This window comes from Breznakibacter xylanolyticus (genome assembly GCF_003254275.1).
Taxonomy (GTDB): domain Bacteria; phylum Bacteroidota; class Bacteroidia; order Bacteroidales; family Marinilabiliaceae; genus Breznakibacter; species Breznakibacter xylanolyticus.
In genome coordinates, this window is record NZ_QKZK01000014.1 from 57,672 (window position 1) to 112,567 (window position 54,896).

The following is a 54,896-nucleotide window of genomic DNA, read 5'->3' on the forward strand; positions in this document are numbered from 1 at the left end:
GTAACCAGGGTCGTCCTCAGGTGAACTACAAAGAAGCGATCACTTCTATGGTTGAGCACCGCGAAGTGTTCAAAAAACAGTCGGGTGGTCGTGGTAAGTTTGCCGACATCTATGTTAAAATTGGCCCTATCGATGCCGAAAAAGCCGGTCTTCAGTTTGTGGACGAAATCAAAGGTGGTAACATTCCCCGTGAATTTATTCCTTCGGTAGAGAAAGGTTTCAAAGAAGCTATGAAAAACGGTGTATTGGCCGGTTTTGAAGTAGAGAACATGAAAGTGACTCTGTTTGATGGTTCTTTCCACGCGGTCGATTCAGATTCATTGTCATTTGAAATTTGTGCCCGCCAGGCATTCCGCGAAGCGTGTAAAAAAGCCAAGCCGGTATTGCTCGAGCCTATCATGCGTGTTGAGGTGGTGACGCCCGAAGATTATATGGGTGATATCATCGGTGACCTCAACAAGCGTCGCGGTCAGGTTGAAGGTATGGAAGAAAAAATGGGTGCTCGTGTGATCAAAGCGAAAGTGCCCCTGGCTGAAATGTTTGGTTATGTGACAGCGTTGCGTACCATGTCATCAGGTCGTGCCACTTCTTCTATGGACTTCTTAATGTATCAGGAAGTCCCCAAGGCCATCGCCATGGAAGTGTTGAAAGAAGCAAAAGGAAAAACAGAATTATTATAAGTATCAGTTCTCAATTATGAGCCAAAAAATCCGTATTAAACTGAAAAGTTACGATCATAACCTGGTTGACAAGTCAGCCGAAAAGATCGTGAAAACAGTTAAAACAACCGGTGCAGTGGTGAGCGGTCCTATTCCGCTCCCCACCCACAAGCGTGTTTTCACTGTGCTCCGCTCAACCTTCGTGAACAAGAAGTCGCGTGAGCAGTTCCAACTTTCATCTTACAAGCGTTTGATTGACATTTACAGCTCAACAGCTAAAACAATCGATGCCCTGATGAAATTAGAGTTGCCCAGCGGTGTAGAGGTTGAAATTAAAGTGTGACCTATTTTTTATTAAATTTTTAAACAATGCCAGGAATTATTGGAAAAAAAATCGGAATGACTTCCGTTTTCGGTGCCGATGGAAAAAGCTATCCATGCACCGTTATCGAAGCTGGTCCTTGCATCGTTACCCAGGTGAAAACCCTGGATAACGACGGTTATGAGGCTGTACAGCTGGCGTTTGACGACAAAAAAGAGAAGAACACTACTAAACCTATGGTAGGCCACTTCCAAAAGGCGGGAACAGAACCCAAAGCCAAACTGGTTGAATTCAAAGGATTCGAGCAGGCTTTGAACCTGGGTGATGTCATCTCGGTTGACCTTTTTGAAGAAAATTCTTTTGTAGACATCACCGGTGTTTCAAAAGGAAAAGGTTTCCAAGGTGTAGTAACCCGTCACGGGTTCGGTGGTGTCGGTGGTCAAACCCACGGTCAGCACAACCGAGGAAGAGCTCCTGGATCTGTTGGTGCATCATCATTCCCCTCACGAGTATTCCCGGGGATGCGCATGGCAGGCCGTACAGGTGGCGATAATGTAAAGGTGGAAAACCTGAGAGTGTTAAAAGTGATCCCTGAAAACAACCTGATCGTCGTGAAAGGATCTGTTCCGGGAGCTAAGGGTTCATATCTAATTATCGAGAAGTAATGGAACTGAACGTAGTCAATATTAACGGAAAAGAGACCGGAAGAAAAGTTGAATTACCTGATTCAATTTTTGGCGTAGAGCCCAATGATCATGCGATCTACCTGGATGTGAAACAATTTTTGGCTCACAAGCGTCAGGGAACTAGCAAGTCGAAACAGCGTAACGAAGTTTCCGGCAGTACGCGCAAACTGAAAAAGCAAAAGGGCACCGGCGGTGCACGTGCAGGTAGCATTAAGTCGCCCGTGTTTCGTGGTGGAGGCCGTATTTTTGGTCCCGAACCCCGCGATTACAGTTTCAAGCTGAACCGCAAACTCAAGCAATTGGCACGTAAGTCAGCATTGACTTACAAAGCAAAAAACAATGCCATTGTTGTTGTTGAAGATTTCACATTTGAAGCTCCCAAGACAAAAGAATTTGTGGCCATCCACAAAAACTTGAACCTCAGCGGTGCCAAGTCAACTTTTGTATTGAAAGAACAAAATGAGAACATCTATCTCTCATCGCGCAACGTAGAGAAATCGAAAGTTGTGACCATTAATGATCTGAATACTTACGACATCATGAACGGCGGTAAGCTGGTATTCGTGGAGAGTTCAGTAGCTGAGTTGGGTAATTTGTTAAACGCATAAGGAGACCATCAGGATGAAAGTGATAATTAAACCCATCGTGACTGAGAAACAAAACCTTCAGTCTGAGAAGTACAACCGTTATGGTTTCCTCGTTGCCAAAGACGCCAACAAGCTTCAGATTAAAAAAGCGGTTGAGGAGCTTTACAATGTGACCGTTGAATCGGTAAATACGGTGTTAACACCCGGAAAAAACAAGTCTCGCTTCACCAAAGCAGGCGTGGTATCTGGACGTATTTACTCTGCAAAAAAAGCATTGGTTACCCTCAAGCAAGGCGATACAATTGATTTTTATAGCAATATTTAAATAAAATGGCAGTACGTAAACTAAAGCCCACATCACCGGGGCAGAGACACAAAATTATTGGTGCATTTGACACGATTACCTCAAGTGTACCAGAAAAGTCTTTGTTGGAGCCTCTAAAAAAGACCGGCGGTCGTAACAACACCGGTAAAATGACCATGCGTTATATTGGAGGTGGCCATAAAAGAAAGTATCGCGTAATCGATTTTAAGCGTACCAAAGATGGCGTTGCAGCTACTGTGGAGTCGATTCAGTATGACCCTAACCGTAGTGCCCGTATCGCTTTGTTGGTATACGCCGACGGTGAAAAAAGGTATATTCTTGCTCCCAATGGGCTGCAGGTAGGCCGTGAGGTATTATCCGGTTCAGGTATTGCACCTGAGATTGGGAATGCCCTTCCGTTAAGTGATATTCCACTGGGTACCATTATTCACAACATAGAGTTGCGACCCGGTCAAGGTGGAATCATGGCTCGCAGTGCCGGTTCTTTTGCCCAGTTGGCTGCTCGTGAAGGCAATTATGCCGTTATTAAATTACCTTCAGGTGAAACCCGCATGATTTTGACCACTTGTCGTGCCACTGTTGGTGCGGTGGGTAACTCCGATCACAGTTTGGAACGTTCCGGTAAAGCCGGTCGCAGCCGCTGGATGGGACGTCGTCCACGCGTACGAGGAGTGGTAATGAACCCAGTGGATCACCCCATGGGTGGTGGTGAAGGCCGTTCTTCAGGTGGTCACCCCAGATCACGCAAAGGTCTGTTGGCTAAAGGTTATAAGACCCGCGCTCCCAAGAAGGGTTCCAGCAAATACATTCTGGAAAGAAGGAAAAAGTAACGTGTTAAATTGATTCAATTATGAGCAGATCGTTAAAAAAAGGCCCATATATTAATTTCAAGCTCGAGAAAAAGGTGTTGACCCAAAACGAGTCTGGAAAAAAATCGGTGATTAAAACATGGGCGAGGGCTTCAATGATTTCGCCCGAATTCGTGGGACACACGATTGCCGTACACAACGGTAATAAGTTTATTCCTGTGTATGTCACCGAAAATATGGTAGGTCATAAGCTGGGCGAGTTTGCACTGACCCGTACATTCCGCGGTCATGGTGGAAACAAAAAGAAATAAACGCCCGCAGTTTTAAATTATTAAAGAACAAAAAATGGGTGCAAGAAAAAGAATAGCTGCCGAAAAAGCCAAAGAAGCCCGCAAGAGCGTTGCTTTTGCCAAGCTTCAGGATGTGCCGACTTCGCCCCGAAAAATGCGCCTGGTGGCCGACATGATTCGAGGTAAAGAAGTGAACCTGGCTCTTGATATGTTGAAGTTTTCGACCAAAGAAGCTTCACGTCGTGTTGAAAAATTATTGTTGTCTGCAATCGCTAACTGGAAGGAAAAAAACCAAGGGGTTCGCATGGAAGATGCTAACCTGGTGGTGAAAACCATTCATGTAGATTCAGGTCGGATGCTGAAACGACTGAGACCCGCCCCACAAGGCCGTGCTCACCGGATTCGCAAGCGGTCCAACCATGTGACAATTCATGTTGATAGCAAAGTTTCTAACGAAAATTAATTACGAGCTAAATGGGACAAAAAATTAATCCTATCAGTAACAGATTGGGTATCATCCGCGGATGGGACTCCAATTGGTATGGCGGAAAAAACTATGGTGACAAGATTTTAGAAGATGTCAACATCCGCAAATACCTGAACGCTCGTTTGGCAAAAGCCAGCTTATCAAAGATTGTCATTGAGCGGACCCTTAAATTAGTAACCATTACCGTTTACACGGCTCGTCCCGGTATCATTATCGGAAAAGGCGGACAAGAGGTGGACAAACTGAAAGAAGAGTTGAAGAAACTTACCGACAAGGAAGTTCAAATCAATATCTTCGAAGTGAAGCGTCCCGAGTTAGATGCGATTATTGTAGCCAATAACATCGCTCGTCAGCTCGAAGGTCGTATTGCTTACCGTCGTGCCGTTAAAATGGCCATTGCCTCTACCATGCGGATGGGAGCAGAAGGAATCAAGATTATGATTTCCGGTCGTTTGAACGGAGCCGAAATGGCTCGTAGCGAGATGTACAAAGAGGGACGTACTCCTTTGCATACATTCCGTGCCGATATCGATTATGCAAAAGCAGAAGCCTTGACCAAAATGGGTCTGCTCGGTATCAAAGTATGGATTTGCAAAGGTGAAATTTACGGCAAGCCTGATTTGTCACCAAATGTGAATGCCGCTGCAAAAGAGCCCCGCAAAACCGGAGGTGGTGCTAAAAAAAGAAGAAAGTAATCATCCGTTAACCGTTAACAGATTCAGTAGCGATGTTACAACCGAAAAAAGTAAAGTTTAGAAGAGTGCAAAAAGGAAAAATGAAGGGGATTGCCCACCGCGGGCATGAACTTGCATTCGGTTCCTTTGGCATCAAAGCCTTGCAAAGCAAGTGGATCACCGGCCGACAAATTGAAGCTGCGCGTATTGCCGTTACGCGTTACATGCAGCGTCAGGGTCAAATCTGGATCCGAATATTTCCTGATAAACCCATTACCAAAAAACCAGCCGAGGTTCGGATGGGTAAAGGTAAAGGTTCTCCCGAAGGGTTTGTGGCACCTGTAACGCCTGGTCGCATTATTATTGAGTGCGACGGAGTATCTTACGATGTGGCAAAAGAAGCCTTGCGCTTGGCTGCTCAAAAGTTGTCAGTTACCACTAAGTTCATTGTGAGAAGGGATTTTGTTGAATCTACAAATGTTTAAGGATGAAAGCCTCAGAGATTAAAGAAATGACTGTGAAAGAAATTGAGGAGAAAATTGAAGTTGAGCGTGCTCAAATGGTTCAATTGGAACTCAATCATGTCGTATCTCCGTTGGAAAATCCAATGAAGATTCGCAAAGCCCGTCGCAACATTGCACGATTAATGACGATTTTGAGTCAAAAACAGGTAAACGCATAAAACAATCAAGATGGAAACCAGAAACCTCAGAAAAGAGCGGATTGGTGTTGTGGTTAGCAACAAAATGGACAAGTCTTTGGTCGTTGCCGTTGAAACTCGCGAAAAACACCCCATTTATGGTAAATTCGTAAAAAAGACTAAGAAGTTTCACGTACACGACGAAGCCAACACTTGTCAGGTAGGAGATACCATTTCAATAATGGAGACCCGCCCCCTGAGTAAAACCAAGCGTTGGAGATTAGTTGAAATCATTGAAAGAGCTAAGTAATCATGATACAGCAAGAATCCAGATTAATCGTTGCCGACAATAGTGGTGCCAAAGAAGTATTGTGTATTCGCGTCCTGGGTGGAACCGGGAAGCGTTATGCACGCGTAGGCGACCGTATTGTGGTAACCGTAAAGAGTGCCCTGCCGGCCAGTGATATGAAAAAAGGTACCGTAACCAAGGCAGTGGTTGTACGGACCAAAAAAGAGACCAGACGCGCGGATGGTTCTTATATTCGCTTCGACGACAATGCCTGTGTGTTGATCAACAACACCGGTGATATGCGCGGAACCCGTATTTTCGGGCCCGTTGCTCGTGAGTTGCGTGACGGGTATATGAAAATTGTATCTTTGGCGCCTGAAGTACTTTAATCATTCAAAGATTTAAGAAATGGGAAAATTACATATTAAAAAAGGCGACATTGTAATTGTGAATGCCGGCGAATCCAAAGGCCTTGAAGGCAAGGTATTGGAAGTATTTCCCGATAAGCAGCGTGCAGTGGTAGAAGGTGTGAACATGATTAAAAAACACACTAAACCCAACGCCGCCCACCCACAAGGTGGGATTATCGAGAAAGAAGCACCTGTTCACATTTCAAACCTCAATTTGAAAGACCCGAAAACCGGAAAAGCAACCCGCATCGGTCGTAAATTGAATAGTGACAATAATTTGGTTCGTTTTTCAAAAAAATCAGGGGAGGAGATTAAGTAATGAGCTACACACCAGCATTGAAAAATCAGTATAAGGAGCAAATTATTCCTGCCCTGATGAAAGAGTTTGGCTATAGCACTGTGATGCAAGCTCCTAAACTCGAGAAGATTGTGATCAACCAAGGTATTGGAGCTGCAGTGGCCGACAAGAAGTTGATAGAAATTGCTTCTAACGAATTATCAGCCATCACCGGTCAAAAACCGGTGGCTTGTATGTCGAAGAAGGATATTTCAAACTTCAAGTTGCGTCGTAAAATGCCTATCGGAGTGCGCGTGACCTTGCGTCACGACCGCATGTACGAATTTCTGGAGCGCTTGGTGCGTGTGGCTTTGCCCCGTATTCGTGACTTCAAAGGGATCAACAGCAAGTTGGATGGCCGTGGTAATTATACTTTAGGAATTGAAGAGCAAATTATTTTTCCGGAAATTAATATCGATGGTATTAATAAAATAATGGGTATGAATATTACCTTTGTGACCTCTGGAAAAACAGATGAGGAAGCTTATGCGTTGTTGCGTGAGTTTGGTTTGCCTTTTAAAAACTTAAAAAAGAACTGATTATATGGCTAAAGAATCAATGAAAGCCCGTGAAGTAAAAAGGGCTAAGCTGGTTGCCAAGTATGCTGAGAAACGCGCGAAGTTAATAGCCGAAGGCGATTACATCGGTTTGCAGAAGCTTCCTAAGAATGCATCACCTGTGCGTATGCACAATCGTTGCAAACTCACCGGACGTCCAAAAGGTTATATGCGCCAGTTTGGGCTCAGCCGTATCACATTCCGCGAAATGGCTTCGGCCGGCTTGATTCCCGGAGTGAGAAAAGCAAGTTGGTAATTTATTTTTTTTATTAATTATAAGTGTTAAATATTGTCCCGACCAGTCGGGATCAATTTAATCTTACTGAAATGACAGATCCAATAGCAGATTTTCTGACCCGAGTCAGAAATGCCATCATGGCCCGACACAAAGTTGTCGAGATTCCCGCTTCCAATCTGAAAAAGGAGATCACCAAGATCCTCTTTGACAAAGGTTACATCCTGAACTACAAGTTCATTGATGATAACAAGCAGGGAGTTATTAAAATTGCTTTGAAATATGATGCAGCGTCGAAAGCACCTGCCATCAAAGCATTAAAACGAATCAGTACCCCCGGTTTGCGAAAATACACCGGCTACCGTACCCTACCCCGTGTTTTGAACGGGTTGGGTGTGGCCATCTTGTCAACCTCAAAAGGATTGATGACCGACAAGGAAGCTCGTGTACAGCAAGTAGGTGGTGAAGTATTGTGTTACGTATATTAATCAAAGGAGGATAAAACTATGTCAAGGATTGGAAAATTACCTATCTCAGTACCCTCCGGCGTCAACGTAACCATCAAAGAGAACGTGGTAACCGTAAAGGGTCCCAAAGGCGAATTGTCACAAAACATTCATCCAGATATCAATGTTTCGGTTGAAGGAAATGTGCTGACAGTAACCCGTCCGAGTGACGAAAAAGATCACCGTTCCATGCACGGTCTTTACCGCGCATTGTTGAGCAATATGGTGATTGGTGTTTCACAAGGATTTACACAAAAGATGGAGCTGGTGGGTGTAGGTTATCGTGCCGCCTCAGCAGGCCAGATTTTGGAATTGTCTTTGGGCTATTCACACCCCATTCACATACAATTACCTACCGAAGTAAAGGTAGAGGCTGTGACTGACAAAAAGAGTAACCCGATTATTACATTGGAAAGTGCCGATAAACAGCTGTTGGGACAGGTTTGCGCTAAGATTCGTTCATTGCGTAAGCCCGAGCCATACAAAGGAAAAGGTATTCGCTTTGTGGGTGAGGTTGTTCGCAGAAAAGCTGGTAAATCTGCAAAAGTTTAATGTTTAAAATTTGAGTTATGTCTTTTTCTAAAATAGAACGCAGATTAAAAATCAAGCTTCGTATCCGCAAGAATCTTGCGGGTACGACCGAAAAACCCCGTTTGTCGGTCTATCGAAGCAACAAACAAATTTCTGTTCAGGTGATTGATGATGCTACCGGTCGTACGTTGGTGTCTGCATCTTCATTATGTAAATCAATTGCTGGTCAGCAAGGAAATAAAACCGAGAAAGCAGGCATGGTAGGCAAGTTGATTGCCGAAAAAGCTATGAGTGCCGGCATTACTACGGTGGTTTTCGATCGTAACGGATATTTGTATCACGGGAGAGTTAAACAATTAGCAGAGTCAGCTCGCGAGGCCGGGCTTAAATTCTAACGACTATGGCAGGAGATATTAAACGTGTAAAAACCAATAACGACCTGGAATTGAAAGACAGGTTGGTGGCCATTAACCGTGTTACCAAGGTAACAAAAGGGGGTAGGACTTTTACCTTCTCTGCCATTGTGGTAGTTGGTAATGAAAATGGCGTTGTGGGCTGGGGTCTTGGTAAAGCAGGCGAAGTAACGGCTGCGATTGCTAAAGGCGTAGAGGCTGCAAAGAAGAACTTGATTAACGTACCCATTCACAAAGGGACAATTCCTCATGATCAGGAAGCTCGATTTGGTGGATCATTTGTATTTATGAAGCCGGCCGCTCACGGTACCGGACTGACAGCAGGGGGTGCGATGCGTGCCGTGTTGGAAAGTGCCGGTGTTACAGACGTGTTGGCTAAATCAAAAGGATCATCAAACCCACACAACTTGGTGAAAGCGACCATCAATGCTTTGGCCGAATTGCGTGATCCGCTTCAGGTTGCGATTCACCGAGGTGTATCAGTGGATAAAGTGTTTAACGGTTAAAACAATCATCATGGCAACAATTAAAGTTACACAGATTAAGAGTAAAATCGGTGCTACCAAACGTCAGAAAGCGACGTTAGAGGCATTGGGCCTGAAGAAAGTGAATGCAACTGTTGAGCACGAAGCTACTGCCTGTATTATGGGTATGGTAGATAAAGTGAACCACCTGGTTGCTGTAGTAAAGTAATTTGGGATAAACCAATTAGCGAATAGAAACAATGGAATTAAATAAATTAAAACCAGCATGCGGTTCTGTTCATTCAGAAAAACGCATCGGCCGCGGACAGGGGTCGGGTCACGGTGGCACGTCAACGCGTGGTCACAAAGGGGCTAAATCACGTTCAGGCTATTCAAAAAAGATTGGTTTCGAAGGAGGTCAAATGCCTTTGCAACGTCGTCTTCCCAAGTTCGGTTTTAACAACATTAACCGCAAAGAGTACAAAGCCATTAATATTGATGTTCTTCAGACATTGGCCGAAAGCAAAGGTGTTTCGGTGATTGACCCTGAAGTGTTGTATCAATCAGGTTTGGTAAGCCGTAACGACAAGGTGAAAATCTTGGGCGATGGCGCTTTGTCAGCTAAGTTAGAAGTAAAAGCACATGCTTTCTCTAAATCGGCTCAAACTGCAATTGAAGCAGTGAGTGGAACCGTTGTAAAACTGTAATGGAATGAGGAAACTTGTTGAAACCATTCGGAATATATGGAAAATTGAGGATCTGAAAGCCCGGATCCTCACCACTTTAGGTTTGTTGCTTGTATACAGGCTCGGATCTTTTGTGGTTCTACCAGGTATTATCCCATCAGCATTGATAGATTCAAATCTTCAATCGCAAACCAATGATGGGGTAATGGGGCTATTGGACATGTTTTCAGGGGGTGCGTTTTCTAACGCATCCATTTTTGCATTGGGAATCATGCCCTATATCTCCGCATCGATTGTGGTGCAGTTGATGGGGATTGCTGTTCCTTACTTTCAGCGTTTGCAACGCGAGGGGGAGAGTGGCCATCGTAAAATCAACCAAATCACACGTTATTTGACCGTTGTCATTTTAATTCTTCAAGGCTTTGCGTATTTAGCTAACCTGAAAGCACAGGTGCCAGCTGCTGCATTTGCTGTTGACCCGAGCAGTTTCATGTTCAAGTTGACATCGATTGTGTTAATGGCAGCAGGGACCATGTTTGTGATGTGGGTTGGTGAACGCATCACCGATCGAGGTATTGGAAATGGCATTTCATTGATCATCATGGTGGGTATTATTGCACGTTTGCCGCATTCCGCTGTCGCTGAGTTTGCTTCGCGTACAGGTTTAGGTGCCTCAAACGGTGGCCCAGTGATGTTATTGATTGAATTGGTTATTTTATTCTTCGTTTTTGCAGGTACCATTTTGCTGGTACAGGGAACGCGTCGCATTCCGGTTCAGTATGCCAAGCGCATTGTAGGAAATAAACAGTATGGAGGTGTTCGTCAGTACATTCCTTTAAAAGTGAATGCTGCAGGTGTAATGCCAATCATTTTTGCACAGGCAATCATGTTTATTCCTATTACTGTGGCAGGTTTTGTTGACAGTGAAAGTGCAACCGGTTTTGCTGCCGTATTCGGCAATTTCGAAGGCTTTTGGTATAACTTTACGTTTGCAGTATTGATTATTGTCTTTACCTATTTTTATACTGCTATTACCATTAATCCTACACAAATGGCTGAAGATATGAAACGTAACGGAGGCTTTATTCCCGGCATTAAACCAGGACGTAAGACCGTTGAGTTTATTGATTCAGTGATGTCGAAGATTACTTTACCGGGATCAGTTTTCCTGGCTATTGTAGCTATTCTTCCGGCATTTGCGATGATGGCTGGTGTGGAGAGTTCATTTGCACAGTTCTATGGGGGTACTTCATTGTTGATCCTTGTGGGTGTTGTATTGGATACTTTGCAACAGGTTGAGAGTCATTTGTTGATGAGACATTATGACGGATTAATGAAATCGGGACGTATTAAAGGACGTACCGGTGGTGGTGCAGCTGTATATTAAAAGAGGGGTAGGAACGATATGATTTATCTGAAGACTGACGAAGAAATAGCATTTTTACGGGAGAGTAATCTTTTAGTTGGCAAGACCTTAGGGGAGTTAGCTAAGATGATAAAGCCCGGAGTTTCGACGTTAGAACTTGATAGAATAGCAGAAGCATTTATCAGAGATCATGGGGCAATCCCTGGTTTTTTACATTATCAGGGATTCCCCAATACTTTGTGTACATCGGTCAATGACCAGGTCGTTCATGGAATTCCCAACAAACAGCCATTGAAAGAGGGCGATGTAGTGTCGATAGATTGTGGCGTTTTGTTGAACGGATTTTATGGTGATTCAGCGTATACTTTTGAAGTTGGTGAAGTGTCTGAAGATATCAAACAATTGCTGCGAGTAACACGAGAGTCTCTATATCAGGGGATTTCGAAAGCAGTTGCAGGGAGTCGTTTGGGTGATTTAGGACATGCGATTCAAAGTTATACCGAGTCATATGGTTATTCGGTCGTTCGAGAAATGGTTGGTCATGGTGTTGGAAGGCACTTACACGAAGCGCCAGAAGTACCCAATTATGGTCGACCCGGAAATGGTGTTAAGTTGGCAGAAGGAATGGTCATCGCTATTGAGCCCATGATTAATATGGGAAAGCGAAACATCGTGCAGGAAAAAGATGGATGGACTATTCGAACTGTTGACCGAAAACCATCGGCTCATTTCGAACATACCGTGGCAATCCGAAAGGGGGATGCTGAAATTTTGTCGAGTTTTGAATTTATTGAAGAAGTGTTATCTTTGCAGTCTCAAAAATAAAAGGTTAACCATTATATGGCTAAGCAATCCTCTATAGAACAAGATGGTACCATCGTGGAAGCGTTATCTAATGCGATGTTTCGCGTAGAATTGGAGAACGGACACGTGATTACGGCTCACATTTCCGGGAAAATGCGAATGCATTACATCAAGATTTTGCCCGGTGATAGGGTGAAAGTGGAAATGTCACCTTATGATTTAACAAAAGGTAGAATTAGTTACAGGTATAAATAAAAAACCTCATAACGATGAAAGTTAGAGCATCAATTAAGAAACGCAGTGCCGACTGTAAAATTGTACGCAGAAAAGGGCGCTTGTATGTGATTAACAAGAAAAATCCCAAGTATAAACAACGTCAAGGATAAATTTTAACAAATTATGGCACGAATTGTCGGAGTTGATTTACCCGTCAACAAAAGAGGCGAAATTGCATTGACCTATATCTATGGTATTGGAAGAAGCAGAGCCAATAAAATATTAGAACAGGCAGGTGTTGACCGAAATGTTAAGGTGAAAGAGTGGAACGATACCCAACTGGGAGCGATCCGTGAGATCATTGGTACTATTAGAGTTGAAGGCGAATTGCGTTCAGAAGTACAGCTTAACATCAAACGGTTGATGGACATCGGTTGTTACCGTGGGATCCGTCACCGCCTAGGATTACCTCTCCGTGGTCAGTCGACCAAAAATAATGCTCGTACCCGAAAAGGTAAGAAGAAAACTGTTGCAAACAAGAAAAAGGCTACTAAATAATAATTGAAATGGCAAAGAAACCAGTAACTCAAAAGAAAAAAGTAGTAAAAGTTGAAGCGTTGGGTCAAGCACACATTCACTCATCGTTCAATAACATTATTATTTCCTTGTGCAACGGGAATGGTCAGGTTATCAGCTGGTCAAGTGCCGGTAAAATGGGATTTAAAGGTTCAAAAAAGAACACTCCATATGCCGCACAAACAGCAGCAGCCGACTGCGCAAAAGTAGCATTTGATCTTGGCTTGCGTAAGGTTAAGGTATATGTGAAAGGGCCGGGCAATGGTCGTGAATCAGCGATTCGTTCTATTCACGGGGCAGGTATTGAAGTAACCGAGATTGTAGATGTTACTCCACTTCCGCACAACGGATGTCGTCCTCCCAAAAGAAGAAGAGTTTAATTTTTCACTAGTTATTAACCATAAATTTTTAGGTTTTGAGTTTTGGATTATGAAATGATTATAATTAACCACCTCTCTATAATCACGCGGCCTTCATATTCATAATTGAGAATCAAAAATTAGGAAAGCAAAAATTTAGAAGAATGGCTAGATACATAGGCCCAAAAACTAAGATTGCCCGTAAATTCGGCGAAGCGATTTACGGATCAGATCGTTATTTTGAAAAAAAGAATTACCCTCCGGGACAACATGGATTGAACCGTCGCAAGAAAACCAGCGAATACGGTTTACAGTTGAAGGAGAAGCAAAAAGCCAAATATACTTACGGTGTGCTTGAGCGTCAATTTGCGAATTTGTTCGTAAAAGCTCGTCGCCTTCAAGGTGTAACCGGTGAATTGTTGTTGATTTTGTTGGAATCACGTTTGGATAACGTGGTATTCCGCTTGGGGATTGCTCCCACACGTGCAGCTGCTCGTCAGTTGGTGTCGCACCGTCACATTGTTGTAGACGGCGAAGTGGTGAACATTCCTTCATATTCAGTGAAACCAGGTCAGGTGATTGGCGTTCGTGAGAAGTCAAAATCACTGGAGGTGATCACTGCTGCCACCAGCAATTCATCAGCACACAAATATTCTTGGTTAGAGTGGGATAACCACAGCAAAACCGGAAAATTCCTGAACGCTCCTGAAAGATCAGAAATTCCTGAAAATATCAAAGAACAGTTGATCGTTGAATTGTACTCTAAATAATTGATTCTTATGGCAATATTAGCATTCCAAAAACCCGACAAAGTAATTTTGCTGGAGTCTGATGACAAATTCGGCAAGTTCGAATTCCGTCCATTGGAGCCAGGATATGGTATCACCGTTGGAAATGCCTTAAGAAGAATATTGTTATCTTCACTCGAGGGGTACGCGATTACGACCATGAAAATTGAGGGTGTTGATCATGAATTCAGCAGCATCCCCGGTGTGATTGATGATGTCACCGAAATTATTTTGAATCTGAAACAAACGCGATTTAAGCGTGTCAGTGAAGAGATGGATTCGGAGAAGATTACCATCAGTGTTTCCGGACAAGAGGCTTTGAAGGCGGGTGATTTGAATCAGTATTTAACCGGGTTTAAAGTATTGAATCCTGAGCTGATTATCGCTCGTATGAATCCTGAGGCACATCTGAATATGACAATCACCATCAATAAAGGTCGAGGTTATGTTCCAGCCGACGAAAATCGTTCGGTGGATAGTGAACTAGGAGTGATTGCCATTGACTCAATTTTCACACCCATCCGTAATGTGAAATTTGCGATTGAGAACTATCGTGTAGAGCAAAAGACTGACTATGAAAAGTTGGTTCTTGAAATCAATACCGATGGGTCTATCAATCCTAAGGACGCATTGAAGGAAGCAGCAAAGATTTTAATTTATCACTTCATGTTGTTCTCTGACGAAAAGATTACACTCGATTCGGACGAGAAATTCGGAAATGAGGAATTTGACGAGGAAGTACTGCATATGCGTCAGATGTTGAAAACCAAATTGGTTGACATGGACTTGTCGGTACGCGCCTTGAACTGCCTCAAAGCAGCGGATGTAGAAACATTGGGTGATTTGGTATCCTTTAATCGTAACGATTTATTAAAGTTCAGAAACTTTGGTAAGAAATCGCTGACCGAGTTGGAAGACTTGTTGGTGAACCTGAACCTGAGTTTTGGAATGGATATCAGTAAGTATAAATTAGATAAGGAATAATTGCAATGAGACATAGAAAGAAAATAAACCATTTGGGCCGTACATGTACTCACCGCAAAGCTTTGATGTCGAACATGGCCGCCTCGTTGATTTTGCACAAGCGAATCACGACGACCGTAGCCAAGGCAAAAGCGCTTCGGAAGTATGTTGAGCCTTTGATTACAAAGACCAAGAACCTCTCGACCGTAGAGGAAAAAACCAACGCACAGCGTGTTGTGTTTAGCTATCTTCAAAACAAATTTGCCGTGAAGGAATTGTTTACAGAAGTAGCAGAGAAAGTTGCTGATCGTCCCGGCGGTTACACACGTATTTTGAAAACAGGAGCCCGTCAGGGTGACGCTGCTGAAATGTGTTTGATCGAATTGGTTGATTACAACGAGAACATGTTGGGTGGTGCAAAGGCCAGCGAAGAGAAAAAGAAAACTCGTCGTAGCCGCACTGCAAAAAAAGCAGAGAGTGCTGCCTCTGACAATTCAGCATCAGCTGAAGCGTAATGACACCTAAAAATGCGATGTCCATCGTATTTTAGATAACTGTAAGCATCGAAGGGGGATAAAGATTCAATACTTTATCCCTTTTTTTTGAAATAGGATATTCCATCATAACATAAACAATTCAATATTATGGGACAAATTGTAAATGTACATGCTCGCGAGATTTTGGATTCTCGTGGTAACCCCACTATCGAAGTGGAAGTAACCCTGGAAAGTGGTTTTGTTGGACGTGCTGCTGTACCTAGCGGTGCATCAACCGGTGAAAACGAAGCGCTTGAGTTGCGCGATGGTGACAAAGGTCGCTATTTGGGTAAAGGCGTTTTGAAAGCCGTTGAAAACGTGAACAAAGTGATTGCTCCTGCTATCATTGGCATGAGCTGTCTCGACCAGGTGGGCGTGGACAAGAAAATGTTGGCAATGGATGGTACCAAAACTAAAAGCAAGTTGGGTGCTAACGCCATTTTGGGTGTTTCATTGGCAACAGCTCGTGCTGCTGCCGAGTATTTGCAAATTCCTTTGTATCGTTACATCGGAGGTACCAATGCTAAAACATTGCCCGTACCTATGATGAACATCATCAACGGAGGTTCACACTCAGATGCGCCTATCGCATTCCAAGAGTTCATGATCCGTCCTGTAGGTGCCAAGAGTTTCCGTGAAGGTTTGCGTATGGGTGCTGAAGTATTCCACAGCCTTAAGAAAGTATTGCACGATCGTAACCTGAGCACTGCAGTTGGTGACGAAGGTGGTTTTGCACCTGCGTTGGATGGTACCGAGGATGCATTGAACAGCATTATTGAAGCGATTAAAAAAGCCGGTTACAAACCCGGACGTGCTTCAGAAGGTGGTGATGTATCTATCGCTTTGGACTGTGCTGCTTCTGAATTCTTCAAGGATGGTATTTATGACTATTCTAAATTTGAAGGTCCTAACGGCAAAAAATTGACCATCGATCAGCAAGTTGATTTCATGGCTGAGTTGGTTGCCAAATATCCTATCGATTCAATCGAAGACGGTTTCTCTGAAAACGATTGGGATGGTTGGGTGAAAGTAACTCAGCGTTTGGGTGACAAAGTTCAGTTGGTAGGTGACGATTTGTTCGTAACCAACGTTGATTACCTGAAAAAAGGTATCGAACTGGGAGCCGGTAACTCAATTTTGATTAAAGTAAACCAAATTGGTACTTTGACCGAAACATTGGATGCCATTGAAATGGCTCACCGCGCAGGTTACACTTCAGTGACTTCTCACCGTTCGGGTGAAACTGAAGATTCAACCATTGCCGACATTGCCGTTGCCACCAACAGTGGTCAAATCAAAACCGGTTCATTGAGCCGTTCTGACAGGATGGCTAAATACAACCAATTGCTCCGCATTGAAGAGCAACTGGGTGACCAAGCCATTTATGGTTACAAAAAAGTGTTGAAGAAGTAATTCTCCATCCAGATAACAAAAAGGCTGTTCTCATTGAGAATGGCCTTTTTTTATTTGCAGATAAACAATCTTCCTTTGCAGGTGTTGTAGTACATTACCAATGGCATCATGCCACGAGTTAAACCCCGCAAAAAGAAGTATTATGAACGATATCAAAGAGCGGCTCATTCAGATAGGACGCCCCAAAGCCAATGAACTCAAGCAACTGATAAAGGAGCACGGCGATCATGTGATACAGCAAGTCACGCTGGGACAAGTGTTGATGGGCATGAAGGGGGTGGTGTCGTTGATGACCTGTACGTCGAAACTCGATCCGGAGGAAGGAATCCGTTTCAGAGGGTTTTCCATTCCTGAATTACGCGATAAGCTGCCAAAATTGAACGATGATGGTGAGCCCTTGCCCGAGGGGTTGTTTTACCTGATGTTGCTGGGTGAATTGCCCGGGAAGGATGATGTGATGCACCTTCGCAAGGAGTGGGCTGATCGATCGCAGGGCATTCCGGGGCATGTGTTTGATGTGATCAATGCGTTGCCCAAAAGTGCCCATCCGATGATTCAGTTCAATACCGCCATCCTGGCCATGTCCACCCAGTCGCATTTTCGCAAGGCCTATATGGCAGGGATGGACAAACAGGATTATTGGGATCCGATGTACGAGGGGGTGATGGATCTGATTAGCCGATTGCCGGTGATTGCCGCATACATCTATCGCCGGGTGTTTCACAATGAGAAGTACATCGACATTGACCCGTCGCTCGACTGGGCCGGCAATTTGGCGCACATGATGGGCTTTGATAGTGAAGAGGTAAAGCGTTTGATGCGTTTATATATGGTCATTCATGCCGATCATGAGGGGGGCAACGTATCGGCACATGCCACGCATTTGGTGGGTTCGGCATTGTCGAATCCCTATTACAGTTTTTCGGCCGGGATGAATGGTTTGGCAGGGCCGTTGCACGGAATGGCCAATCAGGAAGTGATGGTGTGGATTCAGGGGATGTTGAAGACGTTGGGCAGTGAAGCGCCATCGGCAGCACAAGTAGAAGCCTATGCGCGTGAAACGCTTTCGTCAGGGCGGGTGATTCCGGGATATGGCCATGCTGTGTTACGAAAGACCGATCCCCGTTTCACGGTTCAGCTCGATTTTGCCAACAAATACATCCCTGATGCGCCATTGATACAAGTGGTCAAAACCATATACGATGTGGTGCCAAAGGTGCTGGGCGAAACCGGCAAGGTGAAAAACCCCTGGCCTAATGTCGATGCCATTTCGGGGGCATTGCTCGAGAGTTACGGCATTAAAGAATATCCCGTTTATACCATGTTGTTTGGCGTGTCGCGTGCCTTGGGCGTGTTGTCGCAACTGGTGTGGGATCGCATTTACGGGTTGCCCATTGAGCGACCATCGTCGCAAAATTTTGAATGGTTCAAGAATCAGGTGCGATGATGGGGAGTGGTATGTTATTTTGTATTATTTCACAGAGTCGGATTAAACGCTGAGGCGCGAAGGCGCTGAGTTGGTTTGATGAATAGATTGCGTTTAAATATGAAAGCAGATAACTCAGCATTTAATCATCGTCCTCTACTTAACGAACTAAGAACTGACGCTGAGCTGCAGTGAGATAAGATGAGAACCAGTGAGGAGAAGAAGCCTCAGTGTCACTCGGTAAAAGAGTTATATCGTAGTTTTCAATGAACACGGAGGCACAGGGACACAGAGTTTTATTTTTGATGTATTAAATCATCTTGATGAAGCTTTACTCCCCCTTGTTCAAATAAAAAATCAGATAACTCAAAAGAGTTATATAGTAGGCACCGAGGCACCGAGTTTTTCGACACGTGGAAATAAAAATATCACGTGTGAAGTTTGGGCAAACCACGTGTGTAGTTTGGCAAAACCACGCGTGTAGTTGGACAAAACCACACGTGAAGTTTGGAAAGAACACGCGTGTTTTTTATCAGGATGCTACCAGGGGGTGAATGATGGCCTGTTGAATGGTCATTTGAATAAAAAAGCTGATTTTTGCGCTCATCAAACCGGATAAGGACGTTCTGGACATACAATGAGGATGGCATGCGTGAATTTTTGGATATAAAGGTCGATGACCCGGCACTGGTCAGGGTGTTGTTGGTCAATGAAACGGAGCGGCATGCGTGGGCGATGCTGTTGGAGACGTTGCCCGGCAATGGGTTGGAGTATCCGGGTGGAGCATCGTTGCACTGTTTGGCGGCTTTCGGGTGCATTGGTCGGGTGGGGGGCGATTTGCATGCGGTGCAACAGTTTCGTCAACAGCATCGCGACTGGCTCACCGGTTACATTGGTTACGATTATAAAAACAAGTTGGAGGCGCTTTCGTCAACCGGCCACGATGGGGTGGACTTTGACGATTTGTGCTGGGTGCAGCCCCGTTATTTGATTTTGCAACACGATCGGGGTTGGCAATTGGGATACCACACGGCACACGATGACGAGGCGTCGGCCCGGCTCTGGTGGCAGGGGGTGATGGCGCAGCAGCCTGTGACGTCTGTCGTATCTGCGCCGGTGGCGCTCGTTGGTCGCATCGATCGGCAGGCTTATTTGGATGCGGTGGCGGCCATCAAAGCGCACATTGCCCGCGGCGATATTTACGAAATGAATTATTGTACCGAGTTTTCGACCCAGGGGGTGAGCCTGAATGTGGCCGATGTGTATTTGCGGCTCACCGAGGCATCGCCCATGCCTTTTTCGGCGTTGCTGAAGGATGGGGAGCGGGTGCTCGTGTGCGCCTCGCCCGAGCGATTCCTGCAGGTGCGCGCCGGCAAGGTCATCAGTCAGCCCATTAAAGGAACCGTGCGTCGCGGCGTGGATGCGGGCGAAGATGCGTTGTTGTCGCAGGCCTTGAAGGCCGATTCCAAGGAGCGGGCCGAAAACGTGATGATTGCCGACCTGGTGCGCAACGACTTGTCGCGCGTGGCCCGGCGGGGAAGCGTGCAGGTGGAGGAGTTATGCGGGGTGTATGCCTTTCGTCAGTTGCACCAGATGATTACCACCGTCACGGCCACCCTGACGCCTGGAAAAACGTGGGCTGATGCCGTGGCAGCATCCTTTCCACCCGGGTCGATGACGGGTGCGCCCAAGGTGCGAGCCATGCAGCTTATCGACCGGTACGAGCCTTTCAGACGTGGACTTTATTCGGGGGCTGTGGGGTATGTGACCCCTGAAGGCGATTGCGACCTGAACGTGGTGATTCGATCCATTCAATACAACGCTGCCACCGGTTACGCGTCGTACATCACCGGGAGCGCCATCACGCATCTTTGCGACCCGGCCCGGGAGTACGACGAGTGTCTGCTCAAGGGGCGAGCCATGCGCGAGGTGCTGGCCGGAAAATGAAAAAGGGTGTCTGGAAAAGAAAAATTAAACGCAAAGACACCGAGACGCAAAGTAATCATTGTTGTTTTTGACTTTGCAACTCTGCATCTCTGCGTTTTGATTTGACTTTGGAGACACCCTCCTTTTGTTGATGGGAGTAATCAGGGTCAGATGATCATGCCGGCGGCCACCGTTTCGTTGGTGCCTTCATCGACCAAAATGATGCTGCCGGTTTCGCGATTCATTTGGTACGAATCAAAAAAGAGCGGCTTGGTGGTGCGGATGGCGATGCGGGCAATGTCGTTCATGCCCACTTCTTTGTCGTCGCTGTTTTCTTTCATGGTGTTGATGTTCACCTTAAATACCACCTCTTTAATCATGCATTTGGCTTCGGCCGATGTGTGTCGGATGATGTATTTGCCGCGTGGTACCAGTTTGCGTTCGTTGAACCAGCAAATCATCATGTCAATGTCCTGGTTTACCTGGGGGTGGTCGAGTTCTTTCACCAGCATATCGCCGCGGCTAATGTCGATGTCGTCGTTCAGCGTGATGGTGACCGACTGAGGAGCAGAGGCTTCCTGCAGCGTTTCTTTGTAGAAGTCGATGGTTTTGACGGTTGATGAAAAGCCCGAGGGGAGCACGGTCACCTTGTCGCCCACTTTAACGGATCCACTGACCACGCGTCCGGCATAGCCGCGATAGTCGTGCCAGTCCTTGGCCTGAGGGCGCACCACGTATTGTACCGGGAAACGGAAGTTTTGGTGGTTGATGTCGTCCGAGATGTAAATGTTTTCGAGCAGGCTCATAAGGGTGGGGCCGGGGTACCAGGGCATGTTTTGTGAGGCATCGACCACATTGTCGCCCAGCAGCGCGCTGATGGGCACGTAGCGAATGTCTTTGACCGGCAGCGAGGCGGTTTTGGTTTTCAAATCTTTTTGGATGGCATCAAAGGTGGCTTGCGAAAAATCGACCAGGTCCATTTTGTTGACGCAAACAATGATGTGCGGGATTTGCAGAAGCGATGCAATGTAGGCATGGCGCAAGGTCTGTTCGAGCACACCTTGGCGGGCATCTACCAAAATGAGAGCCACGTTGGCCGTGCTGGCGCCGGTGACCATGTTGCGGGTGTATTGGATGTGTCCCGGGGTGTCGGCGATGATGAATTTGCGTTTGGGCGTTGCAAAATAGCGGTAGGCCACGTCGATGGTGATGCCTTGTTCGCGTTCGGCGCGCAGGCCGTCGGTGAGCAGCGCCAGGTTCACTTCTTCGTTGCCAATGCGTTCGCTGGCACGTTCGATGGCTTCGAGCTGGTCGTCGAAAATGGCTTTGCTGTCGTACAGCAGGCGGCCAATGAGGGTGCTCTTGCCGTCATCCACGCTGCCGGCAGTGGTAAACCGCAGCAGCTCCATATCTAAATATCCTGATTGTTTTCCGTTCATTTCTTTCGTTTCTGGTTTAAAGTTTCTGGTTTAAAGTTTCTGGTTGTCATAACCCGAAACATTTAACCCGAGACCCGCAACAATATTAAAAATATCCCTCTCGTTTTCTGTCTTCCATGGCCGATTCGGAGCGTTTGTCGTCGGCACGACCGCCGCGTTCGGTGACGCGCGATGAGGCCACTTCGTGGATGATGTCCTCCAGGGAGTTGGCCGTCGACAGGGTGAGTCCCGTGCAGGTGACGTCGCCAATGGTGCGGCAGCGCACGTCGCGTATTTCGGGCACTTCGGAGTCTTTGAGTTTCATGTAGGGAGCCGTGGCCATCCACACCCCGTCGCGGTTAAATACCTCGCGCTTGTGGGTGAAGTAGAGGTTGGGCAGGGCAATGTTCTCGAGCAGGATGTATTGCCACACGTCCATTTCGGTCCAGTTGCTGATGGGGAACACGCGGAAGTGCTCACCCATGTGCTTGCGACCGTTAAAGAGGTTCCATAGTTCGGGTCGTTGGTTTTTGGGATCCCATTGGCCAAACTCGTCGCGGTGGGAGAAGAAACGCTCCTTGGCACGGGCTTTTTCCTCATCGCGGCGGCCACCGCCCATGGCTGCATCTACCTTGAGTTCTTCCAGAGCATCGAGCAGGGTTACAGTTTGCAGCTTGTTGCGGCTGGCGTTGTACCCTTTTTCTTCGGTGGCGCGGCCCTTGTCGATGGAGTCCTGCACGTAGCGTACAATGCACTTGCCGCCGGTTTCCTGCATGAGCCAGTCGCGAAAGTCGAGCGTCTCCTGAAAGTTATGCCCGGTGTCGATGTGCAGGAGCGGGAAGGGCACTTTGGCCGGATAAAAGGCTTTGAGCGCCAGGTGGTACATCACGATGCTGTCTTTGCCGCCCGAAAAGAGCATCGCGGGACGTTCGAACTGGGCAGCGACTTCGCGCAGCACAAAGATGGATTCGGCTTCCAGTTCGCGAAGATGATTGATTTGTTGCTTCATGCCAAAATGTTTGTGTGGAAGCACTTGGCAGTGATGAAGGCCGCAAAGTGCTTTTCTCGTTTTGATCTGTTTTTTATCTCTGTTACCCGTTGAAATGGGATGTTTTGCAACATCCAATCTTTTTGTCTTTTATTGGGGTATTTGTTGTAACACTTTTGTGATAAAAGATGTTGCAGGTAATTTCTGCTGAAAAGGTAGGTTATTGTCGTTAAGCCGCGCCGATTCAACGGGGTGGGCGGGTCGTTATCGTGCTTCAAAATGACCCGCCAGGCTTTGTCAACGCAGGCAAAAATAGCGATTAAAGGCGAATGAGAAAATTTAAGCGCCTTAGTTATTCATATCTGAATGGGATGGAATGCGGGAATTGCCACGCGTGTGGGATGCGGTGCGTGATATCTTGAAAAAAGCTGATGCCGTGTGCTGACAAAAATTCTACATTTGCAGGAACAAACACAAACGACACATACAAATGATTCAAGAAGCGGTAAGAGAAATTTTTCGACGGGAGGCGGAGGCCATTGCCAACATCCCCATCACCGATGCTTTTGAGAAGGCGGTGGAACTGATTCGCGTGCACGTGCACGAACGCCGTGGCAAGCTCATCACCACAGGCATGGGCAAAGCCGGGCAAATAGCCCTGAATATGGCCACCACGTTCAGTTCAACGGGGACGGCTGCCGTCTACCTTCACCCGAGTGAGGCACAGCACGGCGACCTGGGGGTGGTGCAGGACGATGATGTGATGCTGATGATCTCCAACTCGGGCAAGACGCGCGAAATCATCGAGCTCATCGACCTGGTTCGTCGCCTGGTGCCGTCTATTCCCCTGATTGTGATTACCGGTAATGGCGAGTCGGAGCTGGCACAAGCCTCCGATGCCTGCCTGCTCACGGGCAACCCCAAGGAGGTGTGCGCACTGGGGCTCACACCCACCACATCCACCACCGTGATGACGGTGATTGGCGATGCTCTGGTGGTGACGCTCATGCGTCGCATCAACTTCTCAAATGCCGATTATGCCAAACGTCATCATGGCGGTTACCTGGGCGATAAGTCGAGGAAGCAGGCGGGGATGTGAGGTGAGGGAGAGTAGAGTTTAGAAGTGGAGGAGTGTAAAAGTGCAATAGAAAAAAAGTAAGAATAATAATTATGGCCTTTGAAGCCTCCCCTTTGGGGAGGATGGAGGGGCTTTAAAATCATCATACCATGCGATTATTAAAGGATTCGTCCATCGCCATTGTGGTGGACATGCAGGAGCGTCTTTTTCCGGTGATTCATGAGAATGGGGAGCTGGAACGTCAGATGCAGATATTGGTGCAGGGACTCAGACTGCTTGGGGTGCCAATGGTGGTGACCGAGCAGTACGTGAAGGGCTTGGGACCGACCATTGCCTCCATCGAAGCGTTGGTGAGCGATTGTCAGCACATCGAAAAGATGGCGTTCAGTTGCTGCGACGAGCCGGCTTTTGCCGAAATGTTGGCCACTTCACAGCGCAACACCGTGATATTGGCGGGCATTGAGTCGCACATCTGTTTGATGCAGACGGCCATCGACCTGAAGGCATCGGGTTACGTGCCCGTGGTGGTTGAAGATTGCGTGTCGTCGCGTTCGGCCAACAACAAACGCATTGCCATGAACCGACTGCGCCAGGAGGGGGTGGTGGTGACTTCGTGCGAGTCGTTGCTGTTTGAATTGTGCCGTGTGGCCGGGGGGGATGCCTTTAAAGGGATTTCTAAATTGGTGAAGTGATTTTTTGTTAATTGAATGTTTGGGGTTTCATGCCTCTGGCTGAACCCCAACCTCTAACCCCTAAACCCCAATCGATGCTCCATCCATCTACCGAACTTCGTTTTGTGAATGACCTGATTGGTCACGGCGTATTTGCCACTGATTTGATTCCCAAGGGAACCATCACCTGGGTGCGTGATGCCATGGATCGTGAGCTGACGCCCGACCAGATGGATGCGCTACCGGCCATGGTGCGCGAGGCGTTGCTCACTTATTCGTACCGCAACCACAAGGGGCATTATATCTTTTGCTGGGATTACACCCGTTTTATCAATCATAGCTTTCGAGCCAACTGCATGCCCACGCCTTATGGTTTCGAGATTGCCGTGCGCCACATTCAGCCCGGCGACCAACTTACCAACGACTACGGAACCCTCAATATCATCGAGCCTTTTGAACCGTTTGATGAAGGCACCGACCGCAAAGTGGTTTATCCCGACGATTTGGCCACGTACCATCCCGAGTGGGATGTACTCATTGATGAGGCCATTGCCCTGGTGAATGGGGTGAAGCAACCTTTACAGTCTGTTTTTTCTACCAACGATTGGGCACAGGTGCAACGACTGGGTGCCGGACATGAAAGGGTGCGCTCGTTGAGAGAGTGTTGGTGTGTCATATCATAAACCCCGAAGGTCTTGAAGACCTTCGGGGTTTGAGTGTAACACTGAATTTTTAAAATAATCGGTTGATCAACTCTTGTTTAGAGAGACCTAAATGATTTGCCACATCAGATAGAATGGCATTGAGTGTTCCAATCTTTAATGGTGTGTGATTTGGGATGGTAATGTGGTGTTGACCATTAATGTCGGATGTGAGTCGGATGTGACTTCCTGTTTGTCGGGTTGGGTTGTAATTGAATTGCCGCAACGCTTTGGTTAGTTGTGCCGCATCTATGTCCCTGGGGAGTTTCATAAAGCAAAAGTCTCTTCCCTCGTCAAGTGCAGGTGGATAAGTTTGGGTAAATCCTTTTCATCAAAATGGCATTTCACCGCATCAATGATGTTGGCTTTTAGTTCATCAATGGTGTTTCCTTCGGTGAAGATCGAATGGTTTACTGCTTTGGCAACGAAACCCCCTTCTTCTGATTCTTCTGCTATGAAAACTAATTCGTTCATTTGTTTGTAATTGAGTCCCTTCATCTCCCAAGAGAGATTGTGGGTGTTTTGTCTTTAATTACTTCTTTAACAGTACTTTATCATCTTTTGTGCTTTTCTCAGTCATCATTCTTGCAGCTCGTTGCGTTTTTTTACCGTTTAGACAAAGTTACAACACCCTTTGAGATTAAACAACGCATTCATGTTATAAACCCCGAAGGTCTTGAAGACCTTCGGGGTTTGAAGAAATTTATCGAATCACCATTTTGATGGTTTTGTCATTCCATTGCACCAGGTAGATGCCTCTTTTCATGTTTTGGGTGCTGATGTTTTTCTCTCCATTAATTTGTTCAGTCATGATGATTCGCCCCGTGAGATCGGTGAGTGTGACGGGGCCATCCACGTTGTGCAGACGGATGGTTTGGGTGTCGTTGCAATAGTCGATGTGCCATGCCGGCGATGCTTCAGTTGCTGCGTTGTCGGTTGATTCACCGGGGGCTTGCGTCACGGTGATGGTGCGCATCAGTTCGCCCGACGTGGTGATGAGTGTGAGTGTGACGGTTCGTTCCTCGTGGGTGGGGTTGACGGGCGCCGATACGCTGATGCTTCCTTCCGACGATTTCATCACCCATATTCTCAGCCACTCCTGTTCCGGGGGTGTCAATTGCCAATCGGTGTTAGAAGTGATTTGAATGGTTTGGCTGCCGCCATCGGCATCAAAGACGATGCTGGGGTGTGACACTTCCAGGGTGGCCGGACTGCCGGTCTGCATGATTGAGAGCGCTACCTGGTGATCGTCATCTACCATGATGGTGACGGTGGTTTGGCGATCCTCTGTTGACGGGTTGTTTAATGTCGACAGAATTAGAGTCCCATTTCCGCTGCCTGCTTGCGGGCTCAGGCTGAGCCAGTCGGCAGTGGTGTGTGCCACCCAGTCGGCGTTGCACATGATGTCAATGGTTTGGTTGTCTTCCTCAGCGTTTAGGGTGAGCGAAGTTGTTGTGCTCGAAAGAATAATGGCGGCAGCTTCCTGTGTGATAACGACGGTTTGTGGCATCACCCCGTTGGCCAGGATGGTGCAGGAGGCCGTGCGTGATTGCGCCAGCGGGTTGGCCAGGTGGGTCAGCATGAGGGTGGCGTTGCCCGTTCCGTTTTCGGTGTCGGGCGTGAGCCACGGGGCATCCGATGTGAGCGTCCACGGGGTGTTTGAAGTGATGACCAGTGATGCTGTGCCCGCACTTGAGGGGAGGGAAAGCGTTTGTGGCGAGATGGAGAAGATGACCCCTTGTGCATTTTGGGTGATGATGACTTGCACAGGGGTAATGTCCGGTGCGGTAAAGGTGATGACACCCGACCGTTCCTCGGGTGCAGTGTTCGCCGTGGTTGTGATCGTTGCGATGCCGTTTTGGTCACCAGTGGCAGGGGTGATGCTCATCCATGGGGTTGCGGTGGCGGCCATCCAGTTGGTGTTTGAGGTAATGAGCAGCGATGTGGTTCCCCCTTCGGCCGGGAGATTAGCTGTTGGCGGCTGCACCATCAACGTGGGGGTTGCTCCCTGTTGGGTGATGACGATGGACTGATCTGCCACCCCGTCGGCAGTGACGGTGATGGTGCCGCTGCGTTGGCTCACGCCCGGGTTGTCGGTGGCCGTGATCGTGAAGGAACTAGTGCCGTTGCCTGAGTTCGCATCTGCATGCAGCCATTCTTCGTCCGAGGCAACGCTCCACGTCGTGTTCGACACCACGTTGATCGTGCTTTGCCCGCCGATGCTTTCCAGCAGGTTGGTGGTGGTTGCGATGGCAAGGGTGGGTGCGCCCGCCAGTTGGGTCACCACAATGTTTTTAGACGCCACACCCGATGCCTGCAGGGTGATGGTGACGCTCCGCAGGATGGTGAGCGGGTTGGCGGCCGCGCTGATGGTGAGCGTGGTGTTTTCGTTGCCCGACGATGGAGACAGCGAAAGCCAGTCGGCCGGGATGCTCGACGCCCAAGCTGTGTTGGCCGTCAGTTCAATCGGTGCTGTGCCGCCCTCGCCCTCAATGGTGACCGTGTTGCTGCTGACGGATAGTATGGGAGTGATGAACGAGGTGGTGGCGCCGTAAGCCGTTCCGGTGCTGTTGGTGGCATAAGCTCGCACGTGGTAGGTGGTGCCCGCCACCAGTTGGTCAATGGGCGACGCATAATCGCCCGTGGCGGTGGTCGCGTCCATGTCGATGCGGCTGTCGGTCAGCGTGGGTTCCGGGTTGGTAGTGCTGAAGCAGAATCCCCGGACCACGCTGTTGGGTTGTCCGGTGGCGGTGAGCGTGCCGCGGAGCATGGCCGATGTTTCGGTCACGTTGATGGCTGCGAGGGTAACCACCGTGGGAGGGCTGTCGGGTGTCAGGGTGCTTATTCGATCCACAAGGGCTTCCCATCCTTTGCGGGTCACCCCGTTGTCGGAAGTAAAGACGATTGTCAGCGCACCATCGTCATTGGATGCGGTGATGCTTTTGAGTATGTCGGGCACTTTGCCGTCGTCCTGTGCCACGTTGGCCATGAGTGCTGACGGGTTGGCTGTGGCGCTGTTGTAAATACTGATGAAGTCGTAGTTGGCCTCGGTGGCCAGCATGGTAAAACGAATGCGCACCGCATGGCCGGCCTTGTCGGGGCGCAGGGTGAGCGTGTAATTGGTTGCGTTGGAGTAGTTGAAGTTGATGCCCCCTTCGTCAAAAAAGAGGAATTCCCGGTTGTCGATGGTCGCGGTGGCGTTGCCCATTTTGATTTGCGGCATCGGGGCGATGGCGGTGAAGGAGGTGGCATTGTCGGCCGGGTTGAGGTCGGCCGGGTAGTCGATGGTGGCTTTCACCTGCATGGGGTTGGCAAACAGGATGGATGCCGCCACAGAGTCAATGATGCCCGGTTCGATGTCTTTGCCGGCCACCTTGGCCAGTTCGGTGCCATCGGGGGCGGTGAACAAGATGTTGTAGTCGGCGCCTTTGACGGGCGAAGTGCTGTAGTTGCGCAGTTTCAGGTACACGGCGATGGCCTCATCGTTGGGAGGCGTGGTGCTGAGGGGGCGCAGCGACAGTGCCTTGAGATCGTTGGTGTGCAGCGTGATTTGCGACACGGTGGCATTCCATCCCAAATGAGGGTAGAAGGTGTTGGTGGTGTACACGCAAGTGAGTGCCCCGTCGGGGTTGGTGGCAATCACCTCTTTTTGGTCGTTGGTGATGCTGATGTAGTATTGGGCAATGAGTTTGGCGGGGTCGGTTTCCTTGCCGTTGTATATCTTCATGATGTCGTACACGCAGAAAGTCTGAAAGAAGTCGAAGTTAAGTCGTATTTTCTTTGTGGGGTCGGCCGGGATGAAGGTCGTTTTGTGGGTGGTGCCGTTGGGGTAGCAAAACCATTCGCCACCGGCATCGGTGTATTTCACGGGAGCATCTACCGTAACATTGCCCTCGAGCACGGGGGTGGGGGCATAGCCGGTGTAGGGCGAGCTGTTGCTGCCACTCAAAGCCAGCACGTATAGTTTGCTGCCAATGTCGGACTTGGAGAAGCGCACCGACACGATGTTTTTGTTTTTGGCCGTATCGGGAATGGCCAGCAGATAGTCGAACAGGTTATAATCGTCGGCCGTGCCCAGGTATTGGTCGGTGGTGGGATTGAGGGCCCCGCACCCCTTGAGCGCCGGGTTTGAGGTGTTGTTCCATGCCTTGGTGTTGAAGTTGTAGAACAGGCGTGTTTGGTCGGCAAAGTTCACCTCTACACACACCGACGAGGGGTAGTTGTTGGTCATCAACAGAGCCAGCGTGGCATAGGGCGTGGGCGTGTTGAACCGGAAGGTCTCGTGGTCGTTGTCCAGACCCACCAGCAGTACGTTGGGCTGACTGTAATCGCGCAGTTGAAAGCTGATTTCGGGGCGATAGGTGCTTACGATGACCCCGTCCATGGGCAGTCCCAGCGGAGGGGCGATGGGGTTGAGGGTGCTCTGAAAGTCTTTGGCATAAAAGCAGACGCCGGGCATCAGCGGTTGGGTGATGGAGGATGCCCCGGTGCCGGAGCTGTTGGCAATGGCGTCGTAGTTGAAGCCACTCCCCGCGATGGGGGTAAACGATTGTGCGTTGCCTGTCAGGTAAATGGATACGAAACAAAGCAACAGGATGCTGAGCGTTTTCATATAGGGTGGTTTTGGGGTGTCAGTTTAAGCCCCCTAATCCCCCGAAGGGGGACTGTGGGATTGCTTCTTTAGCCGTTCTTTTGCACTTTCTCACTCTTGTACTTTTGCACTTCTTCCAATGGCACGTTTCATTTGTTGTTGGCGTCGATACAAAGTGCAAGTTAAGGGGGGATGCCTGCGGGGTCAATGCTGTTTGAAGCTCGCTGAAAGCATCCGGTCATCATTTGCTGTCGGTTGGTTGTCGAATTGTGTAGTTTGCTCCCCAATTCTCATGCGTTGATTGCTTTCTGATATTTTTGATGAATGCTGCTTTTGTGGAGGTGGGGGAGGGGGGAGAGTTTAGGAGTGGAAGAGTGGAGGAGTTTAAGAGTTTAGGAGTGGAAGAGTGCAGAAGTGTGATGCGAAAAAATCAGACTACTATATAACTCTTTTACCGAGTGGCACTGAGGCTTCTTCTCCTCACTGGTTCTCATCTTATCTCACTGCAAATCAGCGTCAGTTCTTAGTTCATTAAGTAGAGGACGATGATTAAATGCTGAGTTATCTGCTTTCATATTTAAACGCAATCTATTAATCAAACCAACTCAGCGCCTTCGCGCCTCAGCGTTTATTTTGACTCGGTGAAACAATGAAAATGCAGAGGCATGGTGCTTTCTGTCAGCCTCTTTGGGGATTACTGCTTTCGCGTATCATAATGTCACAAGAAGCAATGTCCCGGATAAAGGATTGGAGCAACAAACGTCGTCAGTCCCGCCTGTGTGGTCTTGTCAAGCAATGTTGTGTTCCTTGCTAAATCGCAGCAGGCTTTTGTATGAGCCAAAGCCTGCCATCAATGCCAGTTCCTGCGGGGAGTAGCCCTGTTTTTCGGGCAGTGTTTGCAGACGTTCATATTCCTTGAGGCGGCACTGGTTGATGTAGCTACTGAAGTTGACCCCGTATTCGCTGTTGATGAAGGCCGAGAGGTAGGTGCGGTTGATGTTGAGTTCTGCTACCAGGTCGGTGATTTTCAGGTCGGCATTCAAATAAGGTCTTTGTGTTGCCATAAACTGGTCGAAGACTTCGCGCGTGAGCTGGTTTTTCTTGAGCTGCGGTGTATCGGTGTCGGTTGTGGCTGTTGGCGTGATGGCTGTTGATTTGTGGCTGTCGTTGACCTCTTTGTCGGTCATCAATACATATTTCTCCTTCACCACGTAATAGCAAAGGTAGGCATATTGAAAGGTGAACAGCAGGTAATAAGTGGGCATCACCGATGAGGTAATCACCGACAGTCGTTCGGTGAGCAGCAGTTTGAAGATGGGCATGGGGGTGAGGCCGGTGGTGAGTATCAGGTACACCGAGAGCCAGCGCAGATGCCCTTTCTCCTCGTTGGCCGAATAGTCGCGCACGCGCTTGCGGTAGTTGCGGAGGCGGTAAAACGACAGGCTCAGGTACACCACGCTGTAGAGCGTGCGTACCGGTATTTTGCTGTTGGATACCATGTAGAAGAGACGATAGTCCTCATTGGTGCATTTGCCCTTTGCTTTGATGATTTCGACCTGCCCCTCAAAAGGGGTGATGAACGATACCGCCAACAGAGCCAGGGTGAGGATTGCGGGCAGGTAATAGTGATAACGGGGAAATCGTTCGCCGGCATCTAAACGCGTGATGTGGAAGATGAAACCGTAAAAAAAGACCTGCACCATTGATAAGGCGAAAAACACCGGCGCATTGATGATGGCAAATATCTCGGGATAGAAAAAGTAAAACACCAGCGAGCCCCAGTTTACCACCGTGCAACACATCATGGCCAGCACGTTGCCTTTAACCGGCCACAGGCTTTTGGGCGAGTGACGCACATCGAGTACCAAAACAAGCAGTATGGCCAGTGTGCTGAAAATGGGTGCCAAAAGGATGGTCAGGGGCATCAGTTGTTCGGAGGTGAGCATATCCGGGAATATATAGTGGTGTCGACTGCCGAAATTACGGCTATCGTGGCGATCCGCCAAAATAATGGGGTGACGTTTTTTGATTTTTGCGTGTCGTGTGATTTAATGCTGAGTTTTAAAGAACCATAGAACTCACAGGGGGACAGCGTTTTTTTTGTTTATGATGTGAGATGGAGAACGTTTAAATCGGGTCACTCAGCCTCAACTCATCTTCTTTAGCGTGAGTTGCTAAGAACTGACACTGAGTTGCAGTGAGATCAAATGAGAACCGATGAGGCTAAGAAATCTCAGAGTCGCCTGCGGTTGCATCTGAAAAAGAAACTCAGCATCTCCGTGTCTTTAGGGTTTTCTTTAAAAATTAACTCAGCCTTTGCGTCTTTGCGTTTATTTTGCCTTTGTGTTTTTTTTAATCTTCTTCTTTTGCCCCATTCGTCAAAAAAAACGGCCGTTTGCCCAAATCGTCAATCGATTTTTACGATCTGTCCCGCCCTTTTGATCGCTTTTCCCCTCTTTTGCATCGCAAATAGCGTCGGGTGATGCTGTGTGGCCATTTTTTGTGCTTCGTGCCGGATGCCACCCGTCATCACCAAGACCCTGACTTTGGATGCCCCTCAACAATCTTTTTTTAGACGGTTGTTTGGGGGCATTGCTTTGAAACCTTATTTGACCACAACCTTTTTTTATGCGATCCATCGACCTCTCCGCACACGAGTGTTACCGACAGGGCGATTACGCCCGCGCGTGGGAACTTTGCTCTCAGGTGCTCAAGTCAACTCCCGGCGACGTGCCCGCCATGGCGCTCATGGGCATGCTGTGCCACAAGGCCGGGCGTTATGCCAAAGCCGAGCAATACCTGCGCGATTGTCTGCCGTTGCATCCGCATCCCCACATGGTGATGGCCGAACTGGCCGATGTGCTCATGGCACAACAGCGCTACTCCGAAGCCGACGAGTTGCTTTGCCGTGCTGCCTCCCTCAATGCCCGTTTCGAGAAACTGTGGCTTCGCAAAGCCAAACTTCTCAAACTGCAAGGCGACATATCCGGTGCCGAAATGGCGCTGCGTCAACTCATTCAACTCGATCCTCGGTCGGCTGCCGCATTCAATAACCTGGGCAACATCCTTGTGGACGATGACCGGTGGGCCGAGGCCATGCTTATGTATCAAAAGGCCGTGGCGCTGAACCCGCAACTGGGGGCTGCCCACAAAAGCATTGGCCTCATCGAGCTTCAATCGGGCAATCAACGCCAGGCTATGGAGGCTCTGGTGGCTGCCCATCGCCTGATGCCGGCCGATGTGTCGGTGCTCAGGGGGTTGGGGCGTTTGTTTGAGGGCAGGCACCTTTGGGACAAGGCCAACGAGGTGTATGCGCAGATACAAACCCTGGAGCCCGATAACCATGAACTGCTTATGTTGCAGGGTATCAATCATGTGCGCATGGGGAATGTTGAGCAGGCGGCTGCCTGTTTTGACACGGTGTGGATGCGCCATCCTCTTTATGCCGAAGCCTTTTTCCGTTTGGCACGCTGCAAGGCCGAGCTGGCCGATTGGAGCTATTGGGACGATACCCGAAGTCAACTCATCACATTGCTGGAACGCAGTCTGCACACCGACGGCCCCTTTGCCTGTGCCCCCATCGATTTGCACTATTACCATGTGCCCGACGAGTTGCAGTACAGGGTGATGCACCGACTGGCTTCGCAGCACGTGTTTCGCAATCGTGTGGCGTTCGATTTCTCGGGTCGCCGTCACTCCCGCATTCGCCTGGGCTACCTCTCGCCCGATTTCCGTGCCCACGCTTTGGGCATGAGCGTGTACAAGATGTTTGGCTGTCACGATCGTTCGCGCTTCGAAGTGTACCTCTTTTCGCAGCACATCCCCGACGAAAACGACCCCTTTCATCGCGAAATGAAGCAGTCGGCCGATCATTTTGTCGATTTGCGCGGGATGGACGCCATGGCCTCGGCCCGCATCATTCATGGTCACGAAATTGACATTCTCATCGACTTTGGGGGCTACAGCATGCACGCTAAGCCCGCTATCCTTGCCCTCAAACCGGCCCCCGTGCAGGTGATGATGTTTGGTCAGCCCGACACCACCGCCATCCCGCAGGTCGATTATTTTGTGGCCGATGATAACCTCATTGACACCGACAATCGCAAGTATTACAGCGAAAAAATTATCTACCTGCCCCACGGCTTCATCTGTTCGCCCATCGAACCGGCTTCCACCGGACTCACCCGTCGGCAGTTGGGCATTCCCGACGATGCCTTTGTGTTCTGTTCGTTTTGCAGTCCCTATAAATACGAGCCCACCATGTTTACCCTCTGGATGCGCCTGCTGACCCAAGTGCCCGGCAGTGTGCTCTGGCTCATGTCCAACGGCAATGCCCGTTACGAGCAGAACATCGTGGCCGAGGCTGCCCGGCATGGTGTGGAGGCCGCGCGCATCCTGTTTGCCCAACCCCTGCCCATTCACTTGCATCTGGAGCGCATGCGGATGGCCGATCTCTTTCTCGACACGCGGTGTTACTCGTCGTGTTCCAGCGGCTCCCATGCCCTGATGGCCGGCGTGCCCCTGGTGACCCTGCGGGGGCAGTCACATGCCTCGCGTCAGGGAGCCACCGTGTGCCGCGCAGCCGGCCTGCACGACACCATCTGCTACTCGATCGGGCAATACTACCAAAAGGCGTTGGAGCTGGCCACCCATCCCCAAAAGCTCGCCGACCTCAAGGCACGCCTCGACAGGCGGCGCCACCCCATTGCCCATTTCGATGTGCCCCTTAACGTGCGTGCCATCGAACAGGCCTGGCTCACCATTTGGGAGCGCCATGTCGCAGGCAACGAGACTGCTGATGTGGTGGTGGAGGGAGGGGTATGATGTCTCAATATCTTCTTATCAGCCCATGCCTTAACTATGTGGCTGCTTCCATAGGTTCTCCTCGGCTTGCGTCCTGATACTCACATCTTGAGACTTGCGTCTTGCTACTTACATCTTACATCTTGCGTCTTGATACTTGATACTAATATTTCAATTTAAAACAATGAAAAAACAATTTTTACCCCTTTCACCTGCTTTTTGCCAATATTTTGGTTCGGTTGTGAAGTATCGCAACCTGTTGCAACATGTGCATGCGTTGATGCGCAACGGCGTGTTTCCATCGCTCACCACCGCCCGTCAGATGCGCCTGAAGGCCAGTCTGCAACGCCTCTATGCCCGTGTGGCCGCCTTTAACCCCTCTCTGGCGGTGAAGATGGCTGGCGCAACGGCCTGCCTGGCTCTGGTGGCCGGTCAGGCGAAAGCCCAGATGCCTCGCTTCGAGAAGTGGGCCGACGGACAAAGCCCCATCGCATTTACCCAATTGACAGGGCTGTATAATGATCCCGATAACTATTATCGCATCCTCGACGGCGTGTTGGTGGATATGGATGGTGATGGCGACCTGGATGCCGCACTCGTTGCCACCAATCAGTATGGGACATCCATTGTGTATTTCGAAAATGTGAATGGCACTTTTAGGGAGAACGACGAGAAGAACCCTTTTGTCGGTGTGGACAATGATGGATTGACGAGTCTGGATATCCGGGACTTTGATGGCGATGGTCAACTCGATTTGGTCACCACTAATAAAAAGTCAGGCTGTTTTATGTCCCATTATGAGTGGGATGCCGATGCTCAAAAGTATGTTGATGATGGCTCTTGGTCTCAGTCTACTGCATTTGTCGATTATACCTATTTAGCCGCCAAGTTCATGGATGTGAATAGCGATGGGTTGGACGATTTGGTGACCTATAGCATTTACTATAATTCAGCCATTCACACGGCCACTTTGTATCAGGCAGACGACCATTCCTTTGGTGAACCGGTTGCCAATGTTCCCATCGGTGACGTCTTATCCGGTTTTTCTCCCAATTCGCAACTGGCCGTGGCCGACATGGATGCAGATGGTGACGAAGACCTGTTTCTCTTTTTCCCCGGATTTGAGGATAAAGATTTAGATGTGGAAGATGTGATTTATGTTCGCAACGATGGCAATGGCGTGTTTACGCGGTTGACTGATGCCGCGGACCTGCCTCTCCCGGCCTTAGAGGGTTTGTCGAAACTCTCGTCAACGTTGCTGGCTGACCTCAATGGCGATGGCGCCATCGACATCTTTCAGCCCGGGGATCTATATTCTGCCTTAGGAACCAATCAATCCGCCTGGAAGAACCTGAAAGCCTCACAGACCATCACCTTCAACGTCCCGGAGGGGAAAACCACTGCCAGTGAGCCCTTCGCCCTGCAGGCAGTCTCGTCTGCCGACCTGGCGGTGACTTACACCAGCTCTAATGAGGCTGTGGCCACCATCACGGGTAACACGGTGACCATCGTGGGCGTGGGTGAAACAGTCATCACCGCATCACAAGTCGGGAACAAACAGTTTGCAGCCGCCGAACCGGTGTTACAGACGCTTGCCGTGGCCAAGGCGACCGGCATCAAAACCCTCAATAGCGGCGACATCAACATTTATCACGATCCCGCCACCGGCCTGGTGACCGTTGAAATGCTTTCAATAAACGACAACCCCATGCAATACAATGTCTATCAGCTGAGCGGTAGAAAAGTGCTGTCGGGCAAAATCGTGAATGATACTTGGCAAATCAATATGGGCAACCAAGCCAAAGGCACCTATTGTATCGAACTGCTCTCGGAGACTGATAGATATGTGTTTAAAGTGTTGGTGCAATAAGCTTATTTGTCAGGCTGTTATCAAACCTTCAAGGTTTTTAAAACCTTGAAGGTTTCATTTTCAACGCTTCCTTTCGGAGAGACAAGGGGCTTACATTATCAACACATAAAACAATCACGACGCTCATCAAGGGACACGCACGGAAATCGGAAATCGGCCTAGCCAATGGTTAAAAACGTTCATCGTCTTGTGTCTTGATACTGATGTCTTAATACTTTTTTAAAATATATGAAAAACAAGCTTTTACTCACGCTAATCCTATGGCTCACCCTACTGGGGAGCGCATGGGCGCAGGGGAACGCCCTGCACTTCGATGGCAGCAACGACTACGTTGACCTGCCCGATTTTACAACCACACACGATTTCTCACAGGGTTTCACCTTTACCGCATGGGTAAAGTGGGATGCCTTTACGGGAAATGCCCGCGTGTTTGAGATAGGCAACGGCTCGGGTAATGTAAACAACAGCATTATTCTGCGTACCGATGCGTCATCAGGAACGTTGATTTTTCAATGCGCCAGTGGAACCACCAATTCGGAAATAAAGACCGATGCCGCGGTGGTTACGGCAGATACTTGGCACCACGTCGCTGCAACCATTAGCAGCACAGGTGATGCTACCATTTATATAGATGGAGCCGCAGTGAAAAGCGGGAGCATTTCCATTCCCCAAAATGTTACCCGCGCCAACAATTGGCTGGGCAAAAGCGCATGGTCTGTTGACAATTACTTCAAGGGCACCATGGACGAGGTAAGCATTTGGCACAAAGCCCTTACACCGACTGAGATTGAAACCATTAAGCAAGCCTCTCCCACAGGAAACGAAGATAAAATTATTGCCTACTACAACTTTAACCAAACTACAGGAACCACCCTTACCGATGCCACAACCAACGCAAAGCACGGTACGCTAAAGGATTTTGCCGTAACTGGTGCAACATCCAACTGGGTAGTGGGTTACACACCTCCAACACCCCCAGCGGCTAACAACGCCCTGCACTTCGATGGCACTTCCGACTACGTTCAGTGCCCTGCCGTTAACCCCGCCACCTTCACCATGGAGGCGTGGGTGTACCCAACGCAGCTAAACCGTGACCAAGCGGTTATCTCCACGCTGAGCGTGGCTAACGCATCAGGCATGGAACTGCATGTTGCCAGCGACAACAAACCCTTAGTAACCATTCGCAATGGGAGTAACTGGCTCGACGTGAAGGCCACCTCAACCGTAGCCATTAACACGTGGACGCACTTGGCAGCCACCTACAACGGCGGCACTGTGAAGCTCTACATTAACGGCGCAGAGGCAGCTACAGCAGCCGCCACAAGCTACGCTCCCGGAACCAGCAACCTGTTCATTGGCCGACGACCCGATAACGAGGAGAAACGCTTTGCCGGGCGTATCGACGAGGTACGTATATGGAACGTAGTTCGCACGCAAACCGAAATCGCTGCCGCCAAGGACAACCCGCTTACCGGCACCGAAAGCAGCCTGCTTGCCTACTACAACTTTAATCAGGGTACGGCAACTGGCAGCAATAGCGGAATTACCACACTAACCGATGCCACTACCAACGCAAAGCACGGTACGCTAAACGGGTTTGCCCTTACCGGTTCTACCTCCAACTGGGTGGAGGGCTTTGTGGCGGGTACCACGCCAACCTACAACCTCTCCGCCACCCCCACCACGCTTACGCTCGATGCGGCCAGCGGCAGCAACGGTAGTATTACTATCACCTCAAACACCGCTTGGACTATTAGCGGCAGCGCCGACTGGCTCGAGCTGAGCGCTATCTCAGGTAGCGGTAACGGCAGCATAACCCTTACCGCGTTAAGCGAAAATTCAGCAACAACTGAACGTACGGCTTCATTTACCCTTATGGGTACAGGCATTACTGAACCCATTACCATCGCCGTAGCACAGTCGCCTATAGTCTCGGTTATCATTACTAAAACCGATGCCTCCGTTATTACCAGCAAAGGAAACACGTTGCAGGAAGCCATTGTAACCACTATCCTAAACGAAATTAAAAAAATTGAGGTCATTAATGGAAAAGTTATTGCGTCCGATTGGCGTTGGTTTTACGATAATAAGAGTAGCCTAACTGATATTACGCATTTAACCATAGGTAACAGCGTTACTTCAGTGGCAAATATCCCCAACCTAGCAGATTGGGAAGGACGATCTTATTTTGGCTCTCAATTAGAAGAGGTAATCATTCACAAAATTGATGGGATTGGCAACTATGCTTTTAGCGCTTGTTCAAATCTAACTAAAGCATACCTCCCGGATACAAGATATGTAGGAGACAGATCATTTTTACAATGTACTAAGCTTAATACAAATTTGCACATCCCAAAACTTATTGGTATCGACGAGGCTGCTTTTGCATTATGTTCTTCTATTGAAGAATTCGATTTACCGAATTTAGAGTATATCAATAAATTATCTTTTTCATCTTGCACGAACCTAAAAAAAATAAGCCTTCCAAAAATCACCAGTATCCCCTATCGAACATTTTACAGCTGCAGCAATCTTACATACATGGCACTGGGAGCCAACCCTCCGAAGGTTGGTTCTGAAGTTTTTAATTATGCTAAATCGCCCCGCTACCTAACCCTTGCCGATGCCAACGGGAACCTGCTTACCGGCACGGAGTTGGAGAATGCCCGGACATCCTATAAGGCCGTGGATGATGGCAACACCACCGACAACCTCTGGTTTGGTTGTACTATTGACCGCCAGCCATACAAACTTGTTGTTAATGAGCCAGAGAACGGCACTCTTACCGCCGGCACTCCCGATGAAATGGTGTTTGGGGGCTACCCCGCAGGGACAACCATAAACGTAACTGCCACGCCAAGCTATGGGTATAAGCTCGCCAACGGCAGCCCCAGAGCTTATAAAACTGGCAACGAAAATATTATACAAGGTATTGAGAACAATAAGTTCGAAATGCCTAACGATAATATTACGGTTACAGCCACCTTTGAGCCCAAGCTATCAGCCTCTGCCAACACTGTTACGCTGGGCAAAGAGGCAGAGCAATCGCAATCTGTTACCATAACGTGCGATGGTAATTATGAAATTACCAATATCGAAGAAAGTCCAGATTGGCTGCAAGTTGGCTTTTTAACTATGGGAGAAACTAGAGAACTGATTTTTACCACTAAAAGAGCCAACCCCTGGGGCTTTGAGCGCGAGGTGGTGTTTACCCTCACGGCTGCGGAAGCTAACGATATTACCATTACCGTGAAGCAGGAGGCTGCCCCGGAGGTGTTTACCGTTTCCAAAACCCAAGCCACACTAGGATACCAGCAGGGCAGCACCGATATTATTACCATTACTAATAATATCCCCTGGAGCGCTAGCACCGCACCCTACTCGCACCTATTCTCTGTTTCGCCCACCGAGGGGGCAGGGAATGCCGAGCTAACCATTACCGCCCTAACCGAGAATACCGGCTTAACGGATATATACGGAGTGATTAGCGTTAATGGCGAAACCTATCCCATTACGCAGCGCTTCAACGCCAAGGAACTCTCCATTTCGCAAACCGATATACTCGTTGGCAAGGAGGCGGGCAGCTCCGTGCAGGTGCAGGTTACATCCGGCACCGATTGGCAGTTCGATAACATAAACGGGCACTTTTATTGTGAACCCGCATACGGCACCGGCAATGCCACCGTTACCATCACGGCAAACAACTCTGTATTGGGATATCGAAACAACGTTTCTACGCCCCTGCTAACGGGAGCCGACGCCTACCCAGTGCAGCTACGCATTACCCAAAAATCGGACTACATGCCGCTGGGCGACGGAACGGCTGCAAACCCATTCCAAATATCCACTCTGGACAACCTGCGGTGGATGTCGGAGAACCTGGACTATGAGTCGCCCTACCTGCGCTCCCACTACGTGCTAACCAACGATATTGATGCACAGGAAACCCACAACTGGCCCGACGGCTTCCGGGCAATTAGCATGAGTAATACAAACTATTTTGCCGGAACATTCAACGGCAAGGGCTACGCCATTAGCAACCTCTTAGGGTACGGACTGTTCTATAAAACTGCCCCCGAAGCCCGTATCGATAGCCTGGCGCTGGTTAACATCCTGGTAAAAGGAGCCGGCTGTGCAGGGCTGGTTAGTTATAACGAGGGTACCATTAATGCCTGCTACGTAACCGGGTATATGACAGGAAGTGGTATGGGAATGCTGGCTTGTAAAAACTCTGGTACCATAAGCAACTGCTACACTTCGGGTTTTATTGCCGGAGACAATTTAGCGGGTTTATGCTTTGGAAACTCTGGCACAATTTCGGGGAGCTACACAGCGGTTGGAAGCCTTTACGGAATGTATAACGATGGGTTTGTGTGGCAAAACGATGGCACTGCCCACGGCTACTTTAATAAGGAGCTATTTACCGATACCAATTCCCCAGCTATTGGCCTAACAACTGCCCAGATGCAGCAGCAGGCAAATTTTGAGGGCTGGGACTTTACCAATGTGTGGAGCATGACTGAGGGCAAATCGTTCCCACGCCTGCAAGGGGTGTACAACTACCCGTTGCTGCTGCCCACATACCCCATCGACGGCATACCTAACGTACCATACTACGCAAATATTGAAATAGTGGAGATGGATTACCCCGTGGCATCGGTTGAGCTCACCAAGGCACCCGAGGGGATGGAGCTAATCGATCGGTTTATTGATTGGACTCCAACGACAGGTGGACAGTACGATGTAACCATTACCATTACCGACACCAATGGCAAAGCGGTGGCCTACACCTACACAATAACAGTGGAGCTGTGGGGCGAAGGCACCGAGGCCAACCCATACCTTATACACACCATTGCCGAGCTCGACATGATGCGCCAAATGCAGCCATACACCCACTTCCTGCTAATGAACGACCTGGACTTTGCCGGCACCAAGTACGCCTACAACCCCCAATACCCTGAGGCTACCGGATGGCAACCCATAGGCAATTCAGAAGACCATTATTTCCGTAGCCATTTCAATGGCAACGGGCATATAATTAAAAACCTGTACATTAAACAACCCTATGGTGGTAACCTTGGGCTATTTGGCCCTTGTTACAAGGCTACCATTAAAAATTTGGGGCTTGTTGATGTTAATATCACCGGACATCACCAATGCGGTGGCATTACCGGGCTACTAGATAATTCAACCATTACCGGCTGCTACGTTACGGGCAGCGTAAAGGGTAATAGCTCCATTGGCGGGCTGGTAGGTGAAAGCAAGGATTCGCAGGTAGCCAAATGCTATGCCAACGCAACGGTTAAGGGCGATATGTTCGTGGGAGGGCTTATTGGCTATAATAATGCTGCATCGCTAAGCAACAGCTACGCCGCCGGCACTGTTAGCGGCAGGAAGCATGTGGGCGGGCTGCTTGGTGCAGGCGAACCCGACTTCACTAGCTGCTACTCTGTTAGCGTGGCAACCGACTCGGCCGCCTACAGGGGACTATTCGGAGATGTATCGGGAAGCTCTATAATCAACAATTACTACCTGCTGGAGGGCAATGCCGATGTTACCAACTTTGAGGGCACACGCCTTACCGCACAGCAGCTTATGCAGCAGGCCAGCTTTACCGATTGGGACTTTACCGATACCTGGCAAATTACCGAGGGACAAACCCTGCCCCGCCTGCGCGGCATGTACAACCACCCCGTGGTGCTACCCGTAGCCGATACTGCCCAAATAAACAAACCCTACACCCACACCCTGCGTGTGGTAGGTATGGACAATACGGTAGCCTCGGTTAGCATTAGCGGCGTGGAGGGCATGACCCTAAGCGAAACCGACAACACCCTTACCTGGACCCCCGACAACGCCAACGAGCCTACGCTTACCGTTACCGCCACCGATGCAAACGGCGCAGTAACCCACCATAGGCAGCGCATTGCGGTTATCCCTTTCGATGGCGAGGGTACCATAGATAACCCCTACAAGATAACCACCATTGCCCAGCTAAACGCCGTGCGCAGCTACAGCGACAAGTGCTTTATACTGATGAACGACCTCAACTTCGATGGCAGCGAGTACTCCAAGGCCAACAGCCAAAAGGGATGGCTACCCATTGAGAAGTTTACGGGCATGCTCTATGGCAAGAACCATGTAATAAAGAACCTGTACATAAACCGCATCGAAATGGAGAGTACAGGCCTATTCGGTATTATCGAGAATGCATACATCACCGAACTTGGCCTTGCCGGCGTTCATATTCAAGGAGGTGATAAGACTGGCGCAATATGCGGAGAGAGTTCAATCTCTACAATAACCCGATCCTACGTAAGCGGTACTATACATGGCTCCGATGTTAACACCGGTGGCCTTGCGGGCTACAGCCAGAGCTCAACAATAACCAATTGTTACAACACCGCCAGCATTTATGCCAGCGGAGGATACCTGGGAGGTATTGCAGGTGTTAATTTATATGGCAATATTGGGTATTGCTATAATGGCGGCATGCTTTTCAATGATGAAATGGGTTTTACCGGTGCTATTGTGGGAAGAGATGATGACGGGATTTATGACAGTACCCTATTTGATGGTGATATAAACCCCGGAGTTGCTGCTTGTGGCGAGACTTCTGGACCACACGGTTATTTAACTGAATTCACCACCGAGGGCATGAAGCAAGCGGCAAACTTTATCTCTTGGGATTTTAATAGTATCTGGCAAATACGCGAGGGGCAAACCTACCCTGCGCATCGCTCCAAAAACAACGCTCCCTTTGCCTTTGCCGAGGAGATACACGTTGGCGCACGCCAAAGCATTACCAACCTGCTTGCCAACGACTACGACTACGAAACCCTACAGGAGAAACTGGTACTTAGGGTTCTTAGCATGGATGGCCCCGGGGAGATTACCCAAAACAGCTGCTTTGCATTCCCCGCAGGCACCGCCACCGGCACTACCACAAAGCTTAAGTACATGGTGGGCGAAGTTACCGCCCCCGGCGACACCCTTTGGGGAGGACAGGCCGTGGCAACCATGATTAAAAAAGAAAACCAGGAACCGGAGTCAGTCTATCTTACAGTTACCATTGATGAGGACAGCACCCTTGAAGAGTTCGATGCGCTTAGCACGGCCAGCGACCCCGATGGCGACTACCTGACTATCCTCTGTCTGTTAGACTACTATACATTGCACGGTACAGCAGCCATTGTGAATAACCGCATCACCTACAAGCCCAATGCCAACTACCACGGAGTGGACGATATCGCCTTCGCTATTACCGATGGTGATCACACATCTGGAGGCTTTATTAACATTACGATAAGCCCTGTGAACGATGCACCAGTACTTACAGCCGTTGCCAACAAAACCATTAAGGAGGGCGAAACCCTTACCCTTACCATGGACGATGTGACCGCCACCGATGCCGAGGGCGACGAACTTTCGCTAGTAATTGCCAATGGCGAGAACTACACCGTGAACGGCACCACCATAACCCCAGCCAATGGCTTTACGGGTGTACTTAGCGTGGGCATATCGGTTACCGATGGCGAGCTAACATCCAACCAAATGGTGATGACCGTTACCGTTACCCCCGCAACGGGAATAGACGATAACATCACCGCAACCGTAAGCGCATACCCCAATCCATTTACCGATTACGTGGTAATTGAGAGCGAGGAGCCGATCCACAGCGTATCGTTTATTAACATCCTAGGCAAAACCGTGCAGCACACAAGTATGCCCCAAGCACAAATATCAACACAAAATCTGCTACCGGGTATCTACCTGATTAAAGTAGACTTTGCAAAAGGCAAACCTGTGGTGATACGAATGGTTAAGCAGTAAACAGCAAACAATTTGCAGCCCCCTAAATGGGTAAAACGTGTAGGGGGCTGCTTTTTTACCAATAATAAACCCAATTAAAAACTAGTAATTATGAAGTACAAATTAGTAGAGAAGGGCAATCCCCAAAAGCCCGATGCACCAAAAAAATGGTATCCAAACCCCGTAAATCTGGGGATTATAAGCAAAGCGCAAATCAGCAAGGAAATATCGGGACGCTCGTCGCTCACAGCAGGCGACATCAGCAACGTGATAGAAAACCTTATTGAGGAGCTGCCAAAATACCTGATAGCCGGCAACAGCGTTAAGCTGGGCGAGTTTGGCACGTTCCGCCTATCCATATCGGGCGAGGGCAGCGACACCAAGGAGGGCTACAGCGCATCGAATATCAAAAGCGCAAAGGTGATATTTACACCCGGCACCGAGCTTAAAAAGGCACTTGACGCCATACACTACGAAAAGGCCGATTAACATAGCATCAGCAGAAGGAGGGTATTTCCGACCGTACGGAGTAAAAATTCCAACCGCACAGAATTTTTACTCCGACCGCACGGCGGCAAATCGCCCTCCGCCTGCCGTTGCATTTTAGAATTCAGCATACGAATGCAACCAACAACCCCAAAGGGGTGGAATATTAATAACCCCGGGTGACAACCCGGGGTTAACAACGCCCCCACACCCTTACCAGAGCCCTGACGGGGCTCAACAAGAAGACAAAACAACATCTAACGAAATAATAAATGAAACAAAAACTTCTACTCACACTAGTCCTATGGCTCGCCCTACTAGGGAGCGCATGGGCGCAGAGCAACAACTCCCTGCACTTCGATGGCATAGATGACTACATGCCAGGGCCCGCAATTCATTCCACCACGTTCACTTTGGAGGCGTGGGTTTACCCCACCGCATTGGGAAAAGACCAGGCAATAATATCTACGCTGAGCGAATCGGAAAAGAATGGCATGGAGTTACACATTGGTCCCGACAATATTCCAGTAATTACAGTTCGCAATGGCAACGAATGTCTTGATGTAAAGGGGAAAACCATTGTTACTGCCAATAAATGGACACATATAGCTGCAACCTATGACGGTACAAATGTTTCTATTTACGTAAACGGCGCACTGGAAAAATCAACAAAAGGCACACATACAATTGGTTCGAAGGTTCATGTAATTGGTCGCAGGTTATCGCCAGGCGGGTTATACTTTAACGGTCGTATCGACGAGGTGCGCATTTGGAGCACCGCACGCACCCAAACCCAAATTGTAGAAACGATGACAAGCATTCCTACCGGATCCGATTTACTTGTCTATTACAACTTTAACGTAGGCACGGCGGGCGGAAACAACAAAGACGACTGGTTTCATTACGATAATAGCGGCAACCGAAGGAACAGCGCTCTAAACAACTTTGCCTTAACCGGCGAAACATCCAACTGGGTGGAGGGATACACCATAACCCATTCCGCTTCTCCTGCCGAGATAGTTATTGAACGCACAAGCGGCAGCACGGCAACTTTCAACATAATATCAAATACTTCATGGAGCATTGTTGATGCTGCCGACTGGTTAGACCTTGAAGTAACTTCGGGTACAGGCACATCCGTTATTAACCTAACAACCAACGAAGCCAACACCACCGGAGCACCACGTAGTATTCAGCTGGTTATTGCGGGAGACAATGTTGACGATGCCACAGTAACCGTTATTCAAAAAACAAAAAGCATTAGCGCTTCACAAGACCAACTCAAGATTGGTATAGCCGAGGGTAGTACTGCCACTTTTGATGTATTGGCTAATGTAGATTGGTCAATAACAGGAATACCCGATTGGCTAAGCCTTAGCCAGGAGACAGGAACCGGCAATACCACTATTACCGTTACTGCTTTAAACACCAACACCACAGTATCCGAACGCCTGGCTACACTTACCATTACCGGTGTGGACGTAACTATGCCTATTAATGTTAATGTCGTACAAACGCCTCAACACTCGGTTACCATTACCAAAACTGATGCCTCCGTTATTGTCAACTCAGGAACCTCTCTACAGGAAGCCATTGGAACAATGCCCCTTGCCGAGGTGCAAAAACTGGAAATTACCGCCGGCGCTGTTACTGCATCCGACTGGCAATGGATTTCCAATAACCGTGGAAGTTTAAGCAGCCTAACCCACTTTACCATTACCGATGGGATAACTGAGGTATCGACCACCCGCGCAAAGTTTAATAAAATCTTCAACAGTAACATTGAACATGTTAGCATATATGGCATAACCGAAATTCAAATTGAAGATTTCAAGGACTACAATAAGCTAAAGTCCGTAAGCTTCCCCGAGGTTACAACTATAGGGGATAAAGCCTTTTTGAACTGTAAAGCCCTTGGCTCAATCAATTCTCCACTGGTTACAAACATAGGATACAATGCGTTTTCTTCCTGCACAGCTCTTAGCTCTGCCCATTTCCCTTTGGTTACTAATATTGGACGCAGTGCGTTTGCTAGCAGCTCTGCTCTTACTAGTATCGATTTCCCTTTGGTAACCAGCATTGAGACAGGAACTTTTATGGGCTGCACTTCCCTTCTCTCCGCAAATATCCCTTTGGCAACAAGTATTGGAAGTTCTGCGTTCTACAAATGCAATGTTCTTGCCGAAGCCAATTTCCCTTTGGTTACAATTTTAGGAACAAATGTGTTTGAAGAATGCAAGTCCCTTACTTCCGTCAGTTTCCCTTTGGCTACTAGTATAAATAAACAAGCTTTTAGATATTGCGAAGCCCTTGAGTCAATCCATATCCCTTTAGCTACAAGTATTGGAGAATCAGCATTTTCCTATTGCAAGCTCCTTGGCTCAGCCGATTTTCCACTAGTTAAAAGTATAGGGGTACAAGCTTTTAATAAATGTACAGCCCTTACTTCTGCTAGCTTCCCATTGGCTACAACCATAGAGCCTTATACTTTTTATGAATGTAATAATCTTAGCTCCGTTCACATCCCTTTGGCTACAAGCATTGGAGATTATGCGTTTAGCAACTGCTTTTCCCTTACTTCCGCCAACTTCCCTTTGGTTAACAGCATTGGCAGTCATTCATTTATTAACGGAGTAGCCCTTACTTCCGCTAACTTCCCTTTGGTTACTAGTGTAGGAACTGCTGCTTTTTATAATTGCCAGAAACTCAGTTCTATCAGCATCCCTATAGTCACAAGTATTGGAGAACATGCATTTTACTCCTGCTTACCCCTTAGCTCCATCAGCATCCCTATGGCTACAAGTATTGGAGACTATGCTTTTAGCGGTTTCTTAGCCCTTAAAGATATAATACTTGGTGCTACACCACCCTACGTATTTAGTGTTAATTCCTTTAATCTCTGTCCAGAAACCCGCTACCTTACTATTGCCAATGCCTCCGGCAGCGAGCTTACCAATGCCTACGCCGCCTACAAGGCAGCAGCTGACGACAATACCACCGACAACCTGTGGTATGGCTGGCAGATTGAGAATACCGTCGAACGCCAAGCCATTAGCGCTCATGAGGATTTTACCGTGGGAGGGCATAGCCTTTCGCCCACAGGGCTTATGCCAATAGGCGTTACCATACCGCTGTCGGCAGCACCTGCTGTTGGTTATATTATGGTGCCCGGCAGCCTTGCTGCGCACAAAACCGGCGATGCAAGCACAGCCGTTTCAATAGTTAACAATGCCATCACCGTGCCTGCTTTCGACCTTACCGTAACTGCCCAGTTCGAAGGCTTACCACAAGTGTTAACTGTGGAAACTGTAGTCAACGGAACCATTACCGCCACACCTAGCGAGGGAATTGTTACTGGAACAGAGATTACGCTGACCACAAACCCTGCCGATGGCTACAAGTTGGTAGATAATAGCCTACGTGCCCATAAAACAGATGACGAAACCGTAACTATTGATATTACTGACGGGAAAATTAATATGCCCGCATTCAATGTTACAGTTACTGCCGAATTCGAGGCACTGCCACAGACTCTAACAATAGAAACAGTAGCCAACGGAATCATTACCGCCACGCCAAGCGAGGATATTGTTACCGACACTGAAATTACGCTATCCACAACGCCAGCCGCAGGTTACAAGTTGACTGAAAACAGCCTGAGTGCCTACAAAACGGGCGATGAGAGCGTAACGGTTAGTATTGTTGATGGGAAATTCGTAATGCCTGCTTTTGATGTTACGGTTACTGCCGAGTTCGAGGCACTACCACAGATTCTAACAATAGAAACAGTGGCAAACGGAAGCATCACCGCCTCACCTAGCGAGGGAATTGTTACCGACACCGAAATTACGCTATCCACAACGCCTGCCGAAGGTTGCAAATTGGTTGAAAACAGTTTGCGCGCTTACAAAACGGGCGACGAAAGCGTTGCAGTGGCTATTGTTGATGGGAAATTCACAATGCCTGCCTTTGATGTTACCGTAACAGCGCAGTTCGAGGCATTGCCGCAAGTGTTAACCGTAGCAACCGTGGCCAACGGAACCATTACCGCCACGCCAAGCGAGGGCATTGTTACCGATACCGAAATTACGCTATCCACAACGCCAATCGCAGGTTACAAGTTGATTGAAAACAGCCTGCGTGCCTATAAAACAGGCGACGAGAGCATGATTGTTGAGATTGTGGATGGTAAAATAATTATGCCGGCTTACGATGTAACGGTAACCGCTGAGTTTGCACTAAGCACGGGCATCGATGCGCCCACCGCCGCAACCGTAAAAGCATACCCTAACCCATTTGCAGACTACGTGGTAATTGAGAGCGAGGAGCTAATCCGTCGCGTGTCGTTTGTGAACCTAGCCGGGCAAACCGTGCTGGTGGCAGAGGCTCCTACGGGCCGCATACAGGTGGGCTCGCTCAAGCCGGGCATCTACCTAGTTAAGGTTGATTTTGCAAAGGGCAAGCCCGTGGTGATACGAATGGTTAAGCAGTAAATACATAGGACTCCTGCCGGGATATTCCGGCAGAAGTCCTTTATTTTTACCTCCAAACCCCGAAGGGTGGAATATAATTAACCCCGGGTGGCAATCCGGGGGTAATAACGTCCCCTACATCCTTGCCAGAGCCCAGAAAGGGCTCAACAATAAGACAAAGCTACATCTAACGAAATGAATGAATGAAACAAAAACTTCTACTCACAATCACCCTATGGCTCACCCTGCTGGGAAGCGCGTGGGCACAAACAAACAATGCCCTATATTTTGATGGAACGAACGATTACGTGAGAATCAAGGCCATTAATCCCTCTAACTTTACGGTTGAAGCCTGGGTTTGCCCAACAGCGTTGGGAAAAGACCAAGCCATACTATCAACGTTGAGCACAAACTCAAATACGGGCATGGAGCTACACATCGCTTCTGACAATATCCCTGTGTTAACAATCCACGGTGGCATCGGTTTTATCGATATTAAGGGAACGACTGCTATTACCGCCAATACTTGGACTCATATAGCAGCTACCTACAATGGCTATTCTGCAAGTATATATGTCAACGGCGTTCAAACTAAATCTGTTTTGGCAAACACGTACCAAGCCGGAACGCAGGCTCTATACCTTGGTCGCAGATTAATGTCGGGTGTTCTTTTCTTTACAGGAAAAATCGACGAAGTCCGAGTATGGAACTCCTCCCGCACTCAAGCCGAGATTATTGAGGCCATGACAAGCAATCTTACCGGCACCGAAACCGGCTTGCTTGCTTATTACACTTTTAACCAAGGGATGGTCAATGGCAACAACTCTGGAGTCAACACTCTTTATGATGCTACAACAAACAGGAACAACGGCAGTCTAACCTATTTCACTCTCTCCGGCACCACATCAAACTGGGTGGAGGGATACAATTCGGACAGTTATACCGACACCATTTATGTTTACACCGACCAAATTGTTTTAGCAGATACTGCCGGTAGCAGTCAGGCATTCTTCCGTTTATTCAAACAGAAGCTGGACTATTAGCAAAACTGGCGACTGGCTGGATATTGATATTGCATCCGGTACAGGAAACGCCTCAATAATCGCTACTACCAATAGTTCCAATACAACAACAACAGATCTGAAAGCAACTCTTACCATATCAGCTCCAGGCTATCACGATATTACAATTGCAGTAACTCAATATGGAAAACCAGAAGGAAGTGGAACACAAGCCGACCCTTACCAAATAGCTTCGTTGGGGAAACTTTATTGGCTTTCGCAAAACAGTTGGGCCTGGAGTGCTTATTTTATCCAAACTACCGACATTGATGCTACCTGTACGAAAGATTGGAACAGTGGCCTTGGTTTTTCGCCTATTGGAAACAGTACAATCACAAATTTCAATGGGCATTATAATGGCAAGGGACATACTATAAAGGGGCTGTACATCAATCGTAGTGCTACTGTGAGTGTTGGTCTATTCGGCGATTGCAACAAGGCTACAATCGATAGTTTATGTGTTACCGATGCTTTTATTAAAGGGAATAAGTTTGTAGGAAGTATCGTGGGTAGAAGCAACTTATCCACCCTAAAGTGTTGCCGTGCCAGCAATGCTGTTTCAGGGAGTTGGTATATAGGTGGCTTGGTGGGATATGCCAGTGGATCCTCAAATATAAGCAACTGCTATTCTACAAGCGATGTTTCAGGAGCAAATTATGTAGGCGGGTTGGTCGGTTCTAATAACTATTATTCTCAAATAAGCAACTGCTATTCTACAGGAAATGTATCAGGAACAGATTATGTCGGTGGTTTGGCAGGCATAAACGACTACAGCACCAAAATTAGCAATTGTTATTTCACTGGTAGTGTTAAAGGTAACTCTTGCGTAGGTGGAATGGTGGGGTATAATATTTCTACCTCGAACATAGAAAACGGCTATTTTGCCGGCACTGTTTCGGGGAAAACTAATCTTGTTGGGGCTACGGCTGGGGTTAACAGTGCTAACTCCACCATAAGCAACGTGTATTGGAATTGGCAGGTATCCAAAACTTCTGATTGTGGTGAAGACAAAGGAACAACAATCAATATTACACGGCTTTCCACGGAACAGATAAAAAAACCAGCCAACCTTAACAATCTGGGCAGTTTCGAAACCGTTTGGGCAATTCGGGAAGATAGCACCTACGCCGTTTTACAGGATATAAGCAATAATGCCCCTTTTGCTTTCAATGACAATATTGGTGTAACAGGAAGAACGTCTTTACTGACTGTGTTAAACAACGATTACGATTATGAAACCCTTCAAAGCAAACTTGCCATTAAATTTACACAATTACCCAACACAGGATCAATTACCAACAAATACTATTATTCATTCCCCACTGGAACGCCGGCAGGCTCTCAAAACTCCTTTCAATACCGGGTGGGCGAGGTATTGGCACCCGGCGATACCCTTTGGGGAAACACCGCAACTGTTGTTTTGACAAAAGTGGCAAATACGGCACCCTCCGCATTAAACGATGCGGCAATAATCACCGAAGACAGCGGCACGACAACTATTGATGCGCTGGCCAACGACTCCGATGCCGATAAAGATCTTATTTCAATAAGCGGCATTGCATCAGGTTATCCTTTGCACGGCACGGCAACCATCAGCAACGGCAAAATAGATTACACCCCGGCAGCAGACTACCATGGCACAGACACCATTGCCTACATTATTTCCGATGGTGATTTAACCAACACAGCCAACGTTATCGTTACAATTACCCCCGTAAACGACACACCTGTGCTTACCGCCGTTACCGACAAAAGCATCAACAAGGGCGAAAACATCACCCTTACCATGGACGATGTTGTTGCCACGGATGTTGATGGCGACGACCTCTCGTTGGTCATTGCCCCCGGCGAGAACTACACTGTGAGTGGCAACACCATAACCCCTGCAAGTGGGTTTACGGGAACGCTTAGCGTGGGCATTTCGGTGACCGATGGTGAATTGACATCCAATGTGATGGTCATGTCCATTGAAGTCGCTTCTGCCACCGGCATGGGTGCGAATGCTCATGATGCGATGCAACTTTCCCCCAACCCCGCCACCGATCAGGTGACGCTTCACGCTACCGCCCCCGTCTCACGCGTGCAGTTTGTGAACGCGGCCGGGCAAACCGTGCTCACGCACGATGCCCCCACGGGCTCCATGGCCATTGGCGCACTCAAGCCGGGTGTTTATTTGGTGAAAGTGATCAGCACCAACGGACAGGTCGACGTGCTGCGACTGGTGAAGCAGTGATGTCACGGCATCGTTCGCGATGCATGCAGTAATAAAAAGAGGTTGTCGATGGGTATCGGCAGCCTCTTTTTGCTTTCGAATGGTTTTATGAGCATCGTTGTTTGTCTGTGAAAGCGATTTATCGCCTTTTTAGGAGTTTTTAATGAATACGGAGACACAGGGTCACTGAGTTTTATGGCTCTATGTCGAATACTATGGGTAAGCAAAATATGGAGGAACGAAATCAAACAAGGTAACTAAGCCGCCTTCGGAAATGAGCCATGTCTATCGATTCGATACACAGGAGCATGATTACTGGCGAGTTCCATCTGACCAATTAAAAACAAATAATATTCAGATGAAACAGCCATGACGGCCGTCAACCGACACACAGGAGCATGATTATACTCCTCTTAATTCGTCTAATTCGAACAATTCGCGGTTGACAAAAAAAAAGGATTGCAAATCAGCGTATTACTAAATTATAAACAGATGAAAATGGCGTTAAAAAAATCATAGGCCTGAGCGTTAAATAATCGACGAAGTCGCTTTGCGCGAGCAAAGAAAGATGCGCTGTTTGAGCTTGCGAGTTCGCAGATTTTAGTGAAGGCCTATGATTTTTAGTCATTTTACGTCAGCGGCGGCCTTTTTTAGCAGAGCTGATTTTTGCAACGTTCGGCATTGGCAAACCAGTTTGCACACTGCTCTCACTGAATGCAAAAATTGCTTACTTTTTGGGGCTGTAGCCAATTCAGCGGAGCACAGCGACGCTTAATCATGAGGGCAAATGAAAACAAACCCTTGCCGAATAAAAAGTAAGAGCCTGCCCGGCTTGAGGGCACGAAATAAATATTTGAGTATATATCAATGTCGTTTAGTTAAGAAGCTGAACTGTTCAGTGAGGCTTTGTGGTCAGTCAAGGTATTTGCCAATCACTGTTTGTACGATATATTTAAGCTACAAACACAAGTAAAAGAATAGATTAATTACCAAATGATTTCATTTTTGACGCGAGCAATACTCTTTTTGGAGGCCCCATAGGGGCCAAATATCGGTAGCATTTAGGGGATTCGTTTACCTCTCGCCCCAAACGGGGCGAAAGATGGTTTCCTAACCTTCATCTACCGAGCTTTGGTGCCCAAAGGCACCATAAAAAAGCTTGAAAAGTCTTCACTCCCTTGCGATAGCGCTCTTTCATTATATTATTTTTCTTGTTTTGGTTTAACAACAAAACATCCTCAATATTTTACCTATCATCATTCATTGTCGTTTAGTTAAGAGAAAAAGATGTCAGACAAAGAGGCCGATGATGAAATGAAAACAGATGTATAGATCCGTTCTCTTCGTTTCTTCAGTCTAATCTATCTGTCTTTAGTCTAATCATCTTTTTTTTCTTCTGTCAATCGCACTATCTTAACGACATTGGATTGTATATACTTATGATTACTCATGCGAATCTGAATAGAGCCTTACTTTTTGTATGATTTGATACTAATTGTTGTGTTGGTGGGAGGAAGAGGTCGGGTTGGCGAGGTGTGGCTTTCTGCTTGACGGGGAATGAGACGGGGCGGCGGATGTGGGTTTTTATTTGTTGTAATAAATTGGATTGTAGGGTTTTGTGGTATTTGCTTCCGTGATAGGGGAGATGGCTGTCTGTTTGATGCTAATGGGAGGTGGTTTTGAAGGGTCAGTAAGAGAGATGATTCTGTGCATTGCTATCAATGGGTATCATTCCATGGTGGTGCATGGGGTTTCGTTGGTGGTAATGGATGGATGTCGATTGTAGTGCTGTTTGGGTATCGTTTTTAGTAGTGTTGCGGGTGTCATTGATGGTAATGAATGGGTGTCATTGATGGTAATGAGTGGGTATGGTTGATCGTAATGAATGGGTATGGTTGATGGTAATGGTTGTGTGTCGGTCATGGTGGTGTTCGGATGTCGGTCATGGTAGTGTTTGGGTATCGATTATGGTAGTGCAGAGGGTATCGATCATAGTAGTGCAGTGGGTGTCGTTCCTCGTCGTGTTGTGGGTATCGTTGCTTGTCCTGCATGGGGTGTTTGTAGCAATTGATGACATTCGTGCTGTTATGGTCAAATCATTGTATGTTAGCCCATCTTGCAGCTTTCCATCCAAAATTCATTAAAAAAACACCTTTTTTCACCTCAAAATAGTCTCTTTTGCTCTATTTGCTTTTGTAATACATTGATAATCAGTGTCTGAATTTTCGAAAAATCATTTGTAGTACACAAGGGGGTATTGTATATCAGCGGTTTACATGTTTACTTTGGGGCATGTATTTCAAAGTATCCATGCGCACCAACCCCGAAACGGGAATCTATAGCGGTTATTACCGTGTTTAGTGGAGAGCTAGCGTCATTACGCTACCTTTACAAAGCGAAAATCTGTAGTACACAAATCCGAACTCGAAAATGAACAATTCATTGAAATA

General features: G+C 48.1%; 51 protein-coding genes (1 of these 51 only partly in view). 44 read left to right on the top strand and 7 right to left on the bottom strand.

The window, feature by feature from the left end; translation table 11 throughout:
* From fusA to LX69_RS09935, 34 genes are all read left to right on the top strand, one after another.
* Nucleotides 1-680, top strand: partial view of an elongation factor G gene (gene fusA, locus LX69_RS09770; protein WP_111445849.1) — the 3' end only. The gene continues 1,432 nt to the left of window position 1, outside the view; 680 of the gene's 2,112 nt are visible here — the last part of the coding sequence; the start codon falls outside the window, past its left edge; the stop codon is at nt 678-680.
* A 16-nt stretch (nt 681-696) separates the two neighbouring features.
* Entirely contained in the window at nt 697-1,002 is a 306-nt protein-coding gene (rpsJ, locus tag LX69_RS09775; protein WP_027472457.1) for a 30S ribosomal protein S10, read from the top strand.
* A gap of 26 nt (nt 1,003-1,028) precedes the next feature.
* On the top strand, nt 1,029-1,646 hold the full coding sequence (rplC, locus tag LX69_RS09780) for a 50S ribosomal protein L3 (protein WP_111445850.1): 618 nt from the start codon (nt 1,029-1,031) through the stop codon (nt 1,644-1,646).
* Complete coding sequence (gene rplD, locus LX69_RS09785) at nt 1,646-2,275, top strand: 50S ribosomal protein L4 (RefSeq protein WP_111445851.1); 630 nt, start codon at nt 1,646-1,648, stop codon at nt 2,273-2,275. Before rplC ends, rplD begins: the two co-directional genes overlap by 1 nt.
* Nucleotides 2,276-2,288: 13 nt before the next feature.
* Nucleotides 2,289-2,579 carry a 50S ribosomal protein L23 gene (gene rplW, locus LX69_RS09790; protein ID WP_111445852.1) on the top strand — a complete coding sequence of 97 codons (291 nt, stop codon included), beginning with the start codon at nt 2,289-2,291 and terminating at the stop codon, nt 2,577-2,579.
* Nucleotides 2,580-2,584: 5 nt separating this feature from the next.
* Nucleotides 2,585-3,409 carry a 50S ribosomal protein L2 gene (gene rplB, locus LX69_RS09795; protein ID WP_111445853.1) on the top strand — a complete coding sequence of 275 codons (825 nt, stop codon included), beginning with the start codon at nt 2,585-2,587 and terminating at the stop codon, nt 3,407-3,409.
* 20 nt (nt 3,410-3,429) lie between these two features.
* Nucleotides 3,430-3,699 carry a 30S ribosomal protein S19 gene (rpsS, locus tag LX69_RS09800; RefSeq protein WP_111445854.1) on the top strand — a complete coding sequence of 90 codons (270 nt, stop codon included), beginning with the start codon at nt 3,430-3,432 and terminating at the stop codon, nt 3,697-3,699.
* A gap of 34 nt (nt 3,700-3,733) precedes the next feature.
* Nucleotides 3,734-4,141, top strand: coding sequence for a 50S ribosomal protein L22 (rplV, locus tag LX69_RS09805; protein ID WP_111445855.1), 408 nt, complete (start codon nt 3,734-3,736; stop codon nt 4,139-4,141).
* Nucleotides 4,142-4,152: 11 nt separating this feature from the next.
* A complete protein-coding gene (gene rpsC / locus LX69_RS09810; protein WP_111445856.1) occupies nt 4,153-4,860 on the top strand; it encodes a 30S ribosomal protein S3 in 708 nt (235 codons plus the stop codon).
* A gap of 32 nt (nt 4,861-4,892) precedes the next feature.
* Complete coding sequence (gene rplP, locus LX69_RS09815) at nt 4,893-5,324, top strand: 50S ribosomal protein L16 (RefSeq protein WP_111445857.1); 432 nt, start codon at nt 4,893-4,895, stop codon at nt 5,322-5,324.
* Between the two features lie 2 nt (nt 5,325-5,326).
* Nucleotides 5,327-5,521 (top strand): 50S ribosomal protein L29, encoded by a 195-nt coding sequence (gene rpmC / locus LX69_RS09820; protein WP_111445858.1) that lies wholly within the window; start codon nt 5,327-5,329, stop codon nt 5,519-5,521.
* A gap of 10 nt (nt 5,522-5,531) precedes the next feature.
* Entirely contained in the window at nt 5,532-5,789 is a 258-nt protein-coding gene (rpsQ, locus tag LX69_RS09825; RefSeq protein ID WP_111445859.1) for a 30S ribosomal protein S17, read from the top strand.
* 2 nt (nt 5,790-5,791) lie between these two features.
* Complete coding sequence (rplN, locus tag LX69_RS09830; protein ID WP_111445860.1) at nt 5,792-6,157, top strand: 50S ribosomal protein L14; 366 nt, start codon at nt 5,792-5,794, stop codon at nt 6,155-6,157.
* A 19-nt stretch (nt 6,158-6,176) separates the two neighbouring features.
* Entirely contained in the window at nt 6,177-6,497 is a 321-nt protein-coding gene (rplX, locus tag LX69_RS09835) for a 50S ribosomal protein L24 (RefSeq protein ID WP_111445861.1), read from the top strand.
* Nucleotides 6,497-7,054 (top strand): 50S ribosomal protein L5, encoded by a 558-nt coding sequence (rplE, locus tag LX69_RS09840; RefSeq protein ID WP_111445862.1) that lies wholly within the window; start codon nt 6,497-6,499, stop codon nt 7,052-7,054. Before rplX ends, rplE begins: the two co-directional genes overlap by 1 nt.
* A 4-nt stretch (nt 7,055-7,058) precedes the next feature.
* The gene (gene rpsN / locus LX69_RS09845) at nt 7,059-7,328 is read left to right on the top strand and encodes a 30S ribosomal protein S14 (protein WP_111445863.1); all 270 of its coding nucleotides are present in this window, start codon (nt 7,059-7,061) and stop codon (nt 7,326-7,328) included.
* A gap of 71 nt (nt 7,329-7,399) precedes the next feature.
* Nucleotides 7,400-7,795 carry a 30S ribosomal protein S8 gene (gene rpsH / locus LX69_RS09850; RefSeq protein WP_111445864.1) on the top strand — a complete coding sequence of 132 codons (396 nt, stop codon included), beginning with the start codon at nt 7,400-7,402 and terminating at the stop codon, nt 7,793-7,795.
* An 18-nt stretch (nt 7,796-7,813) separates the two neighbouring features.
* Nucleotides 7,814-8,365, top strand: coding sequence for a 50S ribosomal protein L6 (rplF, locus tag LX69_RS09855; protein WP_111445865.1), 552 nt, complete (start codon nt 7,814-7,816; stop codon nt 8,363-8,365).
* A gap of 17 nt (nt 8,366-8,382) precedes the next feature.
* Complete coding sequence (gene rplR, locus LX69_RS09860; protein WP_111445866.1) at nt 8,383-8,739, top strand: 50S ribosomal protein L18; 357 nt, start codon at nt 8,383-8,385, stop codon at nt 8,737-8,739.
* A gap of 5 nt (nt 8,740-8,744) precedes the next feature.
* A complete protein-coding gene (gene rpsE / locus LX69_RS09865; RefSeq protein WP_111445867.1) occupies nt 8,745-9,263 on the top strand; it encodes a 30S ribosomal protein S5 in 519 nt (172 codons plus the stop codon).
* Between the two features lie 10 nt (nt 9,264-9,273).
* On the top strand, nt 9,274-9,450 hold the full coding sequence (gene rpmD, locus LX69_RS09870) for a 50S ribosomal protein L30 (protein ID WP_111445868.1): 177 nt from the start codon (nt 9,274-9,276) through the stop codon (nt 9,448-9,450).
* A gap of 31 nt (nt 9,451-9,481) precedes the next feature.
* Nucleotides 9,482-9,928 (top strand): 50S ribosomal protein L15, encoded by a 447-nt coding sequence (rplO, locus tag LX69_RS09875; RefSeq protein WP_111445869.1) that lies wholly within the window; start codon nt 9,482-9,484, stop codon nt 9,926-9,928.
* Between the two features lie 4 nt (nt 9,929-9,932).
* Nucleotides 9,933-11,294 (top strand): preprotein translocase subunit SecY, encoded by a 1,362-nt coding sequence (gene secY, locus LX69_RS09880; protein ID WP_111445870.1) that lies wholly within the window; start codon nt 9,933-9,935, stop codon nt 11,292-11,294.
* A gap of 18 nt (nt 11,295-11,312) precedes the next feature.
* Nucleotides 11,313-12,098, top strand: a complete 786-nt coding sequence (map, locus tag LX69_RS09885) for a type I methionyl aminopeptidase (RefSeq protein ID WP_111445871.1) — start codon at nt 11,313-11,315, stop codon at nt 12,096-12,098.
* Nucleotides 12,099-12,113: 15 nt separating this feature from the next.
* Nucleotides 12,114-12,332, top strand: a complete 219-nt coding sequence (gene infA, locus LX69_RS09890; RefSeq protein WP_111445872.1) for a translation initiation factor IF-1 — start codon at nt 12,114-12,116, stop codon at nt 12,330-12,332.
* Nucleotides 12,333-12,346: 14 nt separating this feature from the next.
* Nucleotides 12,347-12,463, top strand: a complete 117-nt coding sequence (gene ykgO, locus LX69_RS09895) for a type B 50S ribosomal protein L36 (RefSeq protein WP_111445873.1) — start codon at nt 12,347-12,349, stop codon at nt 12,461-12,463.
* Nucleotides 12,464-12,476: 13 nt separating this feature from the next.
* Entirely contained in the window at nt 12,477-12,851 is a 375-nt protein-coding gene (rpsM, locus tag LX69_RS09900) for a 30S ribosomal protein S13 (RefSeq protein ID WP_221621333.1), read from the top strand.
* Between the two features lie 8 nt (nt 12,852-12,859).
* A complete protein-coding gene (rpsK, locus tag LX69_RS09905; protein ID WP_111445875.1) occupies nt 12,860-13,249 on the top strand; it encodes a 30S ribosomal protein S11 in 390 nt (129 codons plus the stop codon).
* Nucleotides 13,250-13,392: 143 nt separating this feature from the next.
* Nucleotides 13,393-13,998, top strand: a complete 606-nt coding sequence (gene rpsD / locus LX69_RS09910; RefSeq protein ID WP_111445876.1) for a 30S ribosomal protein S4 — start codon at nt 13,393-13,395, stop codon at nt 13,996-13,998.
* A 9-nt stretch (nt 13,999-14,007) separates the two neighbouring features.
* Nucleotides 14,008-15,000 (top strand): DNA-directed RNA polymerase subunit alpha, encoded by a 993-nt coding sequence (locus tag LX69_RS09915; RefSeq protein ID WP_111445877.1) that lies wholly within the window; start codon nt 14,008-14,010, stop codon nt 14,998-15,000.
* A gap of 5 nt (nt 15,001-15,005) precedes the next feature.
* On the top strand, nt 15,006-15,494 hold the full coding sequence (gene rplQ / locus LX69_RS09920; protein ID WP_111445878.1) for a 50S ribosomal protein L17: 489 nt from the start codon (nt 15,006-15,008) through the stop codon (nt 15,492-15,494).
* A gap of 129 nt (nt 15,495-15,623) precedes the next feature.
* Nucleotides 15,624-16,928, top strand: a complete 1,305-nt coding sequence (gene eno, locus LX69_RS09925; protein WP_111445879.1) for a phosphopyruvate hydratase — start codon at nt 15,624-15,626, stop codon at nt 16,926-16,928.
* A 142-nt stretch (nt 16,929-17,070) separates the two neighbouring features.
* Entirely contained in the window at nt 17,071-18,375 is a 1,305-nt protein-coding gene (locus LX69_RS09930) for a citrate (Si)-synthase (RefSeq protein ID WP_111445880.1), read from the top strand.
* A gap of 627 nt (nt 18,376-19,002) precedes the next feature.
* A complete protein-coding gene (locus tag LX69_RS09935) occupies nt 19,003-20,301 on the top strand; it encodes an anthranilate synthase component I family protein (protein WP_111445881.1) in 1,299 nt (432 codons plus the stop codon).
* 146 nt (nt 20,302-20,447) lie between these two features.
* On the opposite strand, the gene LX69_RS09940 is transcribed toward LX69_RS09935, so the two are convergent.
* Entirely contained in the window at nt 20,448-21,719 is a 1,272-nt protein-coding gene (locus tag LX69_RS09940; protein WP_170124322.1) for a sulfate adenylyltransferase subunit 1, read from the bottom strand.
* 85 nt (nt 21,720-21,804) lie between these two features.
* Entirely contained in the window at nt 21,805-22,707 is a 903-nt protein-coding gene (cysD, locus tag LX69_RS09945; protein ID WP_111445882.1) for a sulfate adenylyltransferase subunit CysD, read from the bottom strand.
* 469 nt (nt 22,708-23,176) lie between these two features.
* On the opposite strand from cysD, the gene LX69_RS09950 reads away from it, so the two are divergent.
* The 3 genes from LX69_RS09950 to LX69_RS09960 all read left to right on the top strand — a co-directional run bounded on the left by LX69_RS09950 (nt 23,177) and on the right by LX69_RS09960 (nt 25,118).
* Nucleotides 23,177-23,785, top strand: coding sequence for an SIS domain-containing protein (locus tag LX69_RS09950; RefSeq protein ID WP_111445883.1), 609 nt, complete (start codon nt 23,177-23,179; stop codon nt 23,783-23,785).
* 128 nt (nt 23,786-23,913) lie between these two features.
* Nucleotides 23,914-24,456 (top strand): hydrolase, encoded by a 543-nt coding sequence (locus tag LX69_RS09955; RefSeq protein ID WP_111445884.1) that lies wholly within the window; start codon nt 23,914-23,916, stop codon nt 24,454-24,456.
* Nucleotides 24,457-24,530: 74 nt separating this feature from the next.
* Nucleotides 24,531-25,118 carry an SET domain-containing protein gene (locus LX69_RS09960; RefSeq protein WP_111445885.1) on the top strand — a complete coding sequence of 196 codons (588 nt, stop codon included), beginning with the start codon at nt 24,531-24,533 and terminating at the stop codon, nt 25,116-25,118.
* Nucleotides 25,119-25,167: 49 nt separating this feature from the next.
* Here the strand turns inward: LX69_RS09960 and LX69_RS09965 are convergent, their stop codons facing one another.
* From LX69_RS09965 to LX69_RS09980, 4 genes are all read right to left on the bottom strand, one after another.
* Nucleotides 25,168-25,407 carry a type II toxin-antitoxin system HicA family toxin gene (locus LX69_RS09965; RefSeq protein ID WP_111445886.1) on the bottom strand — a complete coding sequence of 80 codons (240 nt, stop codon included), beginning with the start codon at nt 25,405-25,407 and terminating at the stop codon, nt 25,168-25,170.
* Entirely contained in the window at nt 25,404-25,610 is a 207-nt protein-coding gene (locus LX69_RS09970; RefSeq protein WP_111445899.1) for a 2-oxoisovalerate dehydrogenase, read from the bottom strand. The genes LX69_RS09965 and LX69_RS09970 overlap by 4 nt, the downstream gene beginning before the upstream one ends.
* 229 nt (nt 25,611-25,839) lie before the next feature.
* The gene (locus LX69_RS09975) at nt 25,840-29,748 is read right to left on the bottom strand and encodes a BACON domain-containing protein (RefSeq protein WP_111445887.1); all 3,909 of its coding nucleotides are present in this window, start codon (nt 29,746-29,748) and stop codon (nt 25,840-25,842) included.
* Nucleotides 29,749-30,515: 767 nt separating this feature from the next.
* Entirely contained in the window at nt 30,516-31,673 is a 1,158-nt protein-coding gene (locus tag LX69_RS09980) for a helix-turn-helix domain-containing protein (protein ID WP_111445888.1), read from the bottom strand.
* Between the two features lie 682 nt (nt 31,674-32,355).
* Here LX69_RS09980 and LX69_RS09990 point away from each other — a divergent pair.
* The 7 genes from LX69_RS09990 to LX69_RS10020 all read left to right on the top strand — a co-directional run bounded on the left by LX69_RS09990 (nt 32,356) and on the right by LX69_RS10020 (nt 52,467).
* Nucleotides 32,356-34,551, top strand: a complete 2,196-nt coding sequence (locus LX69_RS09990; RefSeq protein WP_111445890.1) for a tetratricopeptide repeat protein — start codon at nt 32,356-32,358, stop codon at nt 34,549-34,551.
* Nucleotides 34,552-34,714: 163 nt separating this feature from the next.
* A complete protein-coding gene (locus LX69_RS09995; RefSeq protein WP_111445891.1) occupies nt 34,715-36,400 on the top strand; it encodes an FG-GAP-like repeat-containing protein in 1,686 nt (561 codons plus the stop codon).
* A 228-nt stretch (nt 36,401-36,628) separates the two neighbouring features.
* The gene (locus tag LX69_RS10000; RefSeq protein ID WP_111445892.1) at nt 36,629-44,236 is read left to right on the top strand and encodes a LamG-like jellyroll fold domain-containing protein; all 7,608 of its coding nucleotides are present in this window, start codon (nt 36,629-36,631) and stop codon (nt 44,234-44,236) included.
* A 90-nt stretch (nt 44,237-44,326) separates the two neighbouring features.
* On the top strand, nt 44,327-44,704 hold the full coding sequence (locus LX69_RS10005; RefSeq protein WP_111445893.1) for an HU family DNA-binding protein: 378 nt from the start codon (nt 44,327-44,329) through the stop codon (nt 44,702-44,704).
* A gap of 269 nt (nt 44,705-44,973) precedes the next feature.
* Nucleotides 44,974-49,194, top strand: coding sequence for a leucine-rich repeat protein (locus LX69_RS10010; RefSeq protein WP_111445894.1), 4,221 nt, complete (start codon nt 44,974-44,976; stop codon nt 49,192-49,194).
* 182 nt (nt 49,195-49,376) lie between these two features.
* The gene (locus LX69_RS10015) at nt 49,377-50,216 is read left to right on the top strand and encodes a LamG domain-containing protein (protein WP_111445895.1); all 840 of its coding nucleotides are present in this window, start codon (nt 49,377-49,379) and stop codon (nt 50,214-50,216) included.
* Between the two features lie 214 nt (nt 50,217-50,430).
* Complete coding sequence (locus LX69_RS10020) at nt 50,431-52,467, top strand: Ig-like domain-containing protein (protein WP_111445896.1); 2,037 nt, start codon at nt 50,431-50,433, stop codon at nt 52,465-52,467.
* Between the two features lie 1,707 nt (nt 52,468-54,174).
* Here LX69_RS10020 and LX69_RS17530 read toward each other — a convergent pair.
* A complete protein-coding gene (locus LX69_RS17530) occupies nt 54,175-54,369 on the bottom strand; it encodes a hypothetical protein (RefSeq protein WP_146260707.1) in 195 nt (64 codons plus the stop codon).
* Nucleotides 54,370-54,896 lie beyond the last annotated feature (527 nt).

Bases quoted from the DNA above. Each gene is read 5' to 3' on its own strand.
- rpsJ (WP_027472457.1), top strand. From the start codon at position 697: ATGAGCCAAAAAATCCGTATTAAACTGAAAAGTTACGATCATAACCTG.
- rplC (WP_111445850.1), top strand. From the start codon at position 1,029: ATGCCAGGAATTATTGGAAAAAAAATCGGAATGACTTCCGTTTTCGGT.
- rplD (WP_111445851.1), top strand. From the start codon at position 1,646: ATGGAACTGAACGTAGTCAATATTAACGGAAAAGAGACCGGAAGAAAA.
- rplW (WP_111445852.1), top strand. From the start codon at position 2,289: ATGAAAGTGATAATTAAACCCATCGTGACTGAGAAACAAAACCTTCAG.
- rplB (WP_111445853.1), top strand. From the start codon at position 2,585: ATGGCAGTACGTAAACTAAAGCCCACATCACCGGGGCAGAGACACAAA.
- rpsS (WP_111445854.1), top strand. From the start codon at position 3,430: ATGAGCAGATCGTTAAAAAAAGGCCCATATATTAATTTCAAGCTCGAG.
- rplV (WP_111445855.1), top strand. From the start codon at position 3,734: ATGGGTGCAAGAAAAAGAATAGCTGCCGAAAAAGCCAAAGAAGCCCGC.
- rpsC (WP_111445856.1), top strand. From the start codon at position 4,153: ATGGGACAAAAAATTAATCCTATCAGTAACAGATTGGGTATCATCCGC.
- rplP (WP_111445857.1), top strand. From the start codon at position 4,893: ATGTTACAACCGAAAAAAGTAAAGTTTAGAAGAGTGCAAAAAGGAAAA.
- rpmC (WP_111445858.1), top strand. From the start codon at position 5,327: ATGAAAGCCTCAGAGATTAAAGAAATGACTGTGAAAGAAATTGAGGAG.
- rpsQ (WP_111445859.1), top strand. From the start codon at position 5,532: ATGGAAACCAGAAACCTCAGAAAAGAGCGGATTGGTGTTGTGGTTAGC.
- rplN (WP_111445860.1), top strand. From the start codon at position 5,792: ATGATACAGCAAGAATCCAGATTAATCGTTGCCGACAATAGTGGTGCC.
- rplX (WP_111445861.1), top strand. From the start codon at position 6,177: ATGGGAAAATTACATATTAAAAAAGGCGACATTGTAATTGTGAATGCC.
- rplE (WP_111445862.1), top strand. From the start codon at position 6,497: ATGAGCTACACACCAGCATTGAAAAATCAGTATAAGGAGCAAATTATT.
- rpsN (WP_111445863.1), top strand. From the start codon at position 7,059: ATGGCTAAAGAATCAATGAAAGCCCGTGAAGTAAAAAGGGCTAAGCTG.
- rpsH (WP_111445864.1), top strand. From the start codon at position 7,400: ATGACAGATCCAATAGCAGATTTTCTGACCCGAGTCAGAAATGCCATC.
- rplF (WP_111445865.1), top strand. From the start codon at position 7,814: ATGTCAAGGATTGGAAAATTACCTATCTCAGTACCCTCCGGCGTCAAC.
- rplR (WP_111445866.1), top strand. From the start codon at position 8,383: ATGTCTTTTTCTAAAATAGAACGCAGATTAAAAATCAAGCTTCGTATC.
- rpsE (WP_111445867.1), top strand. From the start codon at position 8,745: ATGGCAGGAGATATTAAACGTGTAAAAACCAATAACGACCTGGAATTG.
- rpmD (WP_111445868.1), top strand. From the start codon at position 9,274: ATGGCAACAATTAAAGTTACACAGATTAAGAGTAAAATCGGTGCTACC.
- rplO (WP_111445869.1), top strand. From the start codon at position 9,482: ATGGAATTAAATAAATTAAAACCAGCATGCGGTTCTGTTCATTCAGAA.
- secY (WP_111445870.1), top strand. From the start codon at position 9,933: ATGAGGAAACTTGTTGAAACCATTCGGAATATATGGAAAATTGAGGAT.
- map (WP_111445871.1), top strand. From the start codon at position 11,313: ATGATTTATCTGAAGACTGACGAAGAAATAGCATTTTTACGGGAGAGT.
- infA (WP_111445872.1), top strand. From the start codon at position 12,114: ATGGCTAAGCAATCCTCTATAGAACAAGATGGTACCATCGTGGAAGCG.
- ykgO (WP_111445873.1), top strand. From the start codon at position 12,347: ATGAAAGTTAGAGCATCAATTAAGAAACGCAGTGCCGACTGTAAAATT.
- rpsM (WP_221621333.1), top strand. From the start codon at position 12,477: ATGGCACGAATTGTCGGAGTTGATTTACCCGTCAACAAAAGAGGCGAA.
- rpsK (WP_111445875.1), top strand. From the start codon at position 12,860: ATGGCAAAGAAACCAGTAACTCAAAAGAAAAAAGTAGTAAAAGTTGAA.
- rpsD (WP_111445876.1), top strand. From the start codon at position 13,393: ATGGCTAGATACATAGGCCCAAAAACTAAGATTGCCCGTAAATTCGGC.
- LX69_RS09915 (WP_111445877.1), top strand. From the start codon at position 14,008: ATGGCAATATTAGCATTCCAAAAACCCGACAAAGTAATTTTGCTGGAG.
- rplQ (WP_111445878.1), top strand. From the start codon at position 15,006: ATGAGACATAGAAAGAAAATAAACCATTTGGGCCGTACATGTACTCAC.
- eno (WP_111445879.1), top strand. From the start codon at position 15,624: ATGGGACAAATTGTAAATGTACATGCTCGCGAGATTTTGGATTCTCGT.
- LX69_RS09930 (WP_111445880.1), top strand. From the start codon at position 17,071: ATGAACGATATCAAAGAGCGGCTCATTCAGATAGGACGCCCCAAAGCC.
- LX69_RS09935 (WP_111445881.1), top strand. From the start codon at position 19,003: ATGCGTGAATTTTTGGATATAAAGGTCGATGACCCGGCACTGGTCAGG.
- LX69_RS09940 (WP_170124322.1), bottom strand. From the start codon at position 21,719: ATGAACGGAAAACAATCAGGATATTTAGATATGGAGCTGCTGCGGTTT.
- cysD (WP_111445882.1), bottom strand. From the start codon at position 22,707: ATGAAGCAACAAATCAATCATCTTCGCGAACTGGAAGCCGAATCCATC.
- LX69_RS09950 (WP_111445883.1), top strand. From the start codon at position 23,177: ATGATTCAAGAAGCGGTAAGAGAAATTTTTCGACGGGAGGCGGAGGCC.
- LX69_RS09955 (WP_111445884.1), top strand. From the start codon at position 23,914: ATGCGATTATTAAAGGATTCGTCCATCGCCATTGTGGTGGACATGCAG.
- LX69_RS09960 (WP_111445885.1), top strand. From the start codon at position 24,531: ATGCTCCATCCATCTACCGAACTTCGTTTTGTGAATGACCTGATTGGT.
- LX69_RS09965 (WP_111445886.1), bottom strand. From the start codon at position 25,407: ATGAAACTCCCCAGGGACATAGATGCGGCACAACTAACCAAAGCGTTG.
- LX69_RS09970 (WP_111445899.1), bottom strand. From the start codon at position 25,610: ATGAACGAATTAGTTTTCATAGCAGAAGAATCAGAAGAAGGGGGTTTC.
- LX69_RS09975 (WP_111445887.1), bottom strand. From the start codon at position 29,748: ATGAAAACGCTCAGCATCCTGTTGCTTTGTTTCGTATCCATTTACCTG.
- LX69_RS09980 (WP_111445888.1), bottom strand. From the start codon at position 31,673: ATGCTCACCTCCGAACAACTGATGCCCCTGACCATCCTTTTGGCACCC.
- LX69_RS09990 (WP_111445890.1), top strand. From the start codon at position 32,356: ATGCGATCCATCGACCTCTCCGCACACGAGTGTTACCGACAGGGCGAT.
- LX69_RS09995 (WP_111445891.1), top strand. From the start codon at position 34,715: ATGAAAAAACAATTTTTACCCCTTTCACCTGCTTTTTGCCAATATTTT.
- LX69_RS10000 (WP_111445892.1), top strand. From the start codon at position 36,629: ATGAAAAACAAGCTTTTACTCACGCTAATCCTATGGCTCACCCTACTG.
- LX69_RS10005 (WP_111445893.1), top strand. From the start codon at position 44,327: ATGAAGTACAAATTAGTAGAGAAGGGCAATCCCCAAAAGCCCGATGCA.
- LX69_RS10010 (WP_111445894.1), top strand. From the start codon at position 44,974: ATGAAACAAAAACTTCTACTCACACTAGTCCTATGGCTCGCCCTACTA.
- LX69_RS10015 (WP_111445895.1), top strand. From the start codon at position 49,377: ATGAAACAAAAACTTCTACTCACAATCACCCTATGGCTCACCCTGCTG.
- LX69_RS17530 (WP_146260707.1), bottom strand. From the start codon at position 54,369: ATGACCGACACACAACCATTACCATCAACCATACCCATTCATTACGAT.